Annotated in this window: 61 protein-coding genes (2 of these 61 running past the window's edge); 29 read left to right on the forward strand and 32 right to left on the reverse strand. The window is 59.3% G+C overall.

Translation table 11 applies throughout. The features are described 5' to 3' along the window. The 4 genes from nusA to pip form a co-directional block, all read right to left on the reverse strand. Nucleotides 1–658, reverse strand: partial view of a transcription termination factor NusA gene (gene nusA / locus TRL7639_RS20360; RefSeq protein WP_085797737.1) — the 5' end (the start) only. 977 nt of this gene lie to the left of the window's left edge; the window shows 658 of its 1635 coding nt (coding positions 1–658); its start codon is at nucleotides 656–658; the stop codon falls past the left edge of the window. Further along, nucleotides 658–1248 carry a ribosome maturation factor RimP gene (gene rimP / locus TRL7639_RS20365; protein WP_085797738.1) on the reverse strand — a complete coding sequence of 197 codons (591 nt, stop codon included), beginning with the start codon at nucleotides 1246–1248 and terminating at the stop codon, nucleotides 658–660. Before rimP ends, nusA begins: the two co-directional genes overlap by 1 nt. Nucleotides 1249–1413: 165 nt before the next feature. After that, the gene (locus tag TRL7639_RS20370; RefSeq protein WP_085797739.1) at nucleotides 1414–2217 is read right to left on the reverse strand and encodes an ABC transporter substrate-binding protein; all 804 of its coding nucleotides are present in this window, start codon (nucleotides 2215–2217) and stop codon (nucleotides 1414–1416) included. Further along, nucleotides 2214–3191, reverse strand: coding sequence for a prolyl aminopeptidase (pip, locus tag TRL7639_RS20375; RefSeq protein ID WP_085797740.1), 978 nt, complete (start codon nucleotides 3189–3191; stop codon nucleotides 2214–2216). The genes TRL7639_RS20370 and pip overlap by 4 nt, the downstream gene beginning before the upstream one ends. 48 nt (nucleotides 3192–3239) lie before the next feature. Between pip and ubiG the strand changes: the two genes are divergently transcribed. Next, on the forward strand, nucleotides 3240–3986 hold the full coding sequence (gene ubiG / locus TRL7639_RS20380; protein WP_085797741.1) for a bifunctional 2-polyprenyl-6-hydroxyphenol methylase/3-demethylubiquinol 3-O-methyltransferase UbiG: 747 nt from the start codon (nucleotides 3240–3242) through the stop codon (nucleotides 3984–3986). Nucleotides 3987–3997: 11 nt separating this feature from the next. Here ubiG and TRL7639_RS20385 read toward each other — a convergent pair whose 3' ends face one another. From TRL7639_RS20385 to TRL7639_RS20400, 4 genes are read right to left on the reverse strand one after another with little or no spacing between them, the layout of a single operon-like run. Beyond that, a complete protein-coding gene (locus TRL7639_RS20385; protein WP_085797742.1) occupies nucleotides 3998–4438 on the reverse strand; it encodes a MarR family winged helix-turn-helix transcriptional regulator in 441 nt (146 codons plus the stop codon). Between the two features lie 13 nt (nucleotides 4439–4451). Then, nucleotides 4452–5282: a carbon-nitrogen hydrolase family protein gene (locus tag TRL7639_RS20390; RefSeq protein WP_085797743.1), complete on the reverse strand. Its 831-nt coding sequence runs from the start codon at nucleotides 5280–5282 to the stop codon at nucleotides 4452–4454. Next, the gene (gene grxC / locus TRL7639_RS20395) at nucleotides 5282–5539 is read right to left on the reverse strand and encodes a glutaredoxin 3 (protein ID WP_085797744.1); all 258 of its coding nucleotides are present in this window, start codon (nucleotides 5537–5539) and stop codon (nucleotides 5282–5284) included. Before grxC ends, TRL7639_RS20390 begins: the two co-directional genes overlap by 1 nt. 39 nt (nucleotides 5540–5578) lie before the next feature. Continuing rightward, a complete protein-coding gene (locus TRL7639_RS20400; RefSeq protein WP_085797745.1) occupies nucleotides 5579–6307 on the reverse strand; it encodes a ComF family protein in 729 nt (242 codons plus the stop codon). Nucleotides 6308–6324: 17 nt separating this feature from the next. Here TRL7639_RS20400 and TRL7639_RS20405 point away from each other — a divergent pair, with 17 nt between their 5' ends. Both TRL7639_RS20405 and hemH read left to right on the forward strand, forming a co-directional pair. Further along, the gene (locus tag TRL7639_RS20405; RefSeq protein WP_085797746.1) at nucleotides 6325–7155 is read left to right on the forward strand and encodes a methyltransferase domain-containing protein; all 831 of its coding nucleotides are present in this window, start codon (nucleotides 6325–6327) and stop codon (nucleotides 7153–7155) included. A 58-nt stretch (nucleotides 7156–7213) separates the two neighbouring features. Continuing rightward, nucleotides 7214–8263, forward strand: a complete 1050-nt coding sequence (gene hemH / locus TRL7639_RS20410; RefSeq protein WP_085797747.1) for a ferrochelatase — start codon at nucleotides 7214–7216, stop codon at nucleotides 8261–8263. A gap of 78 nt (nucleotides 8264–8341) precedes the next feature. Here the strand turns inward: hemH and TRL7639_RS20415 are convergent, their stop codons facing one another. Together TRL7639_RS20415 and TRL7639_RS20420 are read right to left on the reverse strand one after the other, a co-directional pair. Continuing rightward, nucleotides 8342–8524 (reverse strand): hypothetical protein, encoded by a 183-nt coding sequence (locus TRL7639_RS20415; protein WP_085797748.1) that lies wholly within the window; start codon nucleotides 8522–8524, stop codon nucleotides 8342–8344. A gap of 138 nt (nucleotides 8525–8662) precedes the next feature. Then, nucleotides 8663–9262: a L,D-transpeptidase gene (locus TRL7639_RS20420; protein ID WP_085797749.1), complete on the reverse strand. Its 600-nt coding sequence runs from the start codon at nucleotides 9260–9262 to the stop codon at nucleotides 8663–8665. 168 nt (nucleotides 9263–9430) lie between these two features. On the opposite strand from TRL7639_RS20420, the gene dalA reads away from it, so the two are divergent. Beyond that, nucleotides 9431–9943, forward strand: a complete 513-nt coding sequence (gene dalA, locus TRL7639_RS20425; RefSeq protein ID WP_085797750.1) for a divisome-associated lipoprotein DalA — start codon at nucleotides 9431–9433, stop codon at nucleotides 9941–9943. 73 nt (nucleotides 9944–10016) lie between these two features. On the opposite strand, the gene TRL7639_RS20430 is transcribed toward dalA, so the two are convergent. The 7 genes from TRL7639_RS20430 to TRL7639_RS20460 form a co-directional block, all read right to left on the reverse strand. Beyond that, nucleotides 10017–10481 carry a PTS sugar transporter subunit IIA gene (locus tag TRL7639_RS20430; protein WP_085797751.1) on the reverse strand — a complete coding sequence of 155 codons (465 nt, stop codon included), beginning with the start codon at nucleotides 10479–10481 and terminating at the stop codon, nucleotides 10017–10019. Between the two features lie 72 nt (nucleotides 10482–10553). After that, nucleotides 10554–11117, reverse strand: coding sequence for a ribosome hibernation-promoting factor, HPF/YfiA family (hpf, locus tag TRL7639_RS20435; protein ID WP_085797752.1), 564 nt, complete (start codon nucleotides 11115–11117; stop codon nucleotides 10554–10556). A 255-nt stretch (nucleotides 11118–11372) separates the two neighbouring features. Next, the gene (gene lptB, locus TRL7639_RS20440; protein WP_085797753.1) at nucleotides 11373–12131 is read right to left on the reverse strand and encodes an LPS export ABC transporter ATP-binding protein; all 759 of its coding nucleotides are present in this window, start codon (nucleotides 12129–12131) and stop codon (nucleotides 11373–11375) included. Then, entirely contained in the window at nucleotides 12131–12622 is a 492-nt protein-coding gene (locus tag TRL7639_RS20445) for an LptA/OstA family protein (protein ID WP_085797754.1), read from the reverse strand. Before TRL7639_RS20445 ends, lptB begins: the two co-directional genes overlap by 1 nt. Nucleotides 12623–12625: 3 nt before the next feature. Continuing rightward, nucleotides 12626–13207: an LPS export ABC transporter periplasmic protein LptC gene (lptC, locus tag TRL7639_RS20450; protein ID WP_235820471.1), complete on the reverse strand. Its 582-nt coding sequence runs from the start codon at nucleotides 13205–13207 to the stop codon at nucleotides 12626–12628. Between the two features lie 30 nt (nucleotides 13208–13237). Next, on the reverse strand, nucleotides 13238–14206 hold the full coding sequence (locus TRL7639_RS20455) for a KpsF/GutQ family sugar-phosphate isomerase (RefSeq protein WP_085797756.1): 969 nt from the start codon (nucleotides 14204–14206) through the stop codon (nucleotides 13238–13240). Then, complete coding sequence (locus TRL7639_RS20460; protein ID WP_085797757.1) at nucleotides 14203–14817, reverse strand: ribonuclease D; 615 nt, start codon at nucleotides 14815–14817, stop codon at nucleotides 14203–14205. The genes TRL7639_RS20455 and TRL7639_RS20460 overlap by 4 nt, the downstream gene beginning before the upstream one ends. Nucleotides 14818–15043: 226 nt before the next feature. Here TRL7639_RS20460 and TRL7639_RS20465 point away from each other — a divergent pair, with 226 nt between their 5' ends. The 6 genes from TRL7639_RS20465 (at nucleotide 15044) to TRL7639_RS20490 (ending at nucleotide 21597) form a co-directional block, all read left to right on the forward strand. Then, a complete protein-coding gene (locus TRL7639_RS20465; RefSeq protein WP_165759858.1) occupies nucleotides 15044–16147 on the forward strand; it encodes an NnrS family protein in 1104 nt (367 codons plus the stop codon). Nucleotides 16148–16187: 40 nt separating this feature from the next. Further along, nucleotides 16188–16928, forward strand: coding sequence for a monofunctional biosynthetic peptidoglycan transglycosylase (gene mtgA / locus TRL7639_RS20470; protein WP_085797759.1), 741 nt, complete (start codon nucleotides 16188–16190; stop codon nucleotides 16926–16928). A gap of 57 nt (nucleotides 16929–16985) precedes the next feature. Next, entirely contained in the window at nucleotides 16986–17651 is a 666-nt protein-coding gene (gene fzlA, locus TRL7639_RS20475; protein ID WP_085797833.1) for an FtsZ-binding protein FzlA, read from the forward strand. Between the two features lie 28 nt (nucleotides 17652–17679). Beyond that, the gene (queG, locus tag TRL7639_RS20480; RefSeq protein ID WP_085797760.1) at nucleotides 17680–18717 is read left to right on the forward strand and encodes a tRNA epoxyqueuosine(34) reductase QueG; all 1038 of its coding nucleotides are present in this window, start codon (nucleotides 17680–17682) and stop codon (nucleotides 18715–18717) included. A gap of 73 nt (nucleotides 18718–18790) precedes the next feature. Continuing rightward, nucleotides 18791–20794: a hydantoinase/oxoprolinase family protein gene (locus TRL7639_RS20485; protein ID WP_085797761.1), complete on the forward strand. Its 2004-nt coding sequence runs from the start codon at nucleotides 18791–18793 to the stop codon at nucleotides 20792–20794. An 89-nt stretch (nucleotides 20795–20883) separates the two neighbouring features. After that, the gene (locus TRL7639_RS20490) at nucleotides 20884–21597 is read left to right on the forward strand and encodes a class II aldolase/adducin family protein (RefSeq protein ID WP_085797762.1); all 714 of its coding nucleotides are present in this window, start codon (nucleotides 20884–20886) and stop codon (nucleotides 21595–21597) included. A 45-nt stretch (nucleotides 21598–21642) separates the two neighbouring features. Here TRL7639_RS20490 and msrA read toward each other — a convergent pair whose 3' ends face one another. Both msrA and msrB read right to left on the reverse strand, forming a co-directional pair. Next, nucleotides 21643–22155: a peptide-methionine (S)-S-oxide reductase MsrA gene (msrA, locus tag TRL7639_RS20495; protein ID WP_085797763.1), complete on the reverse strand. Its 513-nt coding sequence runs from the start codon at nucleotides 22153–22155 to the stop codon at nucleotides 21643–21645. Further along, nucleotides 22152–22601, reverse strand: a complete 450-nt coding sequence (msrB, locus tag TRL7639_RS20500) for a peptide-methionine (R)-S-oxide reductase MsrB (protein WP_085797764.1) — start codon at nucleotides 22599–22601, stop codon at nucleotides 22152–22154. The genes msrA and msrB overlap by 4 nt, the downstream gene beginning before the upstream one ends. A gap of 138 nt (nucleotides 22602–22739) precedes the next feature. Here msrB and TRL7639_RS20505 point away from each other — a divergent pair, with 138 nt between their 5' ends. Beyond that, nucleotides 22740–23261, forward strand: a complete 522-nt coding sequence (locus TRL7639_RS20505; protein WP_085797765.1) for a glutathione peroxidase — start codon at nucleotides 22740–22742, stop codon at nucleotides 23259–23261. Here TRL7639_RS20505 and TRL7639_RS20510 read toward each other — a convergent pair. From TRL7639_RS20510 to ade, 6 genes are all read right to left on the reverse strand, one after another. Next, nucleotides 23258–24136 (reverse strand): DMT family transporter, encoded by an 879-nt coding sequence (locus TRL7639_RS20510; protein WP_085797766.1) that lies wholly within the window; start codon nucleotides 24134–24136, stop codon nucleotides 23258–23260. The two genes, TRL7639_RS20505 and TRL7639_RS20510, sit on opposite strands and share 4 nt — an antisense overlap. A 143-nt stretch (nucleotides 24137–24279) precedes the next feature. Next, complete coding sequence (locus TRL7639_RS20515; protein ID WP_085797767.1) at nucleotides 24280–24933, reverse strand: DUF1826 domain-containing protein; 654 nt, start codon at nucleotides 24931–24933, stop codon at nucleotides 24280–24282. Next, nucleotides 24930–26141, reverse strand: coding sequence for a GTP-binding protein (locus TRL7639_RS20520; protein ID WP_085797768.1), 1212 nt, complete (start codon nucleotides 26139–26141; stop codon nucleotides 24930–24932). Before TRL7639_RS20520 ends, TRL7639_RS20515 begins: the two co-directional genes overlap by 4 nt. Nucleotides 26142–26343: 202 nt before the next feature. Continuing rightward, nucleotides 26344–26631, reverse strand: a complete 288-nt coding sequence (locus TRL7639_RS20525) for an HU family DNA-binding protein (protein ID WP_085797769.1) — start codon at nucleotides 26629–26631, stop codon at nucleotides 26344–26346. Nucleotides 26632–26762: 131 nt separating this feature from the next. Beyond that, a complete protein-coding gene (locus tag TRL7639_RS20530; RefSeq protein ID WP_085797770.1) occupies nucleotides 26763–28226 on the reverse strand; it encodes an AMP nucleosidase in 1464 nt (487 codons plus the stop codon). Beyond that, entirely contained in the window at nucleotides 28223–30025 is a 1803-nt protein-coding gene (ade, locus tag TRL7639_RS20535) for an adenine deaminase (protein ID WP_085797771.1), read from the reverse strand. Before ade ends, TRL7639_RS20530 begins: the two co-directional genes overlap by 4 nt. An 88-nt stretch (nucleotides 30026–30113) precedes the next feature. Between ade and arsC the strand changes: the two genes are divergently transcribed. After that, the gene (gene arsC / locus TRL7639_RS20540; protein ID WP_085797772.1) at nucleotides 30114–30539 is read left to right on the forward strand and encodes an arsenate reductase (glutaredoxin); all 426 of its coding nucleotides are present in this window, start codon (nucleotides 30114–30116) and stop codon (nucleotides 30537–30539) included. A 78-nt stretch (nucleotides 30540–30617) separates the two neighbouring features. Further along, entirely contained in the window at nucleotides 30618–31040 is a 423-nt protein-coding gene (locus TRL7639_RS20545) for a VOC family protein (protein ID WP_085797773.1), read from the forward strand. 152 nt (nucleotides 31041–31192) lie between these two features. On the opposite strand, the gene TRL7639_RS20550 is transcribed toward TRL7639_RS20545, so the two are convergent. Continuing rightward, nucleotides 31193–32068, reverse strand: a complete 876-nt coding sequence (locus TRL7639_RS20550; RefSeq protein ID WP_085797774.1) for a LysR family transcriptional regulator — start codon at nucleotides 32066–32068, stop codon at nucleotides 31193–31195. Between the two features lie 126 nt (nucleotides 32069–32194). Between TRL7639_RS20550 and TRL7639_RS20555 the strand changes: the two genes are divergently transcribed. The 6 genes from TRL7639_RS20555 to TRL7639_RS20580 are packed head-to-tail and all read left to right on the forward strand — an operon-like array spanning nucleotide 32195 to nucleotide 38148. Beyond that, nucleotides 32195–32950 carry a class II aldolase and adducin N-terminal domain-containing protein gene (locus TRL7639_RS20555; RefSeq protein ID WP_085797775.1) on the forward strand — a complete coding sequence of 252 codons (756 nt, stop codon included), beginning with the start codon at nucleotides 32195–32197 and terminating at the stop codon, nucleotides 32948–32950. 34 nt (nucleotides 32951–32984) lie between these two features. After that, a complete protein-coding gene (locus tag TRL7639_RS20560) occupies nucleotides 32985–34103 on the forward strand; it encodes an aromatic ring-hydroxylating oxygenase subunit alpha (protein WP_085797776.1) in 1119 nt (372 codons plus the stop codon). Further along, nucleotides 34100–34939 (forward strand): 3-methyl-2-oxobutanoate hydroxymethyltransferase, encoded by an 840-nt coding sequence (locus TRL7639_RS20565; protein WP_085797777.1) that lies wholly within the window; start codon nucleotides 34100–34102, stop codon nucleotides 34937–34939. Before TRL7639_RS20560 ends, TRL7639_RS20565 begins: the two co-directional genes overlap by 4 nt. Before the next feature lie 15 nt (nucleotides 34940–34954). Further along, nucleotides 34955–35794, forward strand: a complete 840-nt coding sequence (locus TRL7639_RS20570) for a 3-methyl-2-oxobutanoate hydroxymethyltransferase (protein ID WP_085797778.1) — start codon at nucleotides 34955–34957, stop codon at nucleotides 35792–35794. Then, nucleotides 35773–37089: a M24 family metallopeptidase gene (locus TRL7639_RS20575; RefSeq protein ID WP_085797779.1), complete on the forward strand. Its 1317-nt coding sequence runs from the start codon at nucleotides 35773–35775 to the stop codon at nucleotides 37087–37089. Before TRL7639_RS20570 ends, TRL7639_RS20575 begins: the two co-directional genes overlap by 22 nt. A gap of 27 nt (nucleotides 37090–37116) precedes the next feature. Continuing rightward, nucleotides 37117–38148 (forward strand): sterol desaturase family protein, encoded by a 1032-nt coding sequence (locus tag TRL7639_RS20580; protein ID WP_085797780.1) that lies wholly within the window; start codon nucleotides 37117–37119, stop codon nucleotides 38146–38148. A 163-nt stretch (nucleotides 38149–38311) separates the two neighbouring features. Here the strand turns inward: TRL7639_RS20580 and TRL7639_RS20585 are convergent, their stop codons facing one another. Beyond that, nucleotides 38312–39187, reverse strand: a complete 876-nt coding sequence (locus TRL7639_RS20585) for a LysR family transcriptional regulator (protein ID WP_085797781.1) — start codon at nucleotides 39185–39187, stop codon at nucleotides 38312–38314. Between the two features lie 111 nt (nucleotides 39188–39298). Here TRL7639_RS20585 and TRL7639_RS20590 point away from each other — a divergent pair, with 111 nt between their 5' ends. The 5 genes from TRL7639_RS20590 to TRL7639_RS20610 all read left to right on the forward strand — a co-directional run bounded on the left by TRL7639_RS20590 (nucleotide 39299) and on the right by TRL7639_RS20610 (nucleotide 44642). Continuing rightward, the gene (locus TRL7639_RS20590; protein WP_085797782.1) at nucleotides 39299–40456 is read left to right on the forward strand and encodes an ABC transporter ATP-binding protein; all 1158 of its coding nucleotides are present in this window, start codon (nucleotides 39299–39301) and stop codon (nucleotides 40454–40456) included. A gap of 1 nt (nucleotide 40457) precedes the next feature. Beyond that, nucleotides 40458–41426: a carbohydrate ABC transporter permease gene (locus TRL7639_RS20595; RefSeq protein ID WP_085797783.1), complete on the forward strand. Its 969-nt coding sequence runs from the start codon at nucleotides 40458–40460 to the stop codon at nucleotides 41424–41426. Further along, entirely contained in the window at nucleotides 41426–42388 is a 963-nt protein-coding gene (locus tag TRL7639_RS20600; RefSeq protein WP_085797784.1) for a carbohydrate ABC transporter permease, read from the forward strand. The genes TRL7639_RS20595 and TRL7639_RS20600 overlap by 1 nt, the downstream gene beginning before the upstream one ends. A gap of 115 nt (nucleotides 42389–42503) precedes the next feature. Then, nucleotides 42504–43751, forward strand: coding sequence for an ABC transporter substrate-binding protein (locus TRL7639_RS20605; protein WP_085797785.1), 1248 nt, complete (start codon nucleotides 42504–42506; stop codon nucleotides 43749–43751). A 57-nt stretch (nucleotides 43752–43808) separates the two neighbouring features. Beyond that, on the forward strand, nucleotides 43809–44642 hold the full coding sequence (locus TRL7639_RS20610) for a phosphodiesterase (protein WP_085797786.1): 834 nt from the start codon (nucleotides 43809–43811) through the stop codon (nucleotides 44640–44642). A 4-nt stretch (nucleotides 44643–44646) separates the two neighbouring features. Here the strand turns inward: TRL7639_RS20610 and TRL7639_RS20615 are convergent, their stop codons facing one another. Then, nucleotides 44647–45132 (reverse strand): flavodoxin family protein, encoded by a 486-nt coding sequence (locus TRL7639_RS20615; protein ID WP_085797787.1) that lies wholly within the window; start codon nucleotides 45130–45132, stop codon nucleotides 44647–44649. Nucleotides 45133–45151: 19 nt separating this feature from the next. Next, nucleotides 45152–46066 (reverse strand): LysR family transcriptional regulator, encoded by a 915-nt coding sequence (locus TRL7639_RS20620; RefSeq protein WP_165759859.1) that lies wholly within the window; start codon nucleotides 46064–46066, stop codon nucleotides 45152–45154. Nucleotides 46067–46168: 102 nt separating this feature from the next. Between TRL7639_RS20620 and TRL7639_RS20625 the strand changes: the two genes are divergently transcribed. The 5 genes from TRL7639_RS20625 (at nucleotide 46169) to TRL7639_RS20645 (ending at nucleotide 52204) form a co-directional block, all read left to right on the forward strand. Further along, nucleotides 46169–47128, forward strand: coding sequence for a Bug family tripartite tricarboxylate transporter substrate binding protein (locus TRL7639_RS20625; protein WP_085797789.1), 960 nt, complete (start codon nucleotides 46169–46171; stop codon nucleotides 47126–47128). A gap of 65 nt (nucleotides 47129–47193) precedes the next feature. Next, nucleotides 47194–47658, forward strand: coding sequence for a tripartite tricarboxylate transporter TctB family protein (locus tag TRL7639_RS20630; protein WP_085797790.1), 465 nt, complete (start codon nucleotides 47194–47196; stop codon nucleotides 47656–47658). Nucleotides 47659–47664: 6 nt separating this feature from the next. Beyond that, nucleotides 47665–49179, forward strand: a complete 1515-nt coding sequence (locus TRL7639_RS20635) for a tripartite tricarboxylate transporter permease (protein ID WP_085797791.1) — start codon at nucleotides 47665–47667, stop codon at nucleotides 49177–49179. Next, nucleotides 49172–50254 (forward strand): lyase family protein, encoded by a 1083-nt coding sequence (locus TRL7639_RS20640; RefSeq protein WP_085797792.1) that lies wholly within the window; start codon nucleotides 49172–49174, stop codon nucleotides 50252–50254. The genes TRL7639_RS20635 and TRL7639_RS20640 overlap by 8 nt, the downstream gene beginning before the upstream one ends. 216 nt (nucleotides 50255–50470) lie before the next feature. Next, nucleotides 50471–52204, forward strand: coding sequence for a thiamine pyrophosphate-binding protein (locus TRL7639_RS20645; RefSeq protein WP_165759860.1), 1734 nt, complete (start codon nucleotides 50471–50473; stop codon nucleotides 52202–52204). Between the two features lie 127 nt (nucleotides 52205–52331). Here TRL7639_RS20645 and TRL7639_RS20650 read toward each other — a convergent pair whose 3' ends face one another. The 3 genes from TRL7639_RS20650 to TRL7639_RS20660 form a co-directional block, all read right to left on the reverse strand. Further along, on the reverse strand, nucleotides 52332–53087 hold the full coding sequence (locus tag TRL7639_RS20650) for an aspartate/glutamate racemase family protein (protein ID WP_085797794.1): 756 nt from the start codon (nucleotides 53085–53087) through the stop codon (nucleotides 52332–52334). A 26-nt stretch (nucleotides 53088–53113) separates the two neighbouring features. After that, entirely contained in the window at nucleotides 53114–53776 is a 663-nt protein-coding gene (locus tag TRL7639_RS20655; protein WP_085797795.1) for a GntR family transcriptional regulator, read from the reverse strand. A 120-nt stretch (nucleotides 53777–53896) separates the two neighbouring features. Further along, nucleotides 53897–54321 carry the 3' portion of an NUDIX hydrolase gene (locus tag TRL7639_RS20660; RefSeq protein WP_207559702.1) on the reverse strand. 121 nt of this gene lie beyond the right edge of the window, so only the last 425 of its 546 coding nucleotides appear in the window; its start codon lies off the right edge, out of view; its stop codon occupies nucleotides 53897–53899.

The raw sequence follows: 54321 nt of genomic DNA on the forward strand, positions 1-54321 counted from the left end.
CTTCCATCTTGAACAGCTCGGCCATGAACTCGGGCGCGGTGCGGCTCAGGAAAATTTGCGGGCCACGCACTTCGCGGCGCACATCCTTGATGTAGCAGCGCACACGGTCGTTCGGGCGATAGCTTTCGCGGCCGATCTTTTCGTTGCGGCGCAGGATCGCCTCGCCGGCACCCACGTCGACGATGACGTTGCCGTATTCCTCGCGCTTGACGACACCGTTGATGATGGTGCCTGCGCGGTCCTTGAATTCTTCGTACTGGCGGTCACGCTCGGCTTCGCGGACCTTTTGCAGGATCACCTGCTTGGCTGACTGTGCTGCAATCCGACCCATTTCAACCGGCGGAACCTCTTCGACAAAGGTGTCACCAACCTGCGGGTCAGCCATGTACTGTTTGGCCTGCTCGACGGTGAATTCCGACTGATAGTTTTCCAGCTCTTCGTCTTCGACCACGGTGCGGACGCGAGTGAATGTCGCCTTGCCGGTCTTGCGGTCGATGCTGACGCGGATGTCCATCTCGGCGCCGTAGCGGGACTTCGCGGCACGGGCGAGGGATTCTTCCATCGCTTCGACCACCAGACCGGGGTCGATCATCTTTTCGCGGGCCACGGCCTCGGCGGTTTGCAACAGCTCCAGCTGGTTTGCAGAGGTGATTGCCATTACTTCGTCTCCTCTTGGGACCCTTCGGTCTCGATGTCGTCGAATGCGTCTTCGTTGAGCACGCCCGCGTCTTTGCGTTGGCGTAGCATTTCCTTGATCAACTCGTCTGTCAGCACCAGTTTGGCGTCGCTGAGCCAGTCGAATTGCAACCCGATGGTCACGGTCTCGCCGTTCTGGTCGATGTTGATCAGAACCTCTTCCCCTTCGATGCCTGCCAACTCGCCCTTAAAGCGGCGGCGTCCATCGATGAGTTCGGTTGTTTCCAGCTTGGCCTCGTAGCCTTCGAACATGTCGAAGTCTTTCAGCCGCGTCAGCGGGCGGTCGATGCCGGGGCTCGATACCTCGAGCGTATAGGCGTCCAGGATCGGGTCTTCGACGTCCAGCGTGGCGCTGACCGCGTTCGAGATTTCGCCGCAATCGTCAACTTCGATGCCGCCACCGGCCTTGTCGGCCATGATCTGCAGAGTGGTTTCTTTGCCGCTCATCAGGCGGATGCGAACCAGCTCATAGCCCAGATCTTCGATCACGGGCGTGATGATCTCGGCCAACCTGCGGTCGATGGCTGCTTTTGCTATCAGGTCGTTTGTCATTGTCGGTTCTACCCAAGCTCCGGGCACAAAAAAACGGGCGCGCGGCCCGTCGTAATTCCGGTGGAGCTTCCGATCCGAGAGACCCGACGCGCCGCTGTTATCAAGGCATATACGGCGGATGGGATGAGTCTGCAAGGGGCAGTGTGAAATTGTGAGATTCGGAGGCTATATCATCCACCACCGTTCCGCGATTCGCCCATTATCCAACGCTCCAAGTGAGCTAATTTGGCGCGGCAGGCCCACTGTGTCGGCAACGGCCAAGGCCATGTCATGTTCAGACGGATGATAGCGGTACTTGGTACGCTCCCGCAGGCCGTTTGGTGCGGGCAGGGCGGCGACGTCGACATAGCCGTCGCACAGCGCCTCGGCACGGACACGTGCGTCGGGGATCATGATGACCTCGATCCGGTCCAGCCACCCGGCTTGACCGACTTTGTAGTGATCCGTGACCTTTTCCCCCCGGAAATGCCGTCCGTCTTGCAAATGCGTGGCGCGGTAGCAGCCGGTGCCGATGGTGTCTCGGGCGATGCAAAAGGCGTCTTCAGCCAGCGTGAATGGCAAACCCGGTGCAGCTTTGGTCAGTTCGACCCGCAGTTGGTGATCTGTCAGGGTCTCGATCCGGCTTAGGTCCGGTAGATGCGACATGGCCTCTATGATGTCTTGCGCAGTGAGCGGCGCGTCATCGTGAAACAGCACATCCGCGCGCAGATCAAAGGTCCAGACCCGGGCGTCCTCTGAGCTTTGCCAGCTTTGTGCCAGTTCTCCGCGCAACGTGCCGTCGGGCGCAATTTCGGTCAGTGTGTCGAACATGGCGCCGCGCGCGACGCGGTCCAGCGACCCGTCCTTTGGCACGGCCAAGCGGAGCGTACCGCCCGTCTTTGGCGCGGCGTCCAGCGAAACCCCAGTTGCAGCCAGCAACGCAGCGGCCGCGCCGGTGGAAAAGAGCGCGCGGCGGTCGATACGGGTCATGTCAGCACCTCGGCGATCCGGTCCATGCTGCGCACCAGTTCGGCGCTGATGCCCGGTTCTGACAGGGCGTGACCGGCGTTGCGGACCATCCGCAGCTCGGATGCGGGCCACAGGTTGCTGAGCTTCCAGGCGGAAGAAGGTGGGCAGATCATGTCATAGCGCCCCTGAACGATAACGCCGGGAATATGCGAGATTCGCCCCATGTTGGCCAGGATCTGCCCATCAACGTCGAGAAAGCCGTTGTTGATGAAATAGTGGTTCTCCAACCGGGCAAACGCGCGGGCGTAATCGCCGGGGCTTTCGCCGCTGGTACCGGATGAGTGGATCGAGGCCAGCGCATTCTCCCACGCCGACCAGGCGCGGGCATAGCGGGTTTCAAGCGGGCGATCGCCAGAGAACAGCCGCTTGTGATAGGCGGCGATCATGTCGTGTTGTTCGTTTTCGGGAATGAGCGAGGCGAACTTGGCCCAAGTTTCCGGCCAGAACTTGCCTGCGCCGCCGCCATAGAACCAATCAAGTTCGGCCTGCGTCATCAGGAACACGCCGCGCAACACCAGATGCGTCACGCGATCCGGGTGCGCCTGAGCGTAAATCAGGGCGAGCGTCGCGCCCCAGCTGCCGCCAAAGGCGATCCAGGCGTCGATGTCCAATTGCCGCCGGATCAACTCGATATCTGCGACCAGGTGATGGGTTGTGTTGTTTTCGACCGAGGCATGAGGCCGCGACCGGCCACATCCGCGCTGATCAAAGAGAATCACCCGGTACACTTCGGGGTCGAAATAGCGCCGCATCGCCGGGCTGCACCCGCCACCAGGGCCGCCGTGCAGCACCACGACGGGAATGCCGTTTGGGTTGCCACACTGTTCAAAATAAACGCGATGACCCTGCCCAACATCCATCAACTGCTGATCGAAAGGTTCGATCGGCGGGTAAAGAAATTGCACTGCGCGCTTTTGGTCCGAGTACTTGTCCATTATGGCCCTATATAGTCCTAAGACGTAAAAGAGCACACGGAGACAGGAATGCAAGCGCCTGCGAACACTGTTGACCCTTCGGAGATCGCGAAATTCGAAGCGATGGCCGCCGAATGGTGGGACCCCAACGGCAAATTCAAGCCGCTGCACATGCTCAACCCGTGCCGGTTGGACTATATTACGCAACAAATCGCCGGTGAGTTCGAGCGCGACCTGGCAGGGACGCGCCCGTTCGAAGGTCTGCGACTATTGGACATCGGTTGCGGTGGCGGGCTGCTCAGCGAACCGATGGCGCGTCTGGGGGCCGAGGTTGTGGGCGCCGATGCGGCGCAGGGGAACCTGCCCGTCGCGCGCATTCACGCCGAACAGTCGGGATTGGACATCGATTATCGCCACACCACGGCCGAGGCTTTGGCCGAGGCAGGCGAGCAGTTCGACGTGGTTCTGAACATGGAGGTGGTCGAGCATGTGGCCGATCCACTCAGCTATCTGACCGCGACGCAGCAGTTGCTGAAACCCGGCGGGTTGGAGATTTGTTCGACCATCAACCGCAACCCGAAATCCTATGCCGTGGCAATTTTCGGGGCCGAAGTGGTGATGCGATGGCTGCCCAAGGGCACGCATGAATGGAATAAATTCATCACGCCTGACGAGCTGTTTGATCTGTTGCGTCAGGCAGGTTTGGACCCGGTCGATCGTAAGGGGTTCGTGTTCAACCCGATCCTGTGGAACTGGTCGATCTCGGACCGCGATCTGAGCGTGAACTATGTGACCGCGAGCATCAAACCCGAGTAATTTGGCTTGTCTCAACCATCTTCGAGCTTGATACGTAGATCGCGCAACACGGGCAGGGTAGACCGGACACGGTCCAGCCCCAGCTCCCCGACGACCTGATTGATCAGCGGCGCAATGGAAGAGATCGCCTGATCCCTAGCCTGGCGGCCTGCGGGGCTGATGGCGACCATTTTGCGGCGAGCGTCATCCCAGTCGGGGCGGATGTGGATGTATCCTGCCCATTCCAGTTTCGCGAGTGTGTTGGTCATGGCACCACGTGTGACATGGAACGCCGACGCCAATTGCGCCGGGGTGCGTTCTGTCCCGGCATAGGCCAGATGGTTCAGAACCGAGAAATGCGAGATTTCCATGCCTTTGGGCAGCACCCGGCTCAGCCGGTTGCGCAACAGTTGGTCTACGGTCAGAATCTCGCTGAACAGCGTGACCGCCAAGGCATTGGTTTCGTCTGTCATTTCCAGATCTGGGTCAGGGACCGTCGAACGGCCGAACGTGAGTCAGAGACGGCACTTTGCGTCGTGCGTCTGTAACAGATGTATCATCCAGATCAAAATAGTGAATGCCCGGTTCAGTACCTGCGTCAATCACGACCTCTCCCCATGGCGCAACAACCAGTGAATGACCGTGGGTATAGCGGGTCTTGCCGCGGGTTTTGGGGTGCTCGCCACATTGACCGGGGGCAAGAACCCAGCATCCGGTCTCAATGGCGCGGGCGCGCAGCAAAGGTTCCCAATGTGCGGCACCTGTGACCGGAGAGAAGGCTGCTGGCACCGTCAGGATCGTTGCGCCCTCTTGCGCCAGTTTGGCGTGCAAGTGTGGAAAGCGGACGTCGTAGCAGATGGTCATGCCGACCTTGCCAAAGTCGGTCTCGGCCACCACAGCCTGCGTTCCAGGGCGATAGTTGGCGGATTCGCGGAATGTTTCCTGTTCGGTCACGTGAACATCGAACATGTGGATTTTGTCGTATTGCGCGACGATCTCACCCTGAGGATCGATCATGAACGAGCGGTTGGCGAACCGGCCATCCGCGTCATGCGTCTTGATCCCCAGTGACCCGATCAGGAGCCAGACCCCCAGCTCGGCCGCCTGCTCGCGCAGACCGGCCAGCGTGACGTCATCCTCTTGATGCTGCAGCACCTCGCGCTGGCGCGTGGTGCTGGTCGAGACGCAATTGGTGACCTCGGGCGTCAAGACGAACTTGGCGCCACCCTTTGCAGCCTCGGTGATCATGCCGCGCACCATCTCCAGGTTTGCGGCAGGATCGTCAGACGAGGTGATTTGCAGCAGCGCAGTTTTCATCAGGCGGCCAGCAGCGGGTCGAGCTTGCCCGAGCGTTCCAGATCATACAGATCGTCACAGCCGCCCACGTGGGTTTCGCCGACAAAGATCTGCGGCACGGTGCGGCCACCATTGGCGCGTTGGATCATCTCGGGCTTGCGGTCCGGGTTCCGCATCACGTCAATCTCGGTGAATTCGACGCCCTTCTGGTTCAGGAGGCGCTTGGCCGCATGGCAAAAACCGCAGAGCGGCGAGGTGTAGATTTCAACGGCTTTCATGGTCGTTCCCTTGGCAGATTTGGCGTAATCTAGGGGGAATTAGGCATCCTTGGCAACGCGCGCCAGTGTGAGCACGAAAATATGATTTGCTCCGGCGGCCAGGCAGGCCTGCGCACAGGCCGTCAGGGTTGCGCCGGATGTCATCACATCATCCACTAGCAGAATGTCCCGTTTGATCATCCGATGTCGTCGCTTGGGGTGTACTTCGATGGCTTGGGACAGGATTTCAGTACGTTCTTGCAGGGTTTTCCCTTCAAGCATCGGGGTTTTTTTGCTGCGAACCATCAGGTCGGGGCAGTGGGGCAGGCCGGTTTCATCCGACAGGTTCTGAGCTAGCAGAGCCGATTGGTTGTAGCGGCGTTTCAGCAGACGCGTCCAATGCAACGGCACCGGCGCAATCAGCATCTTGTCGTGCATCATGTATTTGGCGGCCTTGGCCATCCACAGGGCAGCGGGGCGGGCCAATTCGGGTCGGTCACCATGCTTAAGTGCCAGAATCATCCGCCGTGCTCGGCCTGTATAAAGCAGGGCCGAGCGCCCATCTTTCCAAGGGCGCGGCGTGCCCATGCAGTCATCGCATTCGATCCGATACCCGTCCTGTTGGCCGGGTAAGGGGGTGCCGCACGCCTCGCACACGGTGCCTGCGATGAACGGGGTGTCGCGCCAACACGAGCCGCAAAGGCCAAAGTCCGAGGTCACCAGATCCCCACACCCCAGACAGCGTGGGGGGTAGATCATCTCGACAGCGGTTTGAATCCTGCTCCACATGGGATTATCTGCACCTCATGAGATTGCCACTCCAAAACACACCAGAATTGGTCGACAGCGCTGCTCGGGCTACCTATCGCCGCCGCATTCAGCCGGATGCCTTGTTCCTGCATGATGCGGCCATCGACGAAGTCCAAGATCGCCTCTCGATGGTTAACAGAACCTTTACGACGCCAGCAGTCGTGACGCCTTTGCCGCTGGTCTGGGGCAGTGCGGTTCCGGGTGCTCGGGTGATACAGGATGCCGAGGTGCTGGATCTGGAGCCCGGGGCGCATGATCTGGTGGTGCATGCGATGGGTCTGCATTGGGCCAATGACCCGGTTGGGCAGTTGATCCAATGTCGTCGTGCACTCAAGCCCGATGGCCTGTTGCTGGCGATTGCGCTCGGCGGTGAGACGCTGCGTGAACTGCGCGCCGCTTTGGGGCAGGCCGAGGTTGAAGTGTCCGGTGGCTTGTCGCCGCGAATCGCTCCGATGGCAGAGATTCGCGACCTGGGTGGTTTGCTCCAAAGGGCCGGGTTTGCTTTGCCAGTGGCCGACAACGTGGACTTTCGGGCCGAATACCGGGACATCTGGCATCTGATGCGTGATCTGCGCGCGATGGGGGAAGGCAACGCCTTGTCTGCGCGTTTGCGCCACCCGACGCGCCGGGGCGTATTCCAGCGCGCGCAAGAGCTGTACCAGAGCAGCTTTGCCACGAATCAGGGACGTCTGCCCGCAACCTTTGATCTGATCTGCCTGACGGGGTGGTCCCCGGACGAAAGCCAACCCAAACCGCTGCGCCCCGGGTCGGCAAAGGCGCGGCTGGCGGATGCTCTCAAAACGACCGAAGGCAAATTGTCGGATTGACCCAATGGGTTTTCCGCTTATCTCACCTGCGACACACGATATATTCAGGACGCCAAACATGTTTGATGCCACCCGCCCCGCCCATGCCCCAACCGACCATCCAAAGGTGAAGTTCGGCAAGGTCGGCGTGTTGCTGGCCAATCTGGGCACGCCGGATGACTATTCATATTGGCCGATGCGGCGTTACCTGAACGAGTTTCTGTCGGACCAGCGGGTGATCGACTATCCGAAATGGAAATGGCAGCCTCTGCTACAGCTGATCATCCTGACCAAACGCCCTTTCACGTCTGGTGCGGCTTACAAATCCATCTGGAACCACGACAAGGGCGAAAGCCCGTTGATGACGATCACCAAGGATCAGACAGCCAAGATGGCGGCAAGTTTGACCGAGCGCTATGGCGACCGGGTGATGGTTGATTTCTGTATGCGCTATGGCAACCCATCAACGCAGTCTAAGGTTCGAGAAATGGTCGAGGCGGGATGCGACAAGATCTTGTTTTTTCCGCTTTATCCGCACTACGCCGGCGCGACCTCGGCCACTGCCAATGACCAATTTTTCCGCGCCCTGATGCAAGAGGCCTGGCAGCCCGCTAGCCGCACGGTCGCGCCGTACTTCGACCATCCGGCCTATGTCGAGGCTCTGGCGCAGTCGATCGAGAGCGCATATGCGGATATGGCGACGCGCCCCGACATTCTGGTGTGTTCCTACCACGGTATGCCCGAACGGTATTTGCAGCAGGGCGATCCCTATCACTGCCAATGCGTGAAAACGACCAGGCTTCTGCGCGAGCGTCTGGGTTGGGATGAGACCGAGATCGTTTCGACTTTTCAATCGCGGTTTGGACCCGAGGAATGGCTGAAACCGTATACGGTCGACCACGTGGCGGATTTGGCGAAGCAGGGCAAAAAGAACATCGCCGTCTGCGCACCGGCCTTTTCAGCCGATTGCATCGAAACGCTCGAAGAGATCAATGAAGAGATCAAGGAAAGCTTTGAAGAGGCGGGTGGTGAGCAGTTCACCTACATTCCCTGCCTTAACGATGACGACGCGCATATCGAGGCACTGAGCACCGTTGTGGCGGAAAACCTGTCGGGCTGGATCGACTGACGTCTAAGCAGGGTTCCCAAAAATGAAAAAGGCGGTGGGTGACCACCGCCTTTTCCGTATCAGCCGAAGCTGAAAATCTTAGGACGATGCAACAGCGGCGCCGACCAGAACCAGCAGCAGCAGCGGCAGGACGATGCCCGACGACGACGACTGAGTTTCTTCAACGATGACCGGGGGCTCAACGATCGGCTCAGCGATGTTGCCCGCGTATGCGGTCGAAGCAGCAGCAGTCAGAGCAGCAGCAAGAACGAGTTTTTTCATATTAACCTCCAGAATTTGCGCGATTCGACATAATGAACCGCACAGCCAAGACTTACCTCGTGGTTTTTTCTAATCAGCTATAGGGTTGAATTGCAAACGCTACTTACCCCAAACCTGATTCACCGCGCTGAAATGTCGTCAAATTAGCAACACTTGCGTGCCCACCTTGGCCATTGAGAACAATTCGGAGATATGCTCGTTGTACAGACCAATGCAGCCGTTCGACGACCGGCGTCCGATTTTGCGCGTGTCGTGGGTGCCGTGGATGCGGTAGTATTTCCAGCTTAGGTACAGCGCGTGCGTGCCCAATGGGTTGTCCGGGCCCGGCGGAATATGGTCCGGCCACTCGGGATTACGCTTTTTCATCGAAGGGGTTGGCGACCAGCTGGGGCCTTCGACCTTGCGGATGACGCTGGTGCGGCCAAGCCGGGTCAGTTCCTCGGTCAGGGGCACTGATGAGGGGTAGAGCTTGTAGATCGACTGATCGTCCGACCAATAATGCAGCGCACGCGACGTGGTATCGACCAGAATCGCACCGTTTCTGGTGTTGCTGAAGTAAGGTTTCCAACTCTTCGCACGGAAGCTTGAAATATTGCGACGAACCGCCGGCTCTGGCTCGGGGGCCGGGCGTAATGGGTCGTTTGGCACGTATTGAGCGATGGCAGGCGTACCCAAAGTGGCGGTTGCGCCAATCAAAAAACTGCGGCGAGTCGGGGATTCGAATGACTTTTTGACCATGGTTGCAGACCTTTATGTGTTCAAACCCAGTATCCGAGCCATAATATGGCGCGAAAGCCTCAGTCGCAAATCAAACCGGCATGAAAGCGCAGATTGTGGCAGAGTTGCATTTGCGCCTGCACCTGTGTCGCGCTATCTCATGATCCGATAGATGTTCCGGGGTGCCTTATGACGCGACTGATTTCTCTTTTGACGGTTCTGTTTCTGGGCCTTGCGGCCTGTACCCCCACATCGGGGCCAGATCGGTTGGGGGCTGATGGCCAGCCGCTGCCCAAGGTTTACAAGATTCGCGGCAACGCCTCGAAGCTGCAGTTCCGCATGCTGGACTCGGTCAATGCACTTCGCTCGGCCTCGGGCCTGTCTCCGGTGCAGTTGAACGCGCAGCTGAATGCGGCTGCTGCGACGCATTCGCGTGACATGGCTGCACAGAACCGCCCCTGGCACTTTGGTTCGGATGGTTCGTCGCCGCTGGATCGGATTGCGCGGGCCGGATACCCTGGGCCGCTGGTGGGTGAGGCGATCTCGGAAACCTACGAGACCGAGTTGGAAACCCTGGCCGCCTGGATGGAAGAGCCGGGCACGCGTGGCGTAATTTTGGACCCGACAGCCATCAACATGGGGTTTGCCTGGTTCCAGGAAAAAAGCGGCAAGATTTGGTGGACATTGGAAATGGGCGGCTAAGCCCGATCCAGTTACAAACAAAAAAAGGCCCAGGACGGGGCCTTTTTTGATTCCAGAGATGGGTGATCCAGGATCAGGCGGCTTGAACCGATTGCGCCTCGGTCAGGATTGCATAGAGCTTGGTCTGATCCAGATTGGCACGCAGTTTGGTGCACAGCGGCTGCTCGCGCAGGGTGCGCGATACCAAGGCCAGCGCCTTCAGGTGCTCTACGCCCGCCTCTTCAGGGGCAAACAGGGTAAAGGCAATGTCCACCGGTTGCCGGTCAACCGAGCCGAAATCCATCGGTTTTTCCAGCATGACAAACACACCGGTGACATGCTCTACGCCAGCCATACGGGCGTGAGGCAGGGCTACACCATGGCCAACGCCAGTGGGTCCCAGGCTTTCGCGTTCCATCAGGGCCTCGACCGTCGACTGTGGGTCAAACCCATGCGAGGTATGTGCCACTTCGGCGATTTCCTGGAACAGACGTTTCTTGCTCGAGGCGGCGGCAAATACCTTGACCGCCTCAGGCTTGAGGATGCTTGAAAGCTCCATCTCTTGCTTGCTCCGCGTGGGCGCCCTCTGATCAATTGGGCCAGAGGGCAGCCATCTGATAATTCTTGCCTATTACGGGTCGATCCAGCCGATGTTTCCGTCATCTCGACGGTACACCACGTTCAACCCATCCTTGCCTTCGTTCCGAAAGACCAGCACCGGGGCACCAGCCAGCTCCATTTGCATAACGGCCTCGCCAACCGAAAGCGACGGAATTTTAGTTTCCATCTCGGCCACAATAATCGGCTGAAGCGACTCGGGCTCACTGTCGGTGTTCTGTCCTTCCGACGCGAGGATATACGAGGACGCGCCAAAGAGTTCAACCGGCTCGGATCGATCCTTGTGGTGATCCTTCAGGCGGCGCTTGTAGCGGCGCAGCTGGGTCTCCATTTTATCGCAGCAGGCCTCGAACGCGGCATAAATCTCGTTGGCATGCGCCTTGGCTTGCGCCGTCAGGCCGGTTGAAAGATGAACAGTTGTTTCGCACACATATTCATGCGCCGAGCGGGAAAAGACGACATTGGCGTCGGTGGGGCGTTCCGCGTATTTTGCGACCGCATCGCCCAGTTCCGTCTGCACGTGTGTTTGCAGGGCTTCACCGATATCAATCTGTTTTCCGCTGATTTGGTAACGCATGTGATCTCCTTCACAATTCTCACCCGCATTCACGCCCAAAGGATTGGGTGCGCCTGTCAATAACGGGTGATTGGATTAGGCATTTGCGCAGATTGCGTCCCATTCGACCCTTCAGCGAAGGGGCTCACCAAGACAGCATCGAACCGCAAGTTTGCCATACCCCGATTGAGGCAAGAGACGCGCCGAGAGTCAATCGCAAAGCAGCAAAGAAGTTGTGTGAATCTTCGTCGCTTTCGGCGGTCATCCGTCGTAAGGTCATGAAATGCGGAAGTTTTCGCCCAGATACACGCGGCGCACGTTTTCGTTGTCCACGACCTCTTCCGGTGTGCCGGACATCAGGACCTGACCGTCATGCAAGATATAGGCGCGGTCCACGATCTCGAGCGTTTCGCGCACATTGTGGTCAGTGATCAACACGCCAATGCCGCGCTTTTTCAGATCAGCCACAAGGTGGCGGATGTCACCAACACTGATCGGGTCAACACCTGCAAAAGGCTCGTCCAGCAGCAGATATTTGGGGTCGGCGGCCAGGCAGCGGGCAATTTCAACGCGGCGGCGTTCGCCGCCCGACAGGGCCAGCGCAGGGGCGCGTCGCAGGTGCTCGACGGAAAAGTCTGACAGCAATTCTTCAAGCCGTTCCTTGCGCTTGTGCGCGTGTTTGACGGTCACATCCAGTACAGCCGAAATATTGTCTTCGACGCTCAGGCCGCGAAAGATCGACATTTCCTGCGGCAGATATCCGATCCCCAAACGTGCACGCCGATACATCGGCAGTGTGGTGACATTCTGACCGTCGATGGTGACTGATCCAGCTTCGGGGAACACCAAACCAGCGATGGAGTAGAATGTTGTCGTTTTGCCGGATCCGTTCGGGCCCAACAGCGCCACAACCTCGGATCGGTCCAGAGACATCGACACGTCCCGAATCACCGTCTTTTTACTGTAAGACTTGCGCAGCTTCTCGATTTTCAGCCCGGATGAGCCTTCGGTCACGCTGAGTTTCGGTTTTGCCATCAATTCTTGTCCGAGTTCAAAATTGTTTTCACTCGGCCAACCATCTGCGCCGTTCCGGTGATCAGATTGACGGTCATCTTGTTCGAAGTCAGGGCGTTTTCGCCTTGGGTCAGCAACACGTTTCCGGTCATCACGATGACGCCTGTATCGATGGTGTAATCTGCGCGCTGCGCCTGAGCGGCATCAGGTCCGCTGACCAGCACAACGTCGCCCGTTGCTTCCATGCGTTGGATGCCGGATTGTTCCTGGTTGTAGATGACAAGAACGCGCTGCGCAGACAGGCGCATTTCACCTTGCCCCACCAAGACGTTACCCTTGAATTCCGCGGATCCGTTCTCCTGGTTCACGTCGAGCGTATCAGCTGTCACTTCTACCGGCAGGGATGGGTCGGCTTTGATCGCACCGAATGCAACGTTAGTGCCCTGTGCCGACACCGGTGCCGCGCCCAGGACCAAAGAGATGCTGATAATCAGAGCGCGAAAATAGAACACAGGTTATCTTTCTTGCTTTTGGGGATCATATATCAGCTTCACGCCGTTTTTGAATACCATGTGGATGGGTCCATCGTCGTTTTTTGCACCCATTTCCATGTTTCCGGCCGTGAAATCACCAATTGGGCCGGTTCCGGTGACTGTTCCGGGGGTCGATCCCTTGATCCCGCTCAGCGTCGTGTGCAGCACTTCGGTCCGGATTTCGGTGCCATCGGTTGATGTGATCCGAACGTCGCCCGAGAACACGGCCATGTCCTGATCCAGCGCAACGCTCCCCAAATCCGAGGTCAGGCGGATGATCTTGCCGTCGATAAGTTTGATCTTGGCGTCCAGGTTTGTCGCCTCGGCCGGGGAATTTGGCCCGCCAGGCCGGGCGATCAATGCGGTGACCAGCACTTCTTCGCCCTTGGCAGTGGTGCCCGAGAAATAGGGTTTGGTCACTTGTTGGTCGCGCATCCGATCTGCCATGTCCTGTTCGGCAAACGGGATTGTGGCATTTGGGTCGACGCTGCGGGACAGCAGGAACAGGGTCGACAACAGCGCAAGTGCTGCCAAAGGCAGAAGCACCTTTAACAGTTGCACCATGCGTGAATAGCCGTCCAAATCCCCGGCCCCTTATCCCAGACCGACGCGCAGGCAGTCGTGGATATGCAGCAAGCCCTGCGCCGAGCTTTTTGTGGCCTCATCGGTCACAAACAGGCAGGTGATCTTTCGCTGGTTCATCACGGCCACCGCCTCCTCGGCCAGCGAATCGGCTGTGATCGTGGTCGGGTTGGCGGTCATGACCTGTTCTGCATTCAGATCCAGCAACCCGTCCATGTTTCGCCGCAAGTCACCATCGGTGATGATCCCTGCCAGCGATCCATCCGCGCCGGTTACGCCCACAACGCCAAAGCCCTTTTGGCTGATCTCGATCAGCGCCTCGCTCATCGGCGTATCGGCGGTGATCAGTGGCAGAGCATCGCCCGCATGCATCAGATCGCTGACCTTGCTCAGTCGCGCGCCTAGCTTGCCACCAGGGTGGAACTCGCGGAAATTCTCGGGCCGGAAGTCGCGATACTTCATCAATGCAATCGCCAGTGCATCCCCCATCGCTAGCGTCAGCGTTGTCGAGATGGATGGCACCATGCCAAAGCCACAGGCTTCGCCCCGTGCGGGGATCTGCAGGTGCACATCGGCGTTCTTCATCAGCGTGCTGTCCATGCGGCTGGACAGACCGATAAGAGGGATCGAGAAGCGACGCGTAAACGCCAGCAGGTTCGCCAACTCTGGTGCCTCGCCCGAGTTCGAAATCGCCAGAACAACATCCCCTTCGGACAGCATGCCCAGATCGCCGTGGCTTGCCTCGGCCGGGTGCACGAAATAGGCGGGCGTGCCGGTGCTGGCCAGGGTGGCGGCGATCTTGTGGCCGATGTGGCCCGATTTGCCGATGCCGCTGACGATAACGCGACCCTTGGTGTTCAGGATCAGATCAACTGCTTGTGCAAAGCGATCATCCAGCCCTTCGGCCAAGGACTCAAGCGCTTGGGCCTCGTCTGTGATCACCTGGCGGGCGGTGCTGAGAAAGGACTGTGGATCGGTCATGAGTGTGCAAAGATATCCGTTTCAGGCCAGCCTGCCAAATCCAGCTTGGCGCGCATGGGAAGAAAATCAAAACAGGCCTGGGCCATCTCGGTCCGACCTTCGCGCGCCAGGCGCTTGTTCAGCTCATCGCGCAGTTGGTGCAGGTGTAGGACGTCGGATGCGGCATAGTCGAGTTGCGCGGGCGTCAGGGTTTCGGCGCCCCAATCGCTCATCTGTTGCTGTTTCGAGATGTCGACGCCGATCAACTCTTGCGTCAGGTTCTTAAGCCCGTGGCGGTCGGTATAGGTGCGCACCAGTCGGCTGGCGATCTTGGTGCAGTATACAGGCGCGGTCAGCGCGCCAAAGGCGTTGTACATCGCGGCGATGTCAAAGCGGCCAAAGTGAAACAGCTTGAGCACATCCGGATTTTCCAGCATCGCGCACAGGTTTGGCGCCGATGTCTGACCCTTTTCGACCTGCACGATGTGCGCGTCGCCGTCACCACCGGACATTTGGATCACGCACAGGCGGTCCCGATGTGGGTTCAGGCCCATGGTTTCACAGTCGATGGCCACAATGGGCCCTAGGTCCAGCCCGTCGGGCAGGTCGTTCTTGTACAGGTGGTTTGCCACGAATGATGTCCTTTGCGCCTTGTGCGGCTGAGATAGGGGGTTTGGATACCAAACTCAACTGTGATGGGGAAAGCGGGCAAAGCCGCCTTGCGCATAAAGATTGATCTATCACAAACTCAACTTTGGGGTCGCGTGATACGTCGGGGCAGTTCTCTGGAATTCGATCAAGTTGTGCAGCCCCATGTCCCCCACTCAAACCTCTCTCTTTTCTTACGGATTTCGCCCGATGTTTCTGGGTGCCTCCCTCTTTGCGATCCTGTCCATTGTGATCTGGGTTTTGTCGTTGCGGGGCGCTGCTGAGCTGCCGCTCTACGGGGATCCCCACCTGTGGCACATGCATGAGATGCTGTTTGGCTACGTCTCGGCCGTGCTGACCGGGTTCCTGCTGACGGCCGTGCCCAATTGGACCGGACGCGCACCTGTTGTTGGATCGCTGCTGGTTGGGCTGACGGGGTTGTGGGTTGCAGGTCGCGCGGTGATGCTCTGGGGCAGTGGTTGGGTTGCGGCGGGCGTCGAGGTGTTGTTTTTGTTTGCCGTCCTCGCGATCACAACACGCGAAGTGATCGCTGGTCGCAATTGGCGCAATCTGATGGTGGTGGGGCCGGTCAGTGTTTTTGCTTTGGCGAACCTGGGATTTCACACCGAGTCCGCGCTGACAGGGAATGCCGAATACGCAACCCGTGCCGGGTTTGTTGCCATCATGGCGTTGCTAATGCTGATCGGGGGAAGGATCACACCGGCCTTCACCCGCAATTGGCTGAAACAACAAGGTCATGCGCATCTGCCACCGACCTTTGGTCGCTTTGATGCCGTCAGCCTTTTGGTCAGTGTTCTGGCCCTGATCTTGTGGTTCATTGTCCCTGATATCCTCGTATCTGCTGGATCATTGGCAGTTGCCGCATTCCTCCAAGCGGTGCGTTTGGGACGGTGGGGCGGGTTGCGGACCCTGCCCAACCCCATCCTTTTCACGTTGCATGGATGCTTTGCCATGATTCCGCTGGGGATGCTTATGCTGGCCGCCGCGCCGTTTGACTGGGCCTTTTATGCAGCCGGGCTGCACGTCATCGGGATTGCCGCCATTGGTGGAATGACACTGGCTGTCATGCTGCGCGCCAGTATGGGTCACACCGGGCGCCCACTGAAATCCGATATATGGATGAACGCCGCCTTGATCGCGTTGTTGCTGGCCTCAGGTTTGCGTGCGGCCTGGTCGCTTTGGGGCTTGCCCGGCTGGATGCTGGATCTGTCGGCAACGCTGTGGATTGTGGCTTTTGGTGTCTTTGCGCTGCGGGTTGGACCCTGGCTTTTGCGCCCCTCAAAACCTGCTTAGAAGGTTTGTCGGAACGGCGCAGGTCCAGTATAGAGTGGGCATGGCCAAAAAATCGGCAGGCAAGAAGAAGAGCAGAGCAAAAGCAAAGACACGGTTCAAACCGTTGCCTTGGCTGTTGTCGTGGGCGGGCTTCCTTGCTTTGCGCGGCACCACGATCTTGATCCTGACCGTTTTGGCGCTGGTGGTGCTCTATACATTTGTCAATCCGCCGATCACCCACACCATTTGGTCGGAAAAGCGCCGTTTGGGGTCAGTTGATCGGCAATGGGTTCCGATCGAAGAGATCACCCCCGTCATGGCCCGTTCGGTTGTTGCCGCAGAGGATGCGAATTTTTGCCTGCACTGGGGTTTTGACGTCAAAGCGATTCGGGCGGCGATTGATTCCGGTAGTGGGCGGGGGGCGTCCACGATCTCGCAACAGGTGGTCAAAAACGTTTTCCTCTGGCAGGGGCGCAGCTGGATTCGCAAGGCGCTTGAGACAGCGATCACGCCGGCAGTCGAGGTGATCTGGTCCAAGCGGCGCATCCTTGAGGTTTACTTGAACGTGGCCGAGATGGACGAAGGCGTGTTCGGCGTTGATGCAGCCGCCCAAGGATACTTTGGCGTGACGCCGGATAAGCTCACGCCTTTGCAGGCCGCGCGCATTGCCGCCGTGCTGCCTGCGCCCAAATCGCGCTCGGCCTCGAAACCAAGCGCCAAGGTGCGCAAGAGGACGGCCTCGATCATGGATGGGGCGGCCACCATCCGCGCAGATGGGCGGGCCGCGTGTTTCGAGGATTGAAAATCCTGACGCCAGAGGGCATTGCTGGATCAACACCATTCGTTCAACTGGATCACCATGGCGCGCCTGTTTCACGTCCCCCTTTCCCCGTTTTGCCGCAAAGTCCGGCTGTCGCTTGCTGAGAAGAAGATCGAAGTCGAGCTGGTCGAAGAAAGATATTGGGAGGAAGACCCCGATTTTCTGCGCCGCAACCCGGCCGGTAAGGTCCCGGTGATCAAGCTGGACGGCAAGATGATGGCCGAAAGCGCGGCCATCTGTGAATACATCGAAGAAACTCGTCCCGAGCCGTCGCTTATGCCCAAGGACGTTGATGCCCGGTATGAGGTACGCCGCCTGATCAGTTGGTTCGATGACAAGTTCCACCACGAGGTGACGTCGAAGCTGCTGTATGAGCGGGTCAACAAGAAGATGACCGGTCAGGGCTATCCCGACAGTCGCAACGTCAAGGCCGGAGCCAAGGCGATCAAGTATCATCTGGATTACATGGCCTGGTTGCTGGATCACCGCCGTTGGCTGGCGGGCGATGCAATGACGCTGGCTGATTTTGCAGCCGCCGCGCATCTATCGTCGCTGGACTATATCTCGGATGTGGATTGGAACCGCAGTCAGATCGTCAAGGATTGGTACGCCAAGATCAAATCGCGTCCTGCCTTCCGGTCTATCCTGGCCGATCAGATTCCGGGCTTCCGCCCGCCGGCCCATTACGCCGACCTGGATTTCTGATAGACCTTTGGGCAGAGGCCCAAATTCAATGACCACCGATCCCGATCTGAAACAGAGACTGACGCAGCAGGCGCTGGACGAAGGGTTCGTGTCCTGTCGGATCTGCCGCCCATGGGACATCCCGCAGGTGCCCGAGCGCTTGGCCGCTTTTGTCGAGGCCGGGTATCACGGGCAGATGGGCTGGATGGGCGAACGAATGCATTGGCGCGGCAACCCCGCCGCGCTTTGGCCCGAAGCGCAATCCGTGATCATGTTGGCCGAAAGCTATGCCCCGGATCACGACCCCCGTGCCATTCTGGACCATCCGGATAAGGGCGCGATTTCGGTCTATGCGCAGAACAAGGACTATCACGATCTGGTCAAGAAACGCCTCAAACGCCTGGCCCGTTGGCTGATCGCCGAGGGTGGTGGAGAGGTGAAGGTTTTTGTCGATACAGCACCCGTTTCCGAAAAGGCGTTGGGTCAGGCGGCGGGTCTTGGGTGGCAGGGCAAACACACCAACCTTGTGAGCCGTGATTGGGGCAATTGGGCCTTCATAGGCTCTGTTTTCACCACACTCGACTTGCCCGCAGATGCACCTGAGATCGACCATTGTGGCTCTTGCCGGTCTTGTTTGGCGGCGTGTCCCACCGATGCTTTTCCTGCGCCCTACCAGTTGGATGCGCGGCGTTGCATTTCTTACCTGACCATCGAACACAAAGGCCCGGTCGACGAAGAGCTGCGGGGTAAACTGGGCAACCGCATCTATGGCTGCGACGATTGCCTGGCTGCGTGTCCATGGAACAAATTCGCGGTGGCGGCCAGTGACATGCGCTATGCCGCGCGCGAAGAGTTGAAGGCTCCGGGGTTGGCTGAATTGGCCACTTTGGACGACACGACGTTTCGGGCGTTTTTCTCGGGCTCGCCGATCAAGCGGATCGGGAGGGACCGGTTCGTGCGCAATGTCCTTTATGCCATCGGTAACTCGGGTGATGCAGCATTGATGCCAACCGCGCAGGGCCTGACCGAAGATGCGGATGCAACCGTGGCCGATGCTGCCCGGTGGGCCGTGGAACAATTGCAATAAGTGACGCAAACAGGCAGGACGTGTCGCGCGAACTCGCTATGTGGTGAGGTCACGACGCGAATGGAGGATCAAGATGGCGCTGTCTTTGGGCGTGGATACCGGCGGGACCTATACGGATGCGGTGCTGATCCGGGACGAGCGAGATGTCATTGCTTCGGCCAAGTCGCTGACCACACGGGCCGATCTGGCGATTGGGGTGGGCAAGGCGATCAAGTCGGTTCTGGCGCAGGCAGATGTCAGCGCGGATCAGGTGACGCTGGCCTCTTTGTCGACCACACTGGCCACCAACGCCCTAGTCGAGGGGCAGGGCGGGCGTGTTGCGCTGATCTATATCGGGTTTCGCGAGCAGGATCTGGACAAGCACGGTCTTTCAGATGCGCTCAAAGGTGATCCGGCGCTGGTGATCGCGGGCGGGCACAGCCATGCGGGCAGTGAGAAAACGCCGCTGGATGTGACGGCGCTTGAGGCATTCATCGACGCCAACACCGGGATATCGGGCTATGCGGTTGCTGCGCAGTTCGCCACTCGCAACCCCGCGCACGAGCTTGAAGCGGCCCGCATCATCACCGAGCGTACCGGCGTTCCGGTGACCTGTTCGCACCAGCTGTCGGCCAAGTTGAACGGTCCCAAACGGGCGGTGACGGCCGTATTGAATGCACGTCTGATCGGCATGATCGATCGCCTGATTGGCCGGGCGCAGGATACGTTGGTGGATCTGGGGATCACAGCACCGATGATGGTGGTGCGAGGCGATGGAGCACTGATGAGCGCCGAACAGGCGCGCGAGCGGCCCATCGAAACCATTTTGAGCGGCCCGGCGGCCTCGATCGTCGGGGCCTGCTGGCTGACCGATACGGAAAACGCGCTGGTGTCTGACATTGGTGGCACAACCACGGATGTGGCTCTGATCAAGGATGGAAAGCCCGCAATTGACCCCGCAGGCGCGCGGGTTGGCGGGTTCCGCACCATGGTCGAGGCGGTCGCGATGCGCACCAGCGGCCTGGGCGGTGACAGTCAGGTTCATGTGGTGACCGAGGGGTTGACGGGCGGCGTGTTCCTTGGCCCACGTCGGGTTGTGCCCGTTTCGCTGATCGCGTCCGAGGCGCCTCAGGTGGTGCATGACGTGCTGGACACGCAACTGCATTCATCGACGCCCGGCGAGCACGACGCCCGCTTTGCGCGGGTCGTGCCCGGTATTCCATTTGATGGTGTGGGCGAGCGTGAGGCCGTTCTGATTGAACGTCTGGGCGATCGGGTTGTGCCCTTGGATCAGGTGCTGCGAACCCGGATGGAACACGGCGCGCTTGGGCGTCTGGTGGACCGTGGGATCGTGCAGGTGTCCGGTGTGACCCCTTCAGACGCGAGCCACGTTTTGGGACGGCTGGACAGTTGGGATCGGTCGGCAGCGGAAAAAGCGCTCGAGCTTTTTTCGCGCAAACGCGTCGGAACAGGCGACCGCATTTCTGCCACGCCCCGCGACATGGCACAGATCATTGTGGATCAGTTGACTGAACAGACCGCTTTGACCTTGTTAGAGACTGCTTTTGCGGAAGAGACCGAAGATTTCGGTGTTCCGCCTGAACAACTTGCCCGTCATGTCCTGTTGCAAAAGGGGCTGTCCAATCACCGGGGCTTGCTGGCATTGGATGCATCGTTGAACGTGGATGTGGTGGGGCTTGGCGCCTCGGCGCCCAGCTACTACCCAGCGGTTGGAGAGCGTTTGTGTTGCAACATGATCCTGCCGGAGCACGCAGGTGTCGCCAATGCCGTAGGGGCTGTTGTCGGTCGGGTCACATTCCGCCGAAGCGGCACCGTGACCTCCCCATCCGAGGGCAAGTACCGGGTTCACCTGGACTCAGGGCCGCAGGATTTCACCGAGTCGGACGCAGCTTTGACTTTGTTAGAGACTGTTTTGCGCCAAGAGGCCGAAGGCGCTGCAAAGGCCGCTGGTGCGGCGGATATTCGGGTACTGGTTGAACGCGACATCCGCACCGCGAGGATCGAGGCACGGGATGTTTTTGTCGAAGGCATGCTGACGGTCGAGGCCAGTGGACGACCCCGCGTGGCGGTTGGCTAGCGCTCTCAAAGCGACACGGCTGACGGATTCCTTCAATCTTGGCTTTCGATCCTGATGCAGTCTGTACTGACATCAAAGTGAGGATCGCAATGCAACATCGTCAGGACCGCATCGACTTGGCTGCTTGTTTAAGGCTGGCCGCCCGCAACGGATGGCAGAGGGGTGTGGACAATCACTTTTCGTTGGCGGTTGATGAGGGGCATTTCCTGGTCAACGCCCGTGGCCTGCATTGGTCCGAGGTTACAGCATCGAACCTGTTGCTGGCCAATCACGACGGCAATGTTGTTGAGGGGGAGGGAGAGATTGAGGCGTCGGCCTTTTATATCCATTCCCACATCCATCGTACTGTACCCCATGCGCGCTGCGTTCTGCACGCCCATCCGACCTATTCCACGGCGCTTGGCTGTATCGAAGGGGGGCGGCTTGAGAACTGCCATCAGGACGCTTTGAGGTTCCTGGGGCGGGTGTCCTACGACGGGGACTTCAGCGGGTCTGCCTTTGATGACGGAGAAGGTGGGCGCATTGCAGCAACCATTGGGAACGGCAATATCGTTGTCATGGCGCACCACGGGATCACCGTGGTCGGGGAAACCGTGGCGCGGGCCTATGACGATTTCTACAACTTTGAGGTAGCTTGCGAATACCAGCTGACGGCAATGGCCTCGGGCCGTCCGCTGGCCATTCTTCCAGATGATGTCGCTGAAAAGCTTGCCGCAGGCATGTGGGACGAACGCCAGATCGACTTTCACTTTGCAGCGATGAAGCGGCTGTTGGATCGGGACGAGCCCGATTATGCCCAGTAAAAAGGGAAACGCCCCACCGAAATCGGAGGGGCGTGATTTGTCGTCTTATTCTGCCGCTTCTGACCGCTTGGGCAGCACCCAGTCGGGGCGCGCAAAGTGGCAGGTATAGCCGTTAGGAATGCGCTCCAGGTAGTCCTGATGCTCGGGCTCGGCATCCCAGAAATCGCCCACCGGCTCGACCTCGGTCACGACTTTGCCGGGCCATAGGCCGCTGGCGTTCACGTCAGCGATGGTGTCCAGCGCGGTCGCCTTCTGTGCCTCATCCACATAATAGATCGCTGACCGATAGCTCATACCCATATCGTTGCCTTGACGGTTCACCGTGGTCGGGTCGTGGATCTGGAAAAAGAATTCCAGCAGCTTGCGATAGCTGATCTGCGCAGGATCAAAAAAGATCTCGATCCCCTCGGCATGGGTGCCATGGTTGCGATATGTGGCGTTGGGAACGTCCCCGCCGGTATAACCCACGCGGGTCCCCGAGACGCCGGGCATTTTGCGGATCAGGTCCTGCATGCCCCAGAAACAGCCACCTGCCAGAACGGCGCGTTCAGTGCTCATGCGATATCCTCCACTTGATTGATGTAGTCGCCATAGCCTTCGGCCTCCATGTCGTTGCGATGCACGAAACGGAGCGAGGCAGAATTGATGCAATACCGCAGCCCGCCGCGGTCCATCGGGCCGTCGGGAAAGACATGGCCCAGATGGCTGTCGCCATGGGTCGAGCGCACCTCGGTCCGGATCATGCCCAGGGTGCGGTCTTCGAGTTCCTGCACGTGGGCTGGTTCGATAGGCTTGGTAAAGCTGGGCCAGCCACAACCGGATTCGTATTTGTCGGACGAGGCAAATAGCGGCTCACCCGACACGATGTCCACATAGATGCCCGGTTCCTTGTTGTGCAACAGTTTGCCGGTTCCGGGGCGTTCTGTGCCGCTGTTTTGGGTCACATAGAACTCTTCCTGCGACAGGGCGGCGATGGCCTGAGGGTCTTTGGTGTAATTGGTCATGCAACCTCCGGTTCTGATTTGAACACGTATGTGGGGTCGTGGAATGAAAAGCAAAGATTTGTTTCATTCAGATAGCAGCAACGTGCAATTCATCCAATCAGCTTCGGTGGACGTATGAATCGCAACAGGAGGTTCAAAATGATCAGACTTGGTATTCTAGGCCTGCTGCTGCTTATCGGCCACATGGTTCATGCAGGTCCGGTTCGCGGTGTGTTTGATTCGATCGACGGGGGCCAACTCTCCATGAAAGAGTGGCAGGGTCGGCCCGTGTTGGTGGTGAACACTGCGTCTCAATGCGCCTACACGGACCAATATGTCGGCCTTCAAAAGCTCTATGATCGCTACCGTGATCGTGGCCTAATCGTGCTGGCAGTGCCGTCTGACGACTTCAATCAAGAGTTGGATACCAGCGAGGATGTAAAGCAGTTCTGCGAAGTGAACTATGGTCTGGATGTGCCGATGACCGACATCAAATCGGTTCGCGGTTCATCGGCACATCCCTTCTATCGTCAGGTCAAAGAGGACACGGGATTTGAGCCGCGATGGAACTTTAACAAGGTTCTGGTTGCGCCTGATGGCTCTGTGGCGGCAACCTTTGGATCGGCGACCCGTCCCGACTCGGGCAAGATCGTCAGCGCCATCGAAGAGCTTCTGAATTAGATAGGTTTTGGGGCCGGTTGGCGGGCCAGCTGTACCGCGAGAATGCCAAGCGTGGTGATCACAACACCGAGACCGTCAAGCACCCCAAGGCTTTCGCCCAATAGTGCGGCCGCCACGGCAACGCCGAACGCAGGGTTGAGGAAGTGAAAGGTCGAGGCCCGGATTGCACCGATCCGATCCAGCAGCAGGAACCAGATCAACGTCGCAGCCAGCCCGGGGATCAAGGTGGTGTAGGCAAAGGCCAAAAGGAACGGCATGGTCGGATTGATATAGATGTTTTCGAACACCGGGGCTGCCACGAAAAGAACCGCCGACCCAACCAGCATCTGCAACCCCACAACCATCATGAAATTGCCGCCCGACGTGGCGCCGCGCACAGACAGTGTGGCAAAGGTCAGTGCCAGGGCACCCAATCCACATAGCATCAGTCCAAACAGGTCGATGCCACCAGATATCCGCGCACCCATGATCAACGCGACACCGCCAAATCCCATGAGCAAGCCAATCAGGCCAAGGGGTCGCAAGCGCTCACCAAAAATCAGCCAGTTCGCCAGTGCCACCATCAGCGGCATGGTCGAGGCGATGATGGCCGCGACCGAAGCCTCGATCGTTTGCATCGCATAGAAATTCAGACCCAAATACAGCGCATTCTGGCAAATCCCGAACATGATCGTTGCAAACAGCTGCGGACGCGTCAGCCGCCAGCTTTGTCCCATGATCCGTGCGATAAGCACGCCCAACAGGCCAGAAATCAGAAACCGCAAGGCCAGCGAAAAGAGCGGGGAGGCATCGGCAACGATGATCCGTGCTGATGTAAAAGCCGATGACCACATGAATGCAAAGGCCAGCCCCATGATGATGGCGCGCATGTCCATGATGCTGTCCCTCTTCCTCATGCAGCGAGAGGACAGTTCATCAAATCACACAGGCATGCAAGGGCGTTAGTATGTGTTGATACAATAGAGCGGACGTTGCACGAAGATGCCCCGAATGAAACGATGGGGCATCCTCCTAGCCATCAATGCATATATTGGTGATCGGGTTCACTTTCCGGTTCCTCGATCGGATCGAGAACAAGCACCAGACGCGTTTCCCCGGTCCCTTCGATCGGTGGAGAGCGGTGGACAAGGCGTGATTTCGATTGATCGGGCCAAAGCGTTCCGCGCAGCAGGACCGGCGCGCCAGTTGACGCGGTGAAAATGTGATCCGGCTCGTCCGCGTCCCGCAGGATCCCGTATTGCGTGCCAGTTCCGCGATAGGTGCAGACCAACCGGGCCGTGACGGCGTCGATGTGGAACCGTCGGCAGGCGTTTGTCGTCACAACATCAAGACGGAGACGCAGCCAATTCGCGCCCATGAGATTGGCAAAAACATCTGCCATCGCCGCCACATCATCAACCAGCAGATCGCATTCAGCGCAGTCCGGGGTGCCGGAAACCTCACACACCTTGCGCATTGCATCGCGTACCGCATGTGGACGCAGAATGACCCTGGTCTTGGGCAATTGCTCGGGGTCAAGCGTGCTGATCCAAGATTGAAACTGCGACGTCGGTTTGCGCTGCCAGATCACGCCAGCAATGTTGGGTTTTCTCAGCTCGACCAGACCCTCGGGCGTTTCCGTCACGCCAACGCGGGATGCGATGTCAGTTTCGATTGCGCGGATGACATTCATGCTGCGGCCTCGGCTCGGCGCCAGATCGGGAAGGGATCTGGCAGATCGGGAAGGTCATGAGGCCCGGTCGTGGCGATGGTGGGCAACAGGGCCCCGTCGAGCTTGGCCTTGAGTGCGGGCCAGTTGATACCGCTGCCGATGAAAACGATCTCTTGGCGGCGATCCCCCCAAGGTTCCTGCCAATGTTCCTGCATGTAAGCACGCGCGCTTTCATGGTCGGGGCGTCGGTCTTCGGGAACGGTGGCCCACCAGGTGCCAAGCGGTTGGATCGACGACAAGGCGCCGGCCAGCGAGAATTCAGCGACCCAATCGGGGCGGGTCGCGATCCAGAAATGGCCCTTGGCGCGGATTACACCGGGCAGGTTACCATTCAGCACCTCAAGGATCTTTTCTGGGATGAAAGGTTGGCGTGCCCGGTAGACAAAGCTGGTGACGCCGTATTCTTCGGTTTCGGGGACGTGATCGGCAAAACCGTAAAGCTCCTTTGCCCACATCGGATGTTCATGCGCCTTTTCGAAATCGAACAGGCCAGTGTCCAGAATTTCACCTGCAGGCACGTCTGACTGGTTCGTTTCGATGATCCTTGCATCCGCGTTGAGGCTGCGGATGATCTTGCGGGCGGCGTCCACTCGCTCAGGTCCTGCATCTGCAACCTTGTTCAGGATCACGACATCAGCGAATTCTATCTGGTCGGTGAGAAGGTGAACCAGCGTTCGTTCGTCTTCTTCGCCCATGGTCTCACCACGGTCGCTCAGGAAATCGTGGCTGGAGTAATCTTCGAGCAGGTTCACGGCATCAACCACTGTCACCATCGTGTCCAGACGCGAGACGTCGGACAGGCTCTGGCCAAACTCGTCACGGAAGTCAAAGGTGGCGGCGACGGGCAGGGGTTCTGAAATGCCGGTAGATTCAATCAGAAGATAGTCGAAACGCCCTTCGCCAGCGAGGCGTCGCACCTCGTCCAGCAGATCATCGCGCAGGGTGCAGCAGATACAACCGTTCGACATCTCGACCAGCGTTTCATCGGTTCGCGAGAGCTCAGCGTCTGCGCGCACCAGATCGGCGTCGATGTTCACCTCGGACATGTCGTTGACAATCACGGCAACCCTGCGCCCGTCGCGATTGTTCAAAACCCGGTTCAACAGGGTTGTTTTGCCTGCGCCCAGAAAGCCGGACAGGACGGTTACGGGAAGGCGGTCACCGGTCATCAAAAGTGGTCCTCTCTGTCGAGTGTCTGGCGCGGGGAGAAGCGCCAGATCTGCTTACGATTGATACTGCTATGTTATAACATAACTGAAAGCAACCCTGTCAAACCCTGAGGAGTGATCGGCGGAACCGCCTGGTGGGTCGAAGCAAAGAAAAAGGGCCGCCAATCGGCGACCCCAATCCGTTCAGATCAAGAGGATCCGATCAGCCGTTCACGCTGTCTTTCAGCGCTTTGGCGATGGTCATTTTCACGACCTTGTCGGCTTCTTTCTTGAACTGCTCGCCAGTGGCAGGGTTGCGCACCATACGCTCGGGGCGCTCACGGCAATAGATCTTGCCCACGCCCGGCAGGGTCACGGCGCCACCGCCGGAAACTTCGCGGGTGATCAGGCCGGTGATGGCGTCGAGTGCTGCGCCAGCGGCTTTTTTATCTGTACCCATTTCCTCGGCCAGTGCTGCGACGAGCTGAGTTTTGGTCATAGGCTTTGCCATTTCTTGGTCTCCTTACTGTGCCCGATCAGTTGGGCCTCATCGCGTAACTCTAACTGGATATTGTGAGGTAACACAACGAATAGTAGCACCGAAAACCAGGAAAATATGGGGTTTTCGGCGGTTTTTTGCGCTCAGAGGAAGGCTGTTTCGTCAAACGAGCGCAATTTCCGGCTGTGTAGACGCTCCAGAGGCATCCCGCGCAGCGCCTCCATCGCGCGAATTCCGATGGCCAGATGACGGCTGACCTGGGTTGTATAGAACTCGGACGCCATGCCTGGCAACTTTAACTCACCATGCAACGGCTTGTCCGAGACGCACAGCAACGTGCCATAGGGAACACGGAACCTGTAGCCGTTGGCGGCGATGGTGGCGCTTTCCATATCCAGCGCAATGGCACGCGACTGACTGAGGCGCTGCACGGGGCCGGACTGATCGCGCAGCTCCCAATTGCGGTTGTCGATGGTGGCAACCGTGCCGGTGCGCATCACCCGCTTCAGGTCGTATCCGGCGAGCTCCGTCACCTCGGCCACGGCCTGTTCCAGCGCGATCTGGATCTCGGCCAGGGCCGGGATCGGAACCCAGACGGGTAGATCATCATCCAGCACGTGATCTTCGCGCAGGTACGCATGTGCCAAAACGAAATCCCCAAGCGCCTGGGTGTTTCGCAAGCCGGCGCAATGACCAACCATCAGCCAGGCGTGCGGACGCAGCACAGCAATGTGGTCTGTCGCGGTCTTGGCGTTTGATGGCCCCACGCCGATGTTGACCAGAGTGATCCCAGACCCATCCTTCCGTTTAAGGTGATAGGTCGGCATCTGAGGCAGCTTGGCAGGCGCTTCGATAGGTGTCTCGGCGTCCGTAATCTCTACATTTCCTGTGCTGACAAAGCTGGTGTAACCGCTGTTCGAATCGGCCAGCTGGGTGCGGGCGTAGGCTTCGAACTCGGAAACGTAGAATTGATAGTTTGTAAACAGAACATGGTTCTGAAAGTGGCCTGGGTCGGTCGCTGTATAGTGGGACAGACGCGCCAGCGAATAATCGATGCGTTGTGCAGTGAACAATGCCAGTGGACCGGTGCCATTGCTGGGCACATGGGTGCCATTCACGATGTCATCGTTTGTGGTGCTCAGATCCGGCACGTCGAACACATCACGCAAGGTAAAGCCCGCTGCGCCTTCTTGCGGCACTGTAAGCCCTGGATTGGCTGCCACGGCGAAATGCACGGGGATGGGCGTGTCCGACGGGCCAATGGTGACGGGCTGCCCGTGGTTCTTGATCAACAAAGCGATCTGCTGTGTCAGATAGGACCGAAATAGCCGCGGCTGCGTGATGGTCGTGGCATGGGTGCCCGGATTGGTCACATGTCCATAGCTCAGTCGGCTATCAACCTGGGCGTAGCTGGTCGTCTTGATCCGAACCTCGGGGTAGAACGCGCGCACATGACGCTCTGGGGCGCCTTCGACCATCGCTTCGGAAAACCGCTGACACAGAAAGGCCGTCGCCTGATCATACAGTTCGATCAGCCGCTTTACGGCTTGCTCCGGGTCGGTGAAGCTTTCTGACTCAAGGGTCTCAGGGGTGGCGTATTCCGTCATTCAAGTGGGTCCAGTAGGTCAATTTTTTCAAAGGTGCGCACGTCGATCAGGCCCAGGTCCGAAATTCGCAATTCCGGGATCACCACCAGAGCCAGCAAAGAGTGCTGCATGTAAGCGTTGTTCAGGTCACATCCGCAAGATTGCATCGCGGCGACCATCTGCTCGGCTTTCGCGGCGACGTCCGTGGCGGGGCTGTCGGACATGAGCCCGGCAATGGGCAGTTCCACCAGCGCCAGCTCTTCGCCGTCTCGCCAGATGGTGATACCGCCGCCAACCTCGGCCAGCCGGTTGGCGGCCAAGGCCATCTGCGCCCGGTCCGTGCCAACGACGATCATGTGATGGCTGTCGTGCGCCACGGTCGAGGCCATGGCCATGCGCCCCTGATAGCCAAAGCCTGAAACAAAGGCGTTGGTCACGCCGCCTGTGGCCCGATGCCTTTCAACAAGTGCGATCTGGCAGGTCTCTCCATCACCTTCGACCAGCCCCTCACGCACCGGAAGATCAGCCTTGAGCGCCTTTGTCGGTGCCTGATTTTCCACAACGCCAATGACATTGGCACGGACGGAATTTGCGCCTTCGGGGGCTTTGATCTCAAAATCGACCGCGCCTAGTTCATGACCCAAATGCACCGTGCCGCGCGCAGAGTCCGGCCAGTCGAAATGCGGGCAATCCACCGTAATAGAGCCGTTTTCAGCAACGATCTGCCCGCGTGCGATCACGGTTTCTATCGGCAGGTCGGTCAGGCTGGAGGTCAAGATAACGTCCGCCCGACGCCCCGGTGTGATCGAGCCAATCTCACGCTCCAATCCAAAGTGAGTGGCGGTGTTGATCGTCGCCATTTGCAACGCGATCAATGGATCACAGCCGCAGGCAATCGCGTGCCGCACCACCCGGTTCATATGACCGTCATTGACCAACGTGCCGGAATGGCAGTCATCGGTACACAGGATGAAGTTGCGCGGATCAAGCCCCTTTTCTGTCACGGCCGTGATCTGGCTTTCGACGTCATACCAGGCGGACCCCAGCCGCATCATCGACCGCATCCCCTGACGGACACGAGCGATGGCGTCCGCTTCACAGGTTCCTTCGTGATCATCCGCCGGTCCACCCGCAACATAAGCCGCAAAAGCAGGGCCCAGATCAGGCGAGGCATAGTGCCCGCCCACGGTCTTGCCTGCGGTTTGCGTCGCCGCAATTTCGGCCAGCATCTTGGGGTCGGCATTGGACACACCGGGAAAGTTCATCATCTCGCCCAACCCGATGATGCCGGGCCAGGTCATCGCCTCGGCCACATCTTCGGGGCTGATTTCATAGCCGGTGGTTTCCAAGCCCGGCGCAGACGGCGCACAAGAGGGCATTTGGGTAAAGATGTTGACCGGCTGCATCAGCGCCTCGTCATGCATCATGCGCACGCCGTCCAGGCCGAGAACATTGGCGATCTCATGCGGGTCGGTGAACATCGAGGTGGTGCCGTGAGGGATCACGGCACGGGCGAACTCGGCGGGCGTCAGCATGCCGCTTTCGATGTGCATGTGCCCGTCGCACAGGCCGGGGATCATGTAACGGTCGTTGGCCTCGATGATTTGCGTATCGGGGCCGGTGCAATGGCTGGCGTCGGGGCCGACAAAGGCGATGCGCCCGGCAGCGATGGCGACCGAATGATCGGGTAGAGTTTCGCGGGTGTGCACATTGACCCAGATACCACCGGTGATGACGGTGTCAGCGGCCTCGCGCCCGGCGGCGACGGCGATCAAACGGGGGGCCACTGCGGGCCAGCTGGGGAAAGTTGTCTGTTCCATGGTTCAACTTTCCCGAATGTTAGCGCCTGTGCAACCCCTCCCGTCGCGGTATCATGAAAGGGTTACATCTGGTCGGGTATAGGGTCCCATGGAAATCGTCATTCATCACAACCCCGCCTGCGGCACCTCGCGCAATGTGCTGCAAATCATCCGCGACGCTGGCTATGATCCGGTCGTGGTCGAGTATCTGGACACCGGCTGGACCCGCCCACAACTGCAGGCGTTATTTGCCGCCGCTGGCATCACGCCGCGCCAGGCCCTGCGCACGAGCAAATCCCCGACCGAAGAGCTTGGGTTGCTCGATCCGTCCGTCTCGGACGCCGCACTGCTTGATGCGATGTTGGAGCATCCGGTTCTGGTGAACCGCCCCATCGTGGCCTGCGCCAACGGGGTAAAGCTCTGCCGCCCGTCTGGTGCAATCCTGGATCTGCTGGACAATTGGCCGCCCGCGCCTTGGGCCAAGGAAGATGGCGCGCTGCTGATCGACGAATTGGGGCACCGGCTGCCGGAATAAGCCGCAATCCGGTTGGAAATCTCCTTGTGAGTTGACGCTCTTTTCGCTCTCATCGAGGGGCAGAAGGGGAGGCATGTCATGGACTATGAAACGGTGGATGCTGATGCATTCGGTCGGTCGCTCAAAGGGATCGGGCTGAACCTGTTGGTGCGGGATGTGCAGGCGAAATGCGCCTTTCTAGCGGAGGTGTTCGGGATGCGCAGCCATCAGGTGACAGCGGATTTTGCCATCGTGACCTACGGCGACCAGGTATTTCAGCTGCATAGCGACGGCACCTATCACGCGAACCCGTTGCTGAATCTTTTGCCGGAAAATCCACCGCGCGGGGCAGGAATGGAAATTCGCCTTTATGACAGCGACCCGGATGAGGCCGTGCAACGGGCCGAGGCTTTTGGGTCCACGGTTTTGCAAGTTGCGACAGACAAACCACATGGGCTGCGCGAAGCGTATATCCTTTGCGCTGATGGGTACGCTTGGGTTCCAAGCAGACCCAAAAGTTAGTTTGAACAATTGCCAAGTGGCGCGACCTTGCGGTCACGCGTCCTGCGAACGGCAGGGGGCCGGGCAGGCGCGGGCAAAGCACGCGCCTGCCCGGCCCAACGGGAGGAGGTGTTCCGTCAGGAACATCGACGACGGGCGGGAGGGCTTGTGGATCAGGGAGACACTTCAGCCGATATCTCGGACCTCAACCAATTGGTAAAGGCGATGGCACCGGGGTTTTCTTCGGCTTGGGGTGACAGCAGCAGATAGTAGGCTTCGGGCATGGCCGCGCGATGCGCAAAGGGCGCGATCAGGCGGCCCTCGTCAATCAATCCGCGCACGATCGTGTCATGGGCCAGACACAGCCCTCCTCCGGCCATCGCCACGGACAGGCTGACCATATAGGTCGTGGCATATGTGATCGGCGGACTTCCCCACTTTAGACCCTGATCTTCGGCCCAGTTCGACCAATTCGACAACAGGTTCGAGCAATCATAGAGCGGTTGATCCTGCACATTATCCAATGTCACAGAATACCCTGGCGCGCACACCGGATAGTAGTGATCGGTCCGCAGCAACTCTGTCCGGACCGTATCCGCGGGTCGCAAAGAATAGCGGATTTCGACGGCTGCGCCTTCGGCCATTTCTCGTGGCTCCCAAAGCTCGGTGAAGATGTTCAGTTGAACGTCCGGATGCAGCGCGCGAAACCGGGGCAGCTTTGGCGCAAGCCAATTCACGGCAAAGGTGATGTTTGATTGCACCTGCACCGCATTTACCTGATCCCCGACCACAGCTTGGGTCCCCCGAACCAGGGTCCGAAACGCCTCGCGCACCACCGGCAGATAGGTGATGCCGGTTTCCGTCAACTCCAACGCCCGGGGGCGGCGATGAAACAGCGGACGCCCCAGGTGCCCCTCAAGCGATTTGATCTGCTGGCTGACCGCGCTTTGCGTCATGTTCAAATCACGCGCGGCACCGGTGAACGACAGGTGGCGCGCTGCGGCCTCGAACGTGCGAAGCCAGCCCAATGGGGGGAGGGGTTTCTGCATATGCATAACTCTGCCATTAGTAACACTAATGGGATAGCTTTGTTTTTTTCGTTGGTCAAATGCAAGTCCCGGATGCAGGTTCTTGCTCACCTAGGGACACCGCCTCGGCATCAGGGAGAATCGGCGATGAGCGTGACAAATCTGCGACCCAACATGGATCACTGGTCCGAGCGGGTTGATATGGCGGCGGCCTTTCGCTGGACCGTCAAGTTGGACATGCACGAGGCTGTGGCCAACCACTTCAGTCTTGCCGTGAATGAAGACGGCACGCAGTTCCTGATGAACCCGAACCAGATGCATTTCAGCAGGGTCAAAGCCTCGAACCTGTTGCTGCTGGATGCAAATGATCCGAACACGATGGATATGCCCGGTGCGCCTGATCCTACCGCGTGGGGGCTGCATGGCTCGATCCATCGCCACTGCCCGCATGCGCGCTGTGTGATGCATGTGCATTCGATCCACGCCACGGTTCTGGCTTCGCTGGCTGACAGCAACATCCTCCCGATCGATCAGAACACCGCGACCTTCTACAACCGCTATGTGATTGATGAAGAGTTCGGCGGCTTGGCGTTCGAAAGCGAAGGGGAACGCTGTGCCTCGATGCTGAACGACCCAAAGAAAAAGGTCATGATCATGGGAAATCATGGCGTTCTGGTGATCGGCAGTGACGCGGCAGATGCGTTCAACCGGCTCTATTATTTCGAGCGCGCGGCCGAGACATACATTCGCGCCCTGCAAACCGGCCAAAAGCTGCGGGTGCTCAGCGATGAAATCGCCGAGAAGACCGCGCAAGAGCTTGAGGATTATCCAAGCCAGGCCGAAGCGCATATGCGTGAGATGAAAGCGATCCTGGACGCAGAAGGGTCTGACTACGCCAGCTAAGTGGCGTTAGCCGCCAAGCCAGAAAGGACATCCCATGTTGGATACCGCCACCCCCCGGGCGCGCACCCTCGCCGCCCGACACTACACGTCTGTCCAATCGCTAGAGGCTGACCGCGAATTGATGCTGCGCAGCTGGCAGTTGGCCGGGCACGAAACGCAGCTGGCTGAGGCGGGGCAGTTCATCACCCTGTCGCTGTTTGATCAAAACATTTTCCTTGTGCGGGATCGCGAAGGTGAGGTGCGCGCCTTCTACAATGTCTGCCCGCACCGGGGGCATCAACTGGTTGAGGGGAGCGGTAAGAAGGCGGTTCTGACCTGTCCTTATCACGCCTGGACCTTTGGGCTGGATGGCAATCTGCGCGGCATGCCCAAGCGCGATGGAACCGATGCTCCCGCGCGGGCCGAGGTTTGTTTGTCCCATGTTAGGGTCGAATCTCTGGCCGGATTTTTGTTTGTGAATCTGGATGACAACGCGCCCAGCCTGGGAGAGTTCGCACCGGGGCTAGAGGCGCAGATGCTGGAGCGCATCCCGGAGCTGCCCGACCTGTTGATCGAAGGCGACAGCGCTTACGGCCACACCTACACCTGCAAATCCAACTGGAAGGTGATGCTCGACAACTATCTCGAATGTCATCACTGCGGTCCGGCGCATCATTCGTTCGATGACATGATGAACATCGCTGAAAACCGGTTCGAGCTGTATCAGAACTATACCTATCAACACGCCCCAACCGCCCGCAAAACCAAGAATGAGGCGTTCCGGCTGGATCTGGAACACGACGTTTTGGACGGGCAATTCTGGTTCCTGTTCCCCAACACCATCTTTGGCCAATTCCCTGGTGCGCGCGGCTTCTATGCCTCACGGTTTGATCCCGTCAGGCCCGACCTGACCGAGCGGCGTTCGCTCTCACTCACGACGCCTGAACCCACTGACCCGGATATGGCCGCACGGTCTGCCGAGCGGGCGGAGTGGTCGACCAACATCGTATCGGCCGAGGATCGGGAGCTTTGTGAAAACGTTCAACGCGGGATGCATCAGCGCGGGTTCAAGCAGGGCTGGTACGTCACCGACCCAGATGCGCACGACATTTCGGAACACGCGATGCGCCATTTCCACGACATTTATCTGGCAGCTATGGACGAAGACGCATGAAAAACATCTATACATACGGTGGCCAACCCGCGCGCCGCAACCTGACCATCGACTGCCTGCGCCGGAACAAGGTCGCCGGGGTCAAGATGACCCAGGTCTCGGCCATCAATGGGGACGAGGCGCGCGCCTGCGAAGAGATGGGGATCGATATGATCACCATTTCTGATCTGGACTATGATGCGGTGCGAGCCGGGGCACCGCATACCTTCATCACGTCCAGCCAAACCATGTGCCAGTATTTCGAGCCGCAGGAATGCCTGACGGCAGCGATGAAGGCCGCTGAAAAGGGCGCCGATGCGATCTTTACGCCTCGTGGGATGGGTATTGTCGAACTGATCGCGAACGAGGGGCTGGCGGTGCAGGGCCATGTGGGCCTGGTGCCAAGAAAATCGACCCTAACAGGGGGATTGAAGACCTTTGGCAAGACAGCTGAGGAGGCAATGAAACTGCTCGACTGGATGCGCCGGTACGAGGATGCAGGCGCTGCAGCGGTCGAGGTCGAATGCGTCGCGGTTGAGGCGTTGCAGGCGATCAACCACAAGACCTCGCTGCTGACCCATTCAATTGGTGCGGGATCAGGTGGCGACATCATCTTTTCCTTCATGGAAGACATCTGTGGCGACGTCGAAAACCCGCCGCGCCACGCCAAGGCCTGGGGCGACGTCCGGTCGATCCGCAAACAACTGACTGCCGAACGTGACAAGTCGCTGACCGGGTTCCGGACCGATGTGCAATCCGGCGCGTTCCCGGATGCTGAACACACGGTGGGCATGCTGCCAGGCGAACAAGAAAAACTGCACGAGGCGCTCGCCAAATGGCAACCGCTCCACCAGTGATATCAAGGTACTACAATGAAGAACATCTATACATTTGGCGGCTTTCCGGCGACGCGAAACCTGACTGTGGCCGACATCCGGGCCAACAAGGTGGCGGGCCGCAAAATGACTCAGGTGACGTCGGTCAACCGAAATGAGGCCGCCGCCTGCGAAGAGATGGGCGTTGATCACCTGTCTATTGTGGCCGAAGACATTCACGAAGTGCGCGCCGGGGCCCCGAACACGTTTGTCACCTCTGCCGTGATGATGAGCGAACACCCCACCCCTGACGACATCCTGCGCACTGCGATCGCAGCGGCGGCGGCTGGGTCGGATGCCATCTATACCCCGCGCGGGCTGCGCAATGTGGAAATGCTGGCGCATGAAGGGCTTGCTGTGCAGGGGCATTTGGGGCTGGTGCCGCGAAAGTCCACGCTTGTCGGCGGTTTGCGCGGCATTGCCAAAACTGCAGACGAGGCGATGGTGCTGATGGATGATGTACGCCGTCTTCAGGATGCCGGGGCCTATGCGGTTGAAATGGAATGCGTCGCAGCCGAAGCGTTAAGCGAAATCAGCAAACGCACCAGCCTTGTGACCCACTCTATTGGATCGGGGTCGGGCGGTGATGTGATCTTTATGTTCATGGAAGACATTTGCGGCGATGTGGACAACCCGCCCCGCCACGCCAAGGCCTTTGGTCGGGTTGGCGAGATACGTAAAGAGCTGGAAGCGGAACGCCGCCGGGCTCTGCAGGCTTATGGCGAGGCCGTCAAAGGCGGTGCTTTCCCTGATCCGGCGATCTCGATCGCGATGTCTGCGGGTGAACACGACAAACTTTGTGAAGCACTGGATAAATGGACGACGTTGCACCAATGAACGACGCCACCGATTATACACGCACCTTTGCCGCCAAACCGCAGCCGCTGACGCTGGAACAGGCCGCGTGGAAAACGCCGCCGATGCAGTTGACCGATACCGAAGGCATGATCGATGTGCCAAGGATGCGGCGCTATCGCCAGAACCGGCTGCGCGAGCAGATGAAGGCCCATGGGATGGCGGCAGTGATCCTGACCGATCCGCTGTCGATCAGATATGCGACGGGCGTGCGCAACTGCACGCTGTTTCAGATGCATATTCACGCGGGCTATCTGTTTCTGCCTGCCGAGGGGCCGGTGATCTATTTCGATAGTGAGCCGGGTCGTGAAACCGGCGCGCAGCTCGAAACCATCGACGAGATCCGCGATGATCTTTTGCCGCTCAGCTACATGTTTGCGGGCTATCGCCATCAGGAATGGTGTACCAAGTGGGCCGCCCAGATGAAGGCCTTGGTGGATGAGCATTGTGGCGGGGAAACGCGCGTGGGCGTCGAGCGCACAGCGCCCCTGCCGCATATGGCGTTGGAACAGGCGGGGCTGACATTGGTCGATGCGGGCGAGGCGCTGGCCCATGCCCGCAAGATCAAAAGCCCCGAAGAGATCCTGTGCATGAACCAGACCATCGCGGTGGCCGAGGATGGCATGACCCGGATGCGTAACAATCTGGTCAACGGCATCACGGAACAAGAGCTTTGGTCCCACATGTGGGCCGCCAATATCGAAGGCGGCGGTGAGTGGATCGACTATCGCCTGCTGGCGTCCGGTGAGCGCACTAACCCCTGGCAGCAAGAGGCCAGCAGCCGCACCATTCGCGCAGGCGATCTGGTTGTGTTTGATTGCGGCATGGTGGGGCCGTGGAGCTATGGCGCCGACATCAGCCGCGCCTATCATTGCGGGCCGGGGCGCCCGACGGATGAACAGTGCCGCCTGTATCAATACGCCCATAACGAGGTGACGCATAACGGCGCTTTGCTGCGTCCCGGTATCTCGTTCAGTGAGCTGATCGAGCAGCGCTATTGCCAGCCCGATGGCTACAACGACCAAACCTACCCTTGCATGATGCATGGGCTTGGCATGGCCGATGAATACCCGGTGATCTACTACCCCGCGGACGAGCAGTTCCATTATGACGGCGCGTTGGAGCCAGGCATGGTCATCTGCGTCGAAAGCTATGTCGGCAAGCTTGGCGGATACGAAGGCGTCAAGCTGGAAGACCAATATCTGATCACTGAAACCGGCGCGGTCTGCCTGTCGCGCTACCCGTTCGAAGACGCGCTTTTGTCGCGCGAACTCTGATGTTTTGGCCAAAGAGGAGGAGCCAAAATGACCGATACGACACCCAGCCTGGACCAGATGTCCGCCCCATCAGCGGGTGAACAGATGCAAGATATGAGCCGCGAGTGGAACTATCACCCGGATCTGCCGCTCAAGGACCCGTCGATTTTTCAGTGGCCGCCCAATCCGGCCTATCTGATTGGCTGGCTGGCCCGCAATTGGTTGACGCTCAGCGAGCGTGTTCTGATGGCGATCCTTGCAGTGGCGCTGTGGTACTTTTTCTACCCGTCGCTTGAAACCGCGCAGAGCTTTGCCATCGGCTGGATCGCGCAGATCTACGTGATCAACTTTGTGATGATCTTTGCCGTTGCCGGTGGCCTGCACTGGTATTTTTACATCCGCAAAGGGCAGGGCAAAAAGCTCAAGTTCGAGCGTCGGGATCAGGGCAAGAACAACAAGCTTTGGGATTTCAGCGATCAGGTGAAAGACAACATGTTCTGGTCACTGGGCTCAGGCGTATTCCAACTGACCGGGTTTCAGGTGGTCACCATGTGGTTGATGGCAAACGGCTATGCGCCGGTGATCACGTTTGCAGAAAACCCGGTGTGGTTCCTGGCCTGGCTGGTGATCATCCCGATGTGGTCGGCGTTCCACTTCTACTGGGTGCATCGCTTGTTGCATCAGCCCTTCCTGTACAAGCGGGTTCACAGTCTGCACCACCGCAACGTGAACATTGGTCCGTGGTCGGGGTTCTCGATGCACCCGGTCGAGCACTTTATCTATCTGACCACGCTGTGCGTTCACTGGGTTGTCGCGTCGCACCCGATCCACCTGTACTTCCACATCGTGTTCCAGGGTCCGGGCGCCGCGATGAGCCACGCCGGATATGAGGATCTGCTGATCAAGGACAAACGCAAGTTGGCCTTGGGCACCTTCTATCACCAGCTGCATCACCGGTATTACGAGTGCAACTACGGCAACCAGGAAATGCCTTGGGATCGGTGGTTCGGAACTTTCCACGATGGCTCGCCCGAGGCGACGGCAGAGACCCGAGCGCGCAAAAAGCGGATGTTTGGCTAGTTCTGCCCCCGCAACCCGTCCAAACTGCGCCGCCTTGCGGCTTTGCGTCCTGCGGACGGCAGGGGGGGCCAGGCTCATGCGGGCAAAGCCCGCATGAGCCTGGCCCAACGGGAGGAGATGTTTCGTCAGAAACATTGACGACGGGCGGGAGGACCCCTGAGCTCTAGTCCAGTGCCGAGGCTGCTGCGATGTCGATGAAGGCGGCCACAAGGCGCAACCGGGCGCGGTCTTTGGGAGCGACGATCGCGGTTTCATGGGTTTCGGGCATCTCGACGATGGGCACCTCGATCAGCCCGCGGGAGATCAGCCCGCTGTTGCTAAGAAAGATCGCTATACCTGCGCCTTGCAGCACTGCTTCGCACATCAGCGGAAACGTGGTCATGCGGATGGTGCGGGGGAACACCACGACGTGTCGGGCTTGCGCCTGGCGTACCACCCGTTCGGTGAGCGAGCCTGCCTCTGGCAGGATGACTGTATCCGTTGCCAATTCGTGCAAGGACAGCGACGTCCGTGCCGCAAAAGGCGAATTGGGTGGCAGGTAAGCCGCATAGCGCACCTTTTGCACGACCACCTTGTCCCAATCGTCGGTCGGCGGTGGATCGGTGATTAGCCCGACGTCTGCCCGCCTCTCGCGCAGCAGCCGCGAGGCGGTGGTCCAGGCGTGAAGGGCAAAATCGATCTCGACGTCCGGGTGGGCGCGGTGGAACTGGCTGATCGCCTTGAGTGCCGGCAAAGGAGCGTTGGCGATGATCTTGATGTGCCCGCGCGCCATCGCCTCGAACCCCTGCAGCCGTTCCGAAATCGTCCCTTCGAGCGCCACCAGCCGGTCGGCCAAGTCATAGAACTCCTGCCCCGTGCGGGTCAGTGACACCCCGTCCCGGCTGCGCAGCAACAGGGGCGTGCCGACCTGCTTTTCCAGCTTGGCGACATGCTGGGTCACCGCCGATTGCGTCACGCCCAACCGGGCGGCGGCGGCAGAAAAGCTGCCTTCGCGCACGACATAGGCAAAGGCCACGAATTGATGGTGATTGGCGCGCATGAGACCTCCCTTTCGGGGGCAGCCATAGACACCATTAGTCTCACTAATATGACGTCACAAAAGTGAGAGACCGCCTGCGTAAAAAGCCTCCAAACAACTGAGGGAAACGCTGTGGCCGGGTTGAACATAGAAAACGTCACCAAACGGTTTGACGAGGTCGAGGTGCTCAAAGGCGTGTCGCTGGACGTTGCTGATGGCGAGTTTGTCTCGCTGGTTGGCCCCTCGGGCTGTGGCAAATCCACCTTGCTCCGAATCATCGCAGGGCTTGAAGAGCAGACCTCGGGCGACATCAAGATCGCGGGGCAATCGGTTGCCGGCCTGCGGGCAGCGGATCGCAACCTGTCGATGGTGTTTCAGTCTTATGCGCTTTACCCGCATCTGAGTGTGGCCGAAAACATCGCCGTGCCGCTGCGAATGCGGCGGCTGACAGCCGGGCAGCGCCTGCCATTGGTCGGTCGGTTCATGCCGGGTTCACGGGCGCAGGGGAACACGATTTCGCAAGACATTCGTACCGCCGCTGAAAGATTGGAAATCGCGCATCTCCTGGATCGCAAACCGGGGCAGCTGTCAGGCGGGCAACGCCAGCGGGTCGCCCTTGGCCGTGCATTGGTACGGGATCCTGCGGCCTTTCTGCTGGACGAGCCGCTGTCGAACCTGGACGCCAAACTGCGGGTGCAGACACGGGTCGAGATTGCGCAACTGCACCGAAGTCTGAACGCAACCTTCATCTATGTGACCCACGATCAGGTCGAGGCGATGACCATGTCCGATCGGATTGCTGTCATGATGGGTGGCCGCATCCTGCAATGTGACACGCCCGAGGTGGTTTATGACGACCCTGACACTATCGAGGTGGCTGAGTTCATCGGGTCTCCCAAGATCAACATCCTGCCACTGACCCAAGAAGCCGAGGGCCAGCTGTTCCTGTTCGAGCAGGGATTGGGCCTGCGCAGCGCAACCCGGATCGACGGGGCGGTGTCGCTTGGCCTGCGGCCCGAAGCCCTGCATCTGGCGACCGAAAACGCGGTTCTGCGTGGCACGGTGGTGCATTCAGAAAACCTGGGTTCTGAGGTGTTTGTGCAGATCGACGTTCCAGGGTTGGAAAACCGGATCACCCTGCGCGCTACCCCGGCACAGCGCGCATCCTTGCGTATGGGTGCGCAGGTGAGTCTGGGGTTCGACGCCTCGGCGGCGTTGGTGTTTGACGGAAACGGCCACCGCGTCCGCAACATCCAAATCGCTACCCGCACCGCGGCTGAGGTGGCATAACATGGCGGCCCTAGACACAACGCCCCCTTCGATCACCAACAACGCGCAGGCGCAGGAACGCCGCGCGGCCTGGTCGCTGACGGCACCTGCCTTGATCCTGATGGTGGCGATCCTGTTGCTGCCGGTGATGGTCGCGCTGGTCCTGTCCTTCACCAACTACTCGCTTGGCAACGACAGCTTCGACTGGGTCGGGGCCAAGAATTATGATCGGCTGTTTTCGCGGTCGACTTATGAAAAGATGTTCGTCGCGACGTTCACCTATGTGGTGACGGTGGTCCCGATCTCGGTCGGGCTGGGATTGGGTGCGGCACTGCTGATCAACTCGCTTGGCCGATTCCGCGAGATTTACAAAACCATCTATTTCCTGCCGGTTATGGCAACCTTGCTGGCGATGGCGATCGCGTGGGAGTTCATGCTGCACCCGTCCATCGGTATGATCAATCGGACGCTTGAGATGGGCTGCGGTACGGTGGTCGAGGCGATCTGGCCTTTCATGGCCACCGGTTGTGCCGATGGCTTTCCGGTCTGGCTGGGGGACAAGCGCTATGCGATCTGGGTGATCTGCTTCATCGGCATCTGGCAAGGCTTTGGCTTTAACATGGTGCTTTATCTTGCGGGGCTGACGGGCGTTCACCGCGAACTCTATCACGCGGCGGAAATGGATGGCGCCAAATCGGCGTGGGAGCGGTTCCGCCTGGTCACATGGCCCGCGCTTGGCCCCACCACCGTCTTTGTCGTCACCATCAGCTGTATCCGCGCCTTTCAGGTGTTCGACACGATCGAGGCGTTCTGGCCCCAGGGCGGCGGTCCCAACAAATCCACCTACGTGATGATGTTCGCCATTTTTGAAAAGGGCGTGCAGCAGAACCTGATCGGCATCGGCTCGGCCATCACTGTCCTGTTCCTGATCTTTGTCATGTTCCTCACCCTGATCCAGCGCTGGCTGGTCGAGCGAAAGGTGCACTACTGATGACCCGCGACTGGTGGAAACATCTGATCCTGATCCTGGGTGTGATCGTCGTCATCGCGCCGTTCTACATGATGGTCAGCTATTCGTTCAAATCGCCGGGAGAGATTGACCGGGGCGAGGGCGGCTTTTTCGGGCGGCAAGAGCTGATGGTTGATCCGCGCTGCGTTGCCTTGCGTGACCCCAGTCGTGAAGATATCGCCGCTGCTGCGGACCGGTTCCCCGGCCAAAGTGCACGGCAGATCGGTGACGCTCTGGTGACCGAAGCTGAGGCGGATTGCTCGATGCGCCCAGTGGTCTTCAACTATTCCAAAGCCTTCACCGAGGCGCCGCTGCTGCGCTATCTGCTCAACGGCGTGATCGTCACCGTGTCGATTTTCCTGTTGCAGGTCGTGGTAGCGCTGCCTGCGGCCTATGCGCTCGCCAAGCTCAAGTTCTGGGGGCGCGAGGCGGTGTTTGGGCTGGTGCTCTTCTGCCTGCTGATCCCCGTGCATGCCATTGCGCTGCCGCTTTACATCCTGCTGGCCAAGCTGGGGTTGACGAACACCTATGCCGCGCTGGTGGTGCCCTGGACGATCTCGGCCTTTGGCATCTTCCTGATGCGGCAGTTCTTTATGACCGTGCCGGATGACTTGATCGACGCCGCCCGCATGGACGGGATGGGAGAGTTCGCGATCGTCTGGCGCGTCATGCTGCCCACAGCGATCCCGGCGCTACTGGCCTTTGCCATCTTTTCCATCGTTGCCCATTGGAACGACTATTTCTGGCCACGCATCGTGGTCACCGGCAACCGCGATCTGTTCACCCCGCCGCTTGGCCTGCGCGAATTCAAAGGTGACGGGGATGGCAGTTTCTTTGGCCCGATGATGGCCACTGCCACCGTGATCGTCACGCCGCTGATCGTCGCCTTCCTGATCGCGCAACGGCGCTTCATCGAAGGGATCACCCTGAGTGGCATGAAATGAAACCGGGCGTGCCCGATAAGGGCACGCCCAACCCAAGATCCCAACAGGGATGAACCCCGGAGCCGCCCGTCTGCAAACTTCTGGCTCCAAGACCCGGCAAGAGAGGACATCTTTCATGAAACTGACTGCCACCGCAATGGCCCTGGCCCTGACCGCCAGCGCCGCCTTCGCCCAAGACAAAGTCACGGTCGAGTTTGCCTATCCCTACAGCCACCTGTTCGATGTGACGTATGAGGCGATGATGCCCGCCTTTGAAAAGACGCACCCGAATGTCGAGATCAAGTTCCGCGCCACCTACGAATCTTATGAGGACGGTACCAACACCATTCTGCGGGAATCTGTTTCGGGCAACCTGCCAGACGTAACCATGCAGGGTCTGAACCGTCAGCAGATCCTGGTCGACAAGGGCATCGCCAAGTCGCTGGAACCCTTCATCGAGAAAGAAGCGGACTTTGCCAAAGAAGGTTATCACGACGCAATGCTGTCGTTATCGACCTTTGGCGATGACGTCCACGGTTTGCCGTTCTCGGTCTCGCTGCCGGTTGGGTATTACAACATGGATGTTCTGAAAGAGGCTGGCATCGAAAAGCTTCCAACCACCTGGGACGATGTCATCGCTGCTTGTGAAACCATGAAGGCCAATGGCACCAAAAACCCGATGTTCTGGGGTTGGAACATCACCGGCAACTGGTTCATGCAGGCCCTGATGTGGAGCCAGGACAAGGCCATCGTCGACCAGGGTCGCGTGACGCTGGACAGCCCCGAAGCTCTGGCGGCGCTGGAGCAGATGCAGGACATCTTCACCAAATGCGAAATGCAGAACCTGGAATGGAAAGCCGCGCTGTCTTCGTTCTCGGCGGGTGAGATCGGCATGATGTTCTGGTCGACCTCCGCTCTGGGTGCCGTGGAACGCTCGCAGGGCGAGTTCGATCTGAAAACCGGCCCGTTCCCCGGTATGGGCGAAACCCCCAAGGGTCTGCCTGCAGGTGGCAACGCCGCGATGCTGACCTCGACCTCGGATGACCCGAAAGTACAGGAAGCGGCCTGGGCCTGGCTCAAATTCATCACCAGCGGTGAAGGTGCAGCCGAGGTCGCCAAAACCACCGGCTACATGCCACCCAACAAGGCGGCGAACGAGGTGATCCTGGCCGACTTCTATGACCAGAACCCCAACAAGCAGACTGCTGTTGATCAGCTGCCGCTGCTGCGCGACTGGCTGGCCTATCCGGGTGACAACGGTCTGGCGATCACCCAGGTGATCTATGACGGGATCGAGCGCATCGTGACCGGTGACGCCACCGATATGAAAGAACTGCAGCAAGAGATGGTCGAAGAAGTCGCCGATCTGCTGCCCAACGGCTAATTCGATCATCGGTCGCCCGTGATTTTGCGGGCGACCGTTTCAATTTCAGGACTTCCTATGAAAATCATCCATATCTCGGACATCCACCTGACCCTCCCCGGCGAAGAGATGGGCGGGCTTGATCCGCATGCCCGGTTCGCCCGCGCCTTGGCTGATGTGGCCAGAAACCATCCTGATGCCGCGCGTATCGTCATCACCGGCGACCTGACCCATTGGGGCGAAGAGGGCGCGTATGAAGCGCTTAAGGCTGCTGTCGCGGGGGCGCCTGTTCCAGTTTGTCTGATGATCGGCAACCACGATGATCGCGCCACGTTCCGTGCGGTTTTCCCAGAACACCCCGTAGACGCGAATGGTTTCGTCAACCATGCTGAAACGATCGATGGTGTCCGGTTCATCTATCTCGACAGCGTCGGTGACAAGACCCATGCAGGCCATTTCTGTGCCAAGCGCCGCAACTGGCTGCGGGCCGAGCTTGAGGGGTGTGACCGCGCCCGGATTTTCCTGCATCACAACCCGATGGAGCTTGGTCTGCCAGCCGAGGACAAGATCGCCCTGGTGGCCGAAGACCGGCCCGGCTTTCGCGCGCTGCTCGAAGAGTTCTCTGATCGCATCGACTATGTTCATTTCGGCCATGTCCACGCGCCGATCCATGGGCGCTATGCCGGCGTGCAATTTGCCAGCGTGCCCTCGACCGGGAACCAGTCGATCCCGGATTTGAACGAGGCAGAGCTGCTGCAAGGCGCGCCGATGGAGCCGGGGTATTTCGTACTGTTGATCAATGGCGATGATACCATCATCCATCAGGTGCCGTTCGATTGGAGCGGTCCAGTCTATACAGCAGGCACGGAATGGGACGACTGGGCAAAACCCGATGCCGCCGCCGCCGAGTGAGCGATCAGAACACCCCCATGCTGAGCCCAGCCCCAAGCGCCTGACCCAGGTCTCGGCACGGGGCCAGCTGATCGTCGCTCAGAACCTTCGGGGCCAATATGGCCTCGGGGGTTTGGGCGTGGGTGCACAGGATGATCGCGGGTTGCACCTCGTTCAGACGCCAGCCTTGGGCAATACGAGCGATTTGGCGCACGGCGCCCTGTCCATCTGATCCGGCACAGATCATCTGGGCATAGGCGCGCCCCTCGATTTGGCCCAGAACTGGATAGTAACAACGGTCAAAGAAGTCCTTCATGATCCCCGACATGGTCGCCAGGTTTTCCGGTGCGCAAAAGATGTAACCCGAGGCGGCCAGAACATCCTCTGGTCTTGCCTGGCTGGCCTCTTTCAAAACCGTGTGTGTTTCATCCTTGGCCGCGTCATAGGCGGCTTCGGCCATCTGCCGACTGCCGCCGGTGCGCGAGTGATAGACGATCAACAGGGCTGACATGTGCTCTATGCTCCGGGGTTCACGCAACCGCCAGGGTTGGGCTGTTATCGGCCAGTGTAGCGGTATGTTCCGACAGGATCGCCTTGAAATCTTCGAGCGCTTTGAACGATTTCTGGGCCACCGGGTCGAGAATGCCAAAAGTCATCCAGCGCGCCGGGCTCAGCGGCACCAGATCGACAAGCCCAGGCCGGATTTCTGCCGCGCTCAACTCATCCGCGATGGTGACGCCGGCCCCGGCAGCCACCAAGCCACATGCGGTCTGGGACGAGGCAACCTCGACCGATTGCTTGGGCGACACTCCGGCCGAGCTGAAGATGTCATCCAGCTGTTCGCGCAGCAGCAGACCATGCATCAGACGGATGACAGGTTCGTCCACCAAATCTTCGGCTGTGACCTCGGCGCGATTGGACAGGGGATGACCCAACGGCAAAACCGCTTGCCCGCGCACTCGGATCAGGGCCTGTGTTCGGATGCCGGGGTGCTGGACGGGTAGGGCGCCGACCCCGATGTCATAGGCGCGCCCGGCCAACCATTTGCCTGAATCCCGGCGGCTGCGCACATCCAGGCTCACGTTGACTTCGGGGTATTCCTTCATGAACCTGGCAATCGCCGGAATGGTCACGGCCTGCGCGATGCGCGGCATGGTCACGATCCGCAGGCTTTCGGATCGACCGGCACGTATTTCGGCGGCGATGCGGGGCACCTCGTCGAGATTGTCCAGAATGCGCCCGGCCTCGCGGTAGAATGACATGCCCTCTGGTGTTGGGGTGAGTGCCCGCCCGCTGCGATCAAAGAGGGTCAGCTTGAGTTCCGCCTCAAGCCCCGAGATAAGTCGGCTGATCGCCGGTTGGCTCAGGTGCATAATCTCGGACGCAGCGGTCAGGGACCCCTCGGACAGGGTGGTGCGAAAGGCGCGAAGAGCCTTGATGTTCATCTGCAAAGCTTTCGAATTTTGCAAGAGTATGAAACATCTTTGCATTTTTTGCAAACGACCATCTCCCGTAGTGTGAATACGATCTAATTTGGGAGGACCCTCATGAAACGCAGAACTCTGATTGGCGCCGTTGCCGCCACCATCGCACTGACCGTTTCCGCGACTGCCAGCCTGGCTGCGGATTGGCCCAAGCGCCCCATCAACCTGGTTGTGCCCTACAAGGCCGGCGGCGGAACCGACGCTTATGCCCGCGCTATTTCGGCCGCAGCCGAGGGCGTGTTGGATGTGCCGGTCGTTGTTGTGAACAAGCCCGGCTCGGGCGGCCTGAACGGTGCGAACTCGGTCGTGGGTGCGCGTCCTGACGGCTACACCATGATGATGACATCGGGCGGTTCGTTCCTGCTGTCGACCATGACCCGCGACACCAAGATCGACGCGCTGGACAGCTTTCAGTTCGTTGCTCAGGTTGGTCAGCTCCGCACCTCGCTGATGGTGCCCAAAGACAGCCCGTTCCAGTCGGTTCAGGACGTGATCGACGCGGCCAAGGCCAACCCCGGTAGCTTGCGTTGGGCACATTCGGGCCGCGGTGGGTTCCACCACGTTGGCGGTCTGGGCTTCCTGGCCAACAACGACATCGAAGCCCAAGACGTTCCCTTCAAAGGGGGTGGACCGACCCGTGCCGCTCTGATCGGTTCGCAGGCTGACTTTGGCTTCCTGGGTGTTCAGCAGCTGGCCGGTTTCGAAGAACAGCTGCGCGCTCTGGCCGTCAACAGCCAGGACCGCGACACCATCATGAAGGACGTCCCCGCTTTTGGTGAGCTGGGTATTCCTTTCGCCGCCGTCTCCTCGCCGGTGATCGTGTTTGCTCCGAAAGACACCCCGGCCGAAGTTGTCGCCGCGATGGAGGCCGCCCTGGCCGAGATCGCTGCCAAGCCCGAGTTCGCCGAACTGCTGGCGTCGCGTGGCACCGGTCCGGTCTATCAGAACGGTGCGGATGCCAAGGCGGGCCTGACCGCGATGAAGGCAGACGCTACGCCGCTCGTCGAAGGCCTGAGCAAGTAAACTCCACTCACGACCGGGCCGCCAAAACGGCCCGGTCGATTTCTTTCTGACTGACGGAGGATACCATGCGTGCATATGCCGAAGGGTTGGTTCTGACCGCGATTTCGCTGGTGGCCCTGTGGGGCGCCTGGCAAGTCCCCGGTGCCACACCCGGTGACACCTGGGCCGGGATCGTGCCCTTTTCCGCAAGCCTTGCCCTGTTGGTGCTGTCAGGTCTGATGATCCTGGGTGCGTCGCAACAGACCGCATCGGGCGAAGACAAGACCGACCACGCCGCCACGTTCGAAATCATCAGCTTGTTCCTGATCGCCTTGATCTATCAGCAGTCGTTCCGCTGGTTTGGCTATCTGCTGCCAACGGGCATAGTCGCCCCCATCGTCCTCTACATGTTCGGTGTGCGCAGCTGGCTCGGTCTGGCGCTGTCGGTGGTGATCTGCCCGCTGGTATTCCACGTCATTTTCTTCGAGCTGCTGGGGGTGTTCCCACCCTTTGGCGAGGTCTTTGACCTACTCGACTGGATCAAGGGGTAACGGGCTATGGAAATCTTTCCCGCAATGCTGTCGGTCATCACTGATCCGACCCTTCTTTTTGCCATCGTTCTGGCCGCTGCTGTCGGCATGATCGTTGGCGCCACGCCGGGCCTGACGGCCTCGGCCGCGATCGCAATGCTATTGCCGATCACATTCTACATGCCGCCGCTCTTTGCGTTGGCGTTCCTCTACGTGATCGGGAAATCGGGCCGCTATGGCGGATCGATTGCCGCGATCCTGTTCAATACTCCCGGCACTGCAGCTTCTGCCGCCACTCAAATCGACGGGTATCCTTTGGCCCGCGCGGGCAAGGCCGGGAAGGCGATGAAGGTGGCCACCATATCGTCGGTCATCGGGGATCTGATGGGAGATATCCTGTTGGTCGTTGGTGTCGGCTTCATCGCCGCGATTGCCCTGAAACTGGGCCCGCCAGAAACCTTTGCAATCTACTTTGCCGCCTTTGTCGTCATCGGCTCGGTCATTGGCAGCTCGATTACCAAGGGGCTTGCCTCGGCTGTGCTTGGCATCCTGATCGCGATGATCGGCCTGGACCCGATTTCAAGCGAAGAGCGTTACACTTTCGGCTCGTTTGATTTGTCGAACGGCATCGGCCTGGTGCCGCTGATGATCGGTGTCTTTGTTCTGGGGGAAGTGTTCGCCCAGATGGAATCGCGCCGCAAGGCGGCCGGTGACGTCGAAGAAAACGAAAGCGAAGGCGATGGCAATTCACTGACATGGGAAGAATACAAACCCTGTCTGCCGCACGCACTGCGAGGTGGCTTCATCGGCGCTGGCATCGGTGTACTTCCCGGTCTTGGGTCTGCAATCGCCGCGTTTATCTCGTATGGTGAGGGCAAGCGCCGCGCCAAGAACCCTGAAAAGTGGGGCAAAGGCGCACTGGAAGGTGTCGCTGCGCCAGAATCGGCCAACAACGCCGTTTCCGGCCCTTCGATGGCACCGCTGTTGACGCTGGGTATTCCCGGATCAACCATTGGTGCGATCCTGCTGGGTGTATTCCTGATCCACGGCATTCAGGTGGGGCCGACCTTGTTCCTGACGGACAAAGAGTTGGTCTATAAACTGTTCGCCTGCGGTATGTTGGGCATCCTGGCCTATGGGCTCATCGGGTACTTTGGTGCCACTCAGGTCGCCAAACTGATCCTCAAGATCCCGACCAACGTGCTGTATCCACTGATCTTCCTGACGGCATTTGTCGCCTCATACTCGGCCCGCGGATCGATGTTTGACGTGACCGTGATGACCGTAGCGGGATTTGGTGGCTGGCTGATGCGCAAGTATGACTTCAACATTGCCGCCTTTGTCATCTCGTTTGTGCTGGCCAAGGGCGCAGAAGAGACCTTCCGCCAATCCCTGCTGATGTCGGATGGTGGTGCGCTGATCTTTGTCGAGCGTCCGGTTGCTCTTGGCTTCCTGTTGCTTGGCGTTGTTGCGATCGCCTTTCGGGTGCGCGGCATGATGAAAGAGCGCAAGCTGGCGCAGGGAGGTCTGGGTGATGCTTGATTTCGGCCTCTATCGTGACTGTTTCTCCAGCTCCGATATGCGGTCGATCTGGTCCGAGCATGCGACGATGTCAGCCTGGTTGACGGTCGAGCAAGTGCTGGCCGGGCAACAGGCCAAACTGGGTCTGATCCCGGTCGCAGCGGCCGACGCCATTAACGCGGTGTCGGTCTGCGATCTGGATCAGGGTGAACTGCAACACGAGATGATGCGGGTGGGTCGCCCAATTGTTGGTCTGGTCAAGCAGTTGCGCGCCCAGGTTGGCGATCATGGCGCGCATGTCCACTATCGCTCGACCACGCAAGACATCATGGACACTGCCGTAGCGTTGCAGATGAAGCTTGGGCTGGAGCATATCCAGGACATGATGGGGCGGATCGACACGGCGCTGGCGCGCCTGATCGAGGCGCATCCCGATACCCGAATGATGGGCCGTACCAACGGACAGCACGCGGTGCCGATCCGGCTGGCGACCAAGCTCACACTCTGGCAGGCCGAGTTGCACCGCCGGTCGGATGCCCTGACCGAGGCCGCGCGCCGCGGCCTGAATGTTCAGGTCGGGGGTCCGGTTGGTGATCTGCGCGGGTACGAAGACGGCGTTGGCTTGCAAGTCAAACAGGGGGTCGCGGATGCGTTGGGGCTATTCACGACCGAACCGCATTGGCAAAACGCCCGCGATGGTGTGGCCGATGTGGTGGCGGCCTTGGGGTTGCTTTGTGCAACGCTCTGTAAGATCGCACACAACGTGAACCTGCTGTCCTCTTCGGACATTGGCGAAGTTTACGAGGTGCACGAACAGGGCAAAGGTGCATCATCTTCCATGGCGCACAAGCGCAATCAACGCGCGTCCGAGTTCGGCGAAGCGGTGGCTCGTTTGGGTCGCCAGCGAGCGGAACAGATCGGTGAGTTGACGCAGCACGAGCACGAACGCTCGGGCGGTGTCTGGATCGCCGAATGGGTTGTTGTACCCGAGGTCTTTCTACTGACGTCGGGTGCGGTGTCCTGGACCGAAACCATGTTCAACACGCTGACCGTCAACAGCGACGCGATGCAAGACAAGCTGCCCGGCGCAGCTTAACCGAGCTCCCTCGCCTGGTCCGGAGACAAAATGGACCGGGTCTCTCCCCTTGAGTCGTCGATCCCGCTTCGGATCGGCGGCTCATTTTTTTTGCTTCGGCGTTATATGGAGGGCGATAAGTCAGCGCTTACGAGCTGAATGTTGATCTGTGTGGAAAATGGTATTACAAGCTGTATACAATTTTACGACTCCCAGATCCGATTGGACCCCTCCGCGATGACCAACACCACACCGGCCACCCTGAACGGCGCTCAGATCATCCTGAAAATGCTGGAGCTCCACGGCGTTGAGCATGTATTCGGCCTGCCCGGCGAAACCACGATCGGCTGGTACAAGGAGTGGCGCGAGAACTCGAACATCGAATATGTGCTGACCCGAGATGAACGCACGGCGGCCTATGCGGCCGAGGCCTATGCCAAGATCACCGGCAAACCCTGCGTGCTCGAAGCGCCAAGCCCCGGCGTGACCCACTGTACCCCTGGCATCACCGAGGCCTATCTGAGCTCGGTTCCGATCATCTATTTCAGTTCGGACATTCCGATCAATCAGGACAAGAAGCACGGGCTGACCGGGGTCGACCAAACCGCGCTGTATGACAGCATCTGCAAAGAAAGCTTTACCCTGACCAACGCGCGCGAGATCCCGTTCATGCTGCGCCGTGCGTTCCGGGTGGCGACCTCGGGCCGTCCGGCACCGGTGCATATCCGCGTGCCGATCAATGTCTTTCAAGAAGAGGCCGAGGTCGATGACCTTTATGCGTCGCCCGAATACGGCAGCTATCCCGCGCATCGCCCGGTTGCGGACCACGGCAAGATCCGCGAAGCCATCGAGGTGCTGCTGTCCGCCAAGCGCCCCGCGATTGTCTGCGGGCAGGGGGCGTTGATCTCGCGCGCCACGCAGGCGGTTCTGGACTTGGCAGAGCTGCTGCAGATCCCGGTGGCAACCACAACGCCGGGCAAAGGCACGATTCCGGAAAACCACCCGCTTGCGCTGCGGGTGATCGGCGGGCGCGGGGGGATGGAATACTCCAACGCATACGTGCGCGAGGCGGACACGATATTCTTTGTCGGCAGCAACACCGACAGCGCGGCCACGGATCATTGGCGACTGTATGGTGATCCCAAAACCAAGACGTTCCTGCATCTGGATATCGCCGAGGCGCATGTGGGCAACATGTTCCCGGTCAAGGTCGGTCTGGTCGGGGACGCGCGCGCGACGTTGGCGTACATGGTAGAGATCATCAAATCCGAACACCCCGATCTGCGCCGTGATGAGATCGATCTGAACCCGATCAAGAAGACTGCGTTGGACAAGGTTTTCAACTCGAACATCCCGATGCCCGAGGGCACGGTGTCGCCGGTGAAACTCAGCCAGGCTTTGGACAAGATCCTGCCCGCCAATGCGATCGTTACGTCTGAGCCCGGGGTGAGTGCGATCTACCCCTCGGCCTTGCTGACGATCAAGGAACCAGGGCGGCGCTATATCACCAACTACTCGATGGGGGCGTTGGGGTATTCGGTGCCGGCGGGGTTGGGTGCGTCCTATGCCTCTGACGGTCCGGTCATCTCGTTCACCGGGGATGGGTCGTTTGGCTTTGTGCTCGGCGATATGGAGACCATTCGCCGGTCGGGCAAGAATGTTACGGTCATCCTCAATCGCAATGACACCTTTGGTTGGATTCGGGGTGAAGCGATCCTTCTGGATGATGTGGACGAGCCCTGGTCCACCGACTTTGGCGCGGTGGATTACGTCAAACTGGCTGAGGCGTTTGGGTTCAAGACAGCGCGGATCACGTCAGAGGATGACATCGAGACGATCCTGCAAGAGGCGATCGCGCATGAAGGTGCCAGCTTTATCGAGATGATGGTGCCGACACAGGACAAGATCATTCCTTTCGTGCCCAACTGGGTACGGGCCGCAAAGGCAAAGAACTTGCCGTACTTTGAGTAGCATCCGAGCGCTTCCTTTCCGGATCACGGAACGCAGGGCAGCGGCCGCGCCGGGGGAGAAATTCTTACTCCCCCGGCGCGGCCGCTGCTTTCTTTTCCTTTCGAGCCGTCAGGCAGAGAAACGAAGTCTAGAACAGGCCCGCGCGCGGATCGTCTAGTTCCAAAGGGAACCGCTGCGGCATCAGCCCCTGATGGAACCAGTTCACGAAGGAATAGATCGAATAGACAGGCAGCCCCGTCACCTTTCGCACGTCGCGGGCGTAGGGCACCATGTTGGTGCATTCCAGAACGATTGCGCCAATGTCACGGTCCGTCTCGACAATCTCGCGCGCGGCGTCGATCATATCCTGGCGGCAAGCGTCAAAGTCGATCTCTTCGTGATTATCCAGAATGCACCGGGTAAAGGCACGACCGCCGTCAGTGCCAAAAATCGGAACCTCGTCCAGGTTCGACACGCCCGCTGCCTTCATATGCGCCGGGGTCAGCGTGGTCTTGGAAATCGTCAGAACCGCTACTTTCTTGCCTGGCCCCATCAGCGCTTGAACCATCGGAATTTGCATCAGGGATGAGGTTGCAACTGGAACCGGTACTGCCTTGGCGATCCGGTCCTGTGTCAGCGCCAGAAACCCGCAGTTGGTGGTGATCCCATCGCAGCCGCTTTCGACCAGCTCATTGGCGGCCGCAATGAAATCATCGACCAGCAGCATCGGATCCTTGCGCACGACCTTGTCGGGGCTGGCCCCCTTGACCACACGGTATTGCACAGGAAACGGCCAGGTGGTGGCGTTGCCGATGTCGCCATAGATGCGCGGGAAGCGCGCTTCGAGCATCAGGATGCCCAGCACAGCGCCATAGACGGATTTTCCACCAAACTCGGTTGCCATTGCTTGGGCCCTTTCCCGAAAAAGCCTTAGTGTTGAGGGACGTAAAGGTTGCTGTACGCCTTGCCTACGATCTCGGTCGCTTCGGCATTGTGCGTTTTGATGTGGGTGCGCATCCGCTCTTCGGCGGCGTGCGCATCGCGGTTCTCAAGCGCCTCGAAGATATGCAGATGAGCCGAATGAGTGATGTCGATCCGCTCGCGCATCGCGATCCAGCGGACATAGCGAATACGTTCGTATGTCAGTTTGATCATGTTGACCAATTCGGGATTGCTCGACAGCTCTGCGATCATCAGGTGGAACTCTTCGTCCAGGCGGACGATTTCTTTTGTAGGGGTTCCATCGGCATACCGATCGGCGGTGTCGGCCAGAAATTCGCTTATGGCTGCAATGTGATCATCGCTGGCCCGTTCGACCGCTGCCCGAATGGCTGCGGTTTCCAGCGCTTCGCGCACTTCGTACAGATGCACCACCAGTTCCGGCGTCAAAGGCTGGCAAAAAAAACCCCGGCCCGGTTCGAATACCAGTAACCCTTCGGCGGTCAGCCGGTTCATCGCCTCGCGCAAGGGCGTGCGACTGGCGCCTAGCCGTTTCGACAGCTCGCTTTCGTTGATCCGTTCCGCTGGCTTGAATTCGAAATTGGCGGCCATCTGGCGGACTTGCTCATAGACCAAATCAACGCTCGTGCTCATCTGTGGACGCCCTTTCGACTGCCTGATCTGTTTTTGCCCAAGCTATTCGGAATGTCAACGAAATTGCCCACAATATTGGATGCGGGATTGTATACAGGCTGACTTCGAGGGATCAAAGGGTCATTTCCAGGCAAATGTGGGTTGATCAAAATGAGCCACGCGCGTTGGTCGCCCATGCAGGGCGATCTCGCGGAACTGATACAGAATCGCTGCCGTCGGCGCATACATATAATGGCCCAAGGTCGGGAAAAACGCCGACAATACCGGGTGCTCACTGTTATTGCTGTCTTGCAGCCGGGGAATGTCCGGGCTGGCAAGCTCGGAAAACGGCAGGTGAAACACCTGCTCGACCTCAGTTGGGTCAGGGCGCAGGGTCACCGGCCCCCGTGTTGCCACCACGATTGGCGCGACCCGAAAGCCGGACCGGGTGGGAAACGGGTCGAGTTGACCAAGGATAGAGCCTGCTTCCAGCTCAAGACCCATTTCTTCATGCAGCTCTCGCAGCGCAGCGTCCGCGTCTTGCTCTCCTTCGTCCAGACGCCCAC

The organism is Falsiruegeria litorea R37 (genome assembly GCF_900172225.1).
GTDB classification, from domain to species: Bacteria; Pseudomonadota; Alphaproteobacteria; order Rhodobacterales; family Rhodobacteraceae; genus Falsiruegeria; species Falsiruegeria litorea.

What these genes read in the sequence shown, in the direction of transcription:
- rimP (WP_085797738.1), bottom strand. Translation starts at nt 1,248, where the DNA reads ATGACAAACGACCTGATAGCAAAAGCAGCCATCGACCGCAGGTTGGCC.
- TRL7639_RS20370 (WP_085797739.1), bottom strand. Translation starts at nt 2,217, where the DNA reads ATGACCCGTATCGACCGCCGCGCGCTCTTTTCCACCGGCGCGGCCGCT.
- pip (WP_085797740.1), bottom strand. Translation starts at nt 3,191, where the DNA reads ATGGACAAGTACTCGGACCAAAAGCGCGCAGTGCAATTTCTTTACCCG.
- ubiG (WP_085797741.1), top strand. Translation starts at nt 3,240, where the DNA reads ATGCAAGCGCCTGCGAACACTGTTGACCCTTCGGAGATCGCGAAATTC.
- TRL7639_RS20385 (WP_085797742.1), bottom strand. Translation starts at nt 4,438, where the DNA reads ATGACAGACGAAACCAATGCCTTGGCGGTCACGCTGTTCAGCGAGATT.
- TRL7639_RS20390 (WP_085797743.1), bottom strand. Translation starts at nt 5,282, where the DNA reads ATGAAAACTGCGCTGCTGCAAATCACCTCGTCTGACGATCCTGCCGCA.
- grxC (WP_085797744.1), bottom strand. Translation starts at nt 5,539, where the DNA reads ATGAAAGCCGTTGAAATCTACACCTCGCCGCTCTGCGGTTTTTGCCAT.
- TRL7639_RS20400 (WP_085797745.1), bottom strand. Translation starts at nt 6,307, where the DNA reads ATGTGGAGCAGGATTCAAACCGCTGTCGAGATGATCTACCCCCCACGC.
- TRL7639_RS20405 (WP_085797746.1), top strand. Translation starts at nt 6,325, where the DNA reads ATGAGATTGCCACTCCAAAACACACCAGAATTGGTCGACAGCGCTGCT.
- hemH (WP_085797747.1), top strand. Translation starts at nt 7,214, where the DNA reads ATGTTTGATGCCACCCGCCCCGCCCATGCCCCAACCGACCATCCAAAG.
- TRL7639_RS20415 (WP_085797748.1), bottom strand. Translation starts at nt 8,524, where the DNA reads ATGAAAAAACTCGTTCTTGCTGCTGCTCTGACTGCTGCTGCTTCGACC.
- TRL7639_RS20420 (WP_085797749.1), bottom strand. Translation starts at nt 9,262, where the DNA reads ATGGTCAAAAAGTCATTCGAATCCCCGACTCGCCGCAGTTTTTTGATT.
- dalA (WP_085797750.1), top strand. Translation starts at nt 9,431, where the DNA reads ATGACGCGACTGATTTCTCTTTTGACGGTTCTGTTTCTGGGCCTTGCG.
- TRL7639_RS20430 (WP_085797751.1), bottom strand. Translation starts at nt 10,481, where the DNA reads ATGGAGCTTTCAAGCATCCTCAAGCCTGAGGCGGTCAAGGTATTTGCC.
- hpf (WP_085797752.1), bottom strand. Translation starts at nt 11,117, where the DNA reads ATGCGTTACCAAATCAGCGGAAAACAGATTGATATCGGTGAAGCCCTG.
- lptB (WP_085797753.1), bottom strand. Translation starts at nt 12,131, where the DNA reads ATGGCAAAACCGAAACTCAGCGTGACCGAAGGCTCATCCGGGCTGAAA.
- lptC (WP_235820471.1), bottom strand. Translation starts at nt 13,207, where the DNA reads ATGGTGCAACTGTTAAAGGTGCTTCTGCCTTTGGCAGCACTTGCGCTG.
- TRL7639_RS20455 (WP_085797756.1), bottom strand. Translation starts at nt 14,206, where the DNA reads ATGACCGATCCACAGTCCTTTCTCAGCACCGCCCGCCAGGTGATCACA.
- TRL7639_RS20465 (WP_165759858.1), top strand. Translation starts at nt 15,044, where the DNA reads ATGTTTCTGGGTGCCTCCCTCTTTGCGATCCTGTCCATTGTGATCTGG.
- mtgA (WP_085797759.1), top strand. Translation starts at nt 16,188, where the DNA reads ATGGCCAAAAAATCGGCAGGCAAGAAGAAGAGCAGAGCAAAAGCAAAG.
- fzlA (WP_085797833.1), top strand. Translation starts at nt 16,986, where the DNA reads ATGGCGCGCCTGTTTCACGTCCCCCTTTCCCCGTTTTGCCGCAAAGTC.
- queG (WP_085797760.1), top strand. Translation starts at nt 17,680, where the DNA reads ATGACCACCGATCCCGATCTGAAACAGAGACTGACGCAGCAGGCGCTG.
- TRL7639_RS20485 (WP_085797761.1), top strand. Translation starts at nt 18,791, where the DNA reads ATGGCGCTGTCTTTGGGCGTGGATACCGGCGGGACCTATACGGATGCG.
- TRL7639_RS20490 (WP_085797762.1), top strand. Translation starts at nt 20,884, where the DNA reads ATGCAACATCGTCAGGACCGCATCGACTTGGCTGCTTGTTTAAGGCTG.
- msrA (WP_085797763.1), bottom strand. Translation starts at nt 22,155, where the DNA reads ATGAGCACTGAACGCGCCGTTCTGGCAGGTGGCTGTTTCTGGGGCATG.
- msrB (WP_085797764.1), bottom strand. Translation starts at nt 22,601, where the DNA reads ATGACCAATTACACCAAAGACCCTCAGGCCATCGCCGCCCTGTCGCAG.
- TRL7639_RS20505 (WP_085797765.1), top strand. Translation starts at nt 22,740, where the DNA reads ATGATCAGACTTGGTATTCTAGGCCTGCTGCTGCTTATCGGCCACATG.
- TRL7639_RS20510 (WP_085797766.1), bottom strand. Translation starts at nt 24,136, where the DNA reads ATGGACATGCGCGCCATCATCATGGGGCTGGCCTTTGCATTCATGTGG.
- TRL7639_RS20515 (WP_085797767.1), bottom strand. Translation starts at nt 24,933, where the DNA reads ATGAATGTCATCCGCGCAATCGAAACTGACATCGCATCCCGCGTTGGC.
- TRL7639_RS20520 (WP_085797768.1), bottom strand. Translation starts at nt 26,141, where the DNA reads ATGACCGGTGACCGCCTTCCCGTAACCGTCCTGTCCGGCTTTCTGGGC.
- TRL7639_RS20525 (WP_085797769.1), bottom strand. Translation starts at nt 26,631, where the DNA reads ATGGCAAAGCCTATGACCAAAACTCAGCTCGTCGCAGCACTGGCCGAG.
- TRL7639_RS20530 (WP_085797770.1), bottom strand. Translation starts at nt 28,226, where the DNA reads ATGACGGAATACGCCACCCCTGAGACCCTTGAGTCAGAAAGCTTCACC.
- ade (WP_085797771.1), bottom strand. Translation starts at nt 30,025, where the DNA reads ATGGAACAGACAACTTTCCCCAGCTGGCCCGCAGTGGCCCCCCGTTTG.
- arsC (WP_085797772.1), top strand. Translation starts at nt 30,114, where the DNA reads ATGGAAATCGTCATTCATCACAACCCCGCCTGCGGCACCTCGCGCAAT.
- TRL7639_RS20545 (WP_085797773.1), top strand. Translation starts at nt 30,618, where the DNA reads ATGGACTATGAAACGGTGGATGCTGATGCATTCGGTCGGTCGCTCAAA.
- TRL7639_RS20550 (WP_085797774.1), bottom strand. Translation starts at nt 32,068, where the DNA reads ATGCAGAAACCCCTCCCCCCATTGGGCTGGCTTCGCACGTTCGAGGCC.
- TRL7639_RS20555 (WP_085797775.1), top strand. Translation starts at nt 32,195, where the DNA reads ATGAGCGTGACAAATCTGCGACCCAACATGGATCACTGGTCCGAGCGG.
- TRL7639_RS20560 (WP_085797776.1), top strand. Translation starts at nt 32,985, where the DNA reads ATGTTGGATACCGCCACCCCCCGGGCGCGCACCCTCGCCGCCCGACAC.
- TRL7639_RS20565 (WP_085797777.1), top strand. Translation starts at nt 34,100, where the DNA reads ATGAAAAACATCTATACATACGGTGGCCAACCCGCGCGCCGCAACCTG.
- TRL7639_RS20570 (WP_085797778.1), top strand. Translation starts at nt 34,955, where the DNA reads ATGAAGAACATCTATACATTTGGCGGCTTTCCGGCGACGCGAAACCTG.
- TRL7639_RS20575 (WP_085797779.1), top strand. Translation starts at nt 35,773, where the DNA reads ATGGACGACGTTGCACCAATGAACGACGCCACCGATTATACACGCACC.
- TRL7639_RS20580 (WP_085797780.1), top strand. Translation starts at nt 37,117, where the DNA reads ATGACCGATACGACACCCAGCCTGGACCAGATGTCCGCCCCATCAGCG.
- TRL7639_RS20585 (WP_085797781.1), bottom strand. Translation starts at nt 39,187, where the DNA reads ATGCGCGCCAATCACCATCAATTCGTGGCCTTTGCCTATGTCGTGCGC.
- TRL7639_RS20595 (WP_085797783.1), top strand. Translation starts at nt 40,458, where the DNA reads ATGGCGGCCCTAGACACAACGCCCCCTTCGATCACCAACAACGCGCAG.
- TRL7639_RS20600 (WP_085797784.1), top strand. Translation starts at nt 41,426, where the DNA reads ATGACCCGCGACTGGTGGAAACATCTGATCCTGATCCTGGGTGTGATC.
- TRL7639_RS20605 (WP_085797785.1), top strand. Translation starts at nt 42,504, where the DNA reads ATGAAACTGACTGCCACCGCAATGGCCCTGGCCCTGACCGCCAGCGCC.
- TRL7639_RS20610 (WP_085797786.1), top strand. Translation starts at nt 43,809, where the DNA reads ATGAAAATCATCCATATCTCGGACATCCACCTGACCCTCCCCGGCGAA.
- TRL7639_RS20615 (WP_085797787.1), bottom strand. Translation starts at nt 45,132, where the DNA reads ATGTCAGCCCTGTTGATCGTCTATCACTCGCGCACCGGCGGCAGTCGG.
- TRL7639_RS20620 (WP_165759859.1), bottom strand. Translation starts at nt 46,066, where the DNA reads ATGAACATCAAGGCTCTTCGCGCCTTTCGCACCACCCTGTCCGAGGGG.
- TRL7639_RS20625 (WP_085797789.1), top strand. Translation starts at nt 46,169, where the DNA reads ATGAAACGCAGAACTCTGATTGGCGCCGTTGCCGCCACCATCGCACTG.
- TRL7639_RS20630 (WP_085797790.1), top strand. Translation starts at nt 47,194, where the DNA reads ATGCGTGCATATGCCGAAGGGTTGGTTCTGACCGCGATTTCGCTGGTG.
- TRL7639_RS20635 (WP_085797791.1), top strand. Translation starts at nt 47,665, where the DNA reads ATGGAAATCTTTCCCGCAATGCTGTCGGTCATCACTGATCCGACCCTT.
- TRL7639_RS20640 (WP_085797792.1), top strand. Translation starts at nt 49,172, where the DNA reads ATGCTTGATTTCGGCCTCTATCGTGACTGTTTCTCCAGCTCCGATATG.
- TRL7639_RS20645 (WP_165759860.1), top strand. Translation starts at nt 50,471, where the DNA reads ATGACCAACACCACACCGGCCACCCTGAACGGCGCTCAGATCATCCTG.
- TRL7639_RS20650 (WP_085797794.1), bottom strand. Translation starts at nt 53,087, where the DNA reads ATGGCAACCGAGTTTGGTGGAAAATCCGTCTATGGCGCTGTGCTGGGC.
- TRL7639_RS20655 (WP_085797795.1), bottom strand. Translation starts at nt 53,776, where the DNA reads ATGAGCACGAGCGTTGATTTGGTCTATGAGCAAGTCCGCCAGATGGCC.